This is a genomic window from Nonomuraea sp. NPDC049504 (assembly GCF_040676845.1).
In the GTDB taxonomy this organism is placed as follows: domain Bacteria; phylum Actinomycetota; class Actinomycetes; order Streptosporangiales; family Streptosporangiaceae; genus Nonomuraea; species Nonomuraea salmonea.
On sequence record NZ_JBFAPT010000004.1, the window covers coordinates 395,353 to 452,829 of the forward strand.

General features: G+C 72.5%; 47 protein-coding genes (2 of these 47 cut by a window edge). 24 read left to right on the forward strand and 23 right to left on the reverse strand.

All coding sequences use genetic code 11. The features are described 5' to 3' along the window. The 9 genes from AB0K28_RS10840 to AB0K28_RS10880 form a co-directional block, all read right to left on the reverse strand. A protein-coding gene (locus tag AB0K28_RS10840; protein WP_364367806.1) for a peptidoglycan-binding protein crosses the window boundary here: on the reverse strand, positions 1 to 1,553 show its 5' portion. Its footprint begins 211 nt before the window's first position; only the first 1,553 of its 1,764 coding nucleotides appear in the window; its start codon is at positions 1,551 to 1,553; its stop codon lies beyond the left edge, outside the window. A gap of 7 nt (positions 1,554 to 1,560) precedes the next feature. Continuing rightward, complete coding sequence (locus AB0K28_RS10845) at positions 1,561 to 2,460, reverse strand: hypothetical protein (RefSeq protein WP_364367809.1); 900 nt, start codon at positions 2,458 to 2,460, stop codon at positions 1,561 to 1,563. A 34-nt stretch (positions 2,461 to 2,494) separates the two neighbouring features. Continuing rightward, the gene (locus tag AB0K28_RS10850) at positions 2,495 to 3,550 is read right to left on the reverse strand and encodes a hypothetical protein (protein WP_364367812.1); all 1,056 of its coding nucleotides are present in this window, start codon (positions 3,548 to 3,550) and stop codon (positions 2,495 to 2,497) included. After that, a complete protein-coding gene (locus AB0K28_RS10855) occupies positions 3,547 to 3,870 on the reverse strand; it encodes a PadR family transcriptional regulator (protein WP_345392595.1) in 324 nt (107 codons plus the stop codon). The genes AB0K28_RS10850 and AB0K28_RS10855 overlap by 4 nt, the downstream gene beginning before the upstream one ends. 38 nt (positions 3,871 to 3,908) lie before the next feature. Continuing rightward, positions 3,909 to 4,523 (reverse strand): response regulator transcription factor, encoded by a 615-nt coding sequence (locus AB0K28_RS10860; RefSeq protein ID WP_364367815.1) that lies wholly within the window; start codon positions 4,521 to 4,523, stop codon positions 3,909 to 3,911. 66 nt (positions 4,524 to 4,589) lie between these two features. Continuing rightward, positions 4,590 to 6,839 (reverse strand): histidine kinase, encoded by a 2,250-nt coding sequence (locus AB0K28_RS10865; RefSeq protein ID WP_364367818.1) that lies wholly within the window; start codon positions 6,837 to 6,839, stop codon positions 4,590 to 4,592. A gap of 336 nt (positions 6,840 to 7,175) precedes the next feature. Continuing rightward, on the reverse strand, positions 7,176 to 8,687 hold the full coding sequence (locus AB0K28_RS10870) for a SagB family peptide dehydrogenase (RefSeq protein WP_364367821.1): 1,512 nt from the start codon (positions 8,685 to 8,687) through the stop codon (positions 7,176 to 7,178). Between the two features lie 18 nt (positions 8,688 to 8,705). Next, entirely contained in the window at positions 8,706 to 10,892 is a 2,187-nt protein-coding gene (locus AB0K28_RS10875; RefSeq protein ID WP_364367824.1) for a TOMM precursor leader peptide-binding protein, read from the reverse strand. Positions 10,893 to 10,899: 7 nt separating this feature from the next. Then, positions 10,900 to 11,076: a hypothetical protein gene (locus AB0K28_RS10880; RefSeq protein WP_345392604.1), complete on the reverse strand. Its 177-nt coding sequence runs from the start codon at positions 11,074 to 11,076 to the stop codon at positions 10,900 to 10,902. 280 nt (positions 11,077 to 11,356) lie between these two features. Here AB0K28_RS10880 and AB0K28_RS10885 point away from each other — a divergent pair, with 280 nt between their 5' ends. Together AB0K28_RS10885 and AB0K28_RS10890 are read left to right on the forward strand one after the other, a co-directional pair. Further along, positions 11,357 to 11,605, forward strand: coding sequence for a hypothetical protein (locus AB0K28_RS10885; protein WP_345392607.1), 249 nt, complete (start codon positions 11,357 to 11,359; stop codon positions 11,603 to 11,605). Next, positions 11,605 to 12,363, forward strand: a complete 759-nt coding sequence (locus tag AB0K28_RS10890) for an LmbU family transcriptional regulator (protein WP_364368032.1) — start codon at positions 11,605 to 11,607, stop codon at positions 12,361 to 12,363. Before AB0K28_RS10885 ends, AB0K28_RS10890 begins: the two co-directional genes overlap by 1 nt. Before the next feature lie 92 nt (positions 12,364 to 12,455). Here AB0K28_RS10890 and AB0K28_RS10895 read toward each other — a convergent pair whose 3' ends face one another. From AB0K28_RS10895 to AB0K28_RS10925, 7 genes are read right to left on the reverse strand one after another with little or no spacing between them, the layout of a single operon-like run. Beyond that, positions 12,456 to 13,643, reverse strand: coding sequence for a cytochrome P450 (locus tag AB0K28_RS10895; protein ID WP_345392613.1), 1,188 nt, complete (start codon positions 13,641 to 13,643; stop codon positions 12,456 to 12,458). Positions 13,644 to 13,645: 2 nt separating this feature from the next. Beyond that, positions 13,646 to 14,377 (reverse strand): alpha/beta fold hydrolase, encoded by a 732-nt coding sequence (locus tag AB0K28_RS10900; protein WP_345392616.1) that lies wholly within the window; start codon positions 14,375 to 14,377, stop codon positions 13,646 to 13,648. Next, positions 14,374 to 16,080, reverse strand: a complete 1,707-nt coding sequence (locus tag AB0K28_RS10905; RefSeq protein WP_364367829.1) for a non-ribosomal peptide synthetase — start codon at positions 16,078 to 16,080, stop codon at positions 14,374 to 14,376. Before AB0K28_RS10905 ends, AB0K28_RS10900 begins: the two co-directional genes overlap by 4 nt. After that, positions 16,077 to 16,631: a flavin reductase family protein gene (locus tag AB0K28_RS10910; RefSeq protein WP_364367832.1), complete on the reverse strand. Its 555-nt coding sequence runs from the start codon at positions 16,629 to 16,631 to the stop codon at positions 16,077 to 16,079. The genes AB0K28_RS10905 and AB0K28_RS10910 overlap by 4 nt, the downstream gene beginning before the upstream one ends. Further along, positions 16,631 to 18,229, reverse strand: a complete 1,599-nt coding sequence (locus AB0K28_RS10915; protein WP_345392625.1) for a tryptophan halogenase family protein — start codon at positions 18,227 to 18,229, stop codon at positions 16,631 to 16,633. The genes AB0K28_RS10910 and AB0K28_RS10915 overlap by 1 nt, the downstream gene beginning before the upstream one ends. A 24-nt stretch (positions 18,230 to 18,253) precedes the next feature. Then, positions 18,254 to 19,732, reverse strand: coding sequence for an aldehyde dehydrogenase family protein (locus AB0K28_RS10920; protein ID WP_364367835.1), 1,479 nt, complete (start codon positions 19,730 to 19,732; stop codon positions 18,254 to 18,256). Positions 19,733 to 19,734: 2 nt separating this feature from the next. Further along, entirely contained in the window at positions 19,735 to 20,967 is a 1,233-nt protein-coding gene (locus AB0K28_RS10925) for a cytochrome P450 (protein WP_364367838.1), read from the reverse strand. Positions 20,968 to 21,065: 98 nt separating this feature from the next. Between AB0K28_RS10925 and AB0K28_RS10930 the strand changes: the two genes are divergently transcribed. The 6 genes from AB0K28_RS10930 (at position 21,066) to AB0K28_RS10955 (ending at position 27,202) form a co-directional block, all read left to right on the forward strand. Then, positions 21,066 to 22,490 carry an MFS transporter gene (locus AB0K28_RS10930; protein ID WP_364367841.1) on the forward strand — a complete coding sequence of 475 codons (1,425 nt, stop codon included), beginning with the start codon at positions 21,066 to 21,068 and terminating at the stop codon, positions 22,488 to 22,490. Between the two features lie 14 nt (positions 22,491 to 22,504). Then, entirely contained in the window at positions 22,505 to 23,593 is a 1,089-nt protein-coding gene (locus AB0K28_RS10935; protein ID WP_364367844.1) for an LLM class flavin-dependent oxidoreductase, read from the forward strand. 3 nt (positions 23,594 to 23,596) lie between these two features. Beyond that, complete coding sequence (gene asnB, locus AB0K28_RS10940; protein WP_364367847.1) at positions 23,597 to 25,432, forward strand: asparagine synthase (glutamine-hydrolyzing); 1,836 nt, start codon at positions 23,597 to 23,599, stop codon at positions 25,430 to 25,432. A 91-nt stretch (positions 25,433 to 25,523) separates the two neighbouring features. Further along, a complete protein-coding gene (locus tag AB0K28_RS10945) occupies positions 25,524 to 25,718 on the forward strand; it encodes an MbtH family NRPS accessory protein (RefSeq protein ID WP_345392643.1) in 195 nt (64 codons plus the stop codon). A gap of 22 nt (positions 25,719 to 25,740) precedes the next feature. Next, positions 25,741 to 26,376: a DUF2461 family protein gene (locus AB0K28_RS10950; RefSeq protein ID WP_364367850.1), complete on the forward strand. Its 636-nt coding sequence runs from the start codon at positions 25,741 to 25,743 to the stop codon at positions 26,374 to 26,376. 1 nt (position 26,377) lies between these two features. Beyond that, a complete protein-coding gene (locus AB0K28_RS10955; RefSeq protein ID WP_364367853.1) occupies positions 26,378 to 27,202 on the forward strand; it encodes a class I SAM-dependent methyltransferase in 825 nt (274 codons plus the stop codon). 68 nt (positions 27,203 to 27,270) lie between these two features. On the opposite strand, the gene AB0K28_RS10960 is transcribed toward AB0K28_RS10955, so the two are convergent. Genes AB0K28_RS10960 through AB0K28_RS10970 form a run of 3 tightly spaced genes read right to left on the reverse strand, consistent with a single transcriptional unit; the run spans position 27,271 to position 31,776 of the window. After that, a complete protein-coding gene (locus AB0K28_RS10960; protein ID WP_364367856.1) occupies positions 27,271 to 28,644 on the reverse strand; it encodes an FAD-dependent oxidoreductase in 1,374 nt (457 codons plus the stop codon). Further along, entirely contained in the window at positions 28,592 to 30,592 is a 2,001-nt protein-coding gene (locus tag AB0K28_RS10965) for a molybdopterin oxidoreductase family protein (RefSeq protein WP_364367859.1), read from the reverse strand. Before AB0K28_RS10965 ends, AB0K28_RS10960 begins: the two co-directional genes overlap by 53 nt. After that, positions 30,589 to 31,776 carry an MFS transporter gene (locus AB0K28_RS10970; RefSeq protein WP_364367862.1) on the reverse strand — a complete coding sequence of 396 codons (1,188 nt, stop codon included), beginning with the start codon at positions 31,774 to 31,776 and terminating at the stop codon, positions 30,589 to 30,591. The genes AB0K28_RS10965 and AB0K28_RS10970 overlap by 4 nt, the downstream gene beginning before the upstream one ends. Positions 31,777 to 31,997: 221 nt before the next feature. Between AB0K28_RS10970 and AB0K28_RS10975 the strand changes: the two genes are divergently transcribed. From AB0K28_RS10975 to AB0K28_RS11025, 11 genes are all read left to right on the forward strand, one after another. Next, positions 31,998 to 33,239 carry a cation:proton antiporter gene (locus AB0K28_RS10975; RefSeq protein WP_364367865.1) on the forward strand — a complete coding sequence of 414 codons (1,242 nt, stop codon included), beginning with the start codon at positions 31,998 to 32,000 and terminating at the stop codon, positions 33,237 to 33,239. 57 nt (positions 33,240 to 33,296) lie between these two features. Further along, the gene (locus tag AB0K28_RS10980; protein WP_345392661.1) at positions 33,297 to 34,313 is read left to right on the forward strand and encodes an LLM class flavin-dependent oxidoreductase; all 1,017 of its coding nucleotides are present in this window, start codon (positions 33,297 to 33,299) and stop codon (positions 34,311 to 34,313) included. Between the two features lie 41 nt (positions 34,314 to 34,354). Further along, on the forward strand, positions 34,355 to 34,543 hold the full coding sequence (locus AB0K28_RS10985) for a tautomerase family protein (protein ID WP_345392664.1): 189 nt from the start codon (positions 34,355 to 34,357) through the stop codon (positions 34,541 to 34,543). Positions 34,544 to 34,548: 5 nt separating this feature from the next. Then, entirely contained in the window at positions 34,549 to 40,785 is a 6,237-nt protein-coding gene (locus AB0K28_RS10990; RefSeq protein ID WP_364367869.1) for an amino acid adenylation domain-containing protein, read from the forward strand. Next, on the forward strand, positions 40,782 to 43,244 hold the full coding sequence (locus tag AB0K28_RS10995; protein WP_364367872.1) for an AMP-binding protein: 2,463 nt from the start codon (positions 40,782 to 40,784) through the stop codon (positions 43,242 to 43,244). Before AB0K28_RS10990 ends, AB0K28_RS10995 begins: the two co-directional genes overlap by 4 nt. Further along, the gene (locus tag AB0K28_RS11000) at positions 43,241 to 44,041 is read left to right on the forward strand and encodes an alpha/beta hydrolase (protein ID WP_345392676.1); all 801 of its coding nucleotides are present in this window, start codon (positions 43,241 to 43,243) and stop codon (positions 44,039 to 44,041) included. Before AB0K28_RS10995 ends, AB0K28_RS11000 begins: the two co-directional genes overlap by 4 nt. Then, positions 44,022 to 44,417 carry a RidA family protein gene (locus tag AB0K28_RS11005; protein ID WP_345392679.1) on the forward strand — a complete coding sequence of 132 codons (396 nt, stop codon included), beginning with the start codon at positions 44,022 to 44,024 and terminating at the stop codon, positions 44,415 to 44,417. The genes AB0K28_RS11000 and AB0K28_RS11005 overlap by 20 nt, the downstream gene beginning before the upstream one ends. After that, entirely contained in the window at positions 44,414 to 45,589 is a 1,176-nt protein-coding gene (locus AB0K28_RS11010) for a SagB family peptide dehydrogenase (RefSeq protein WP_364367875.1), read from the forward strand. Before AB0K28_RS11005 ends, AB0K28_RS11010 begins: the two co-directional genes overlap by 4 nt. Next, positions 45,589 to 46,623: a zinc-binding dehydrogenase gene (locus tag AB0K28_RS11015; RefSeq protein WP_364367878.1), complete on the forward strand. Its 1,035-nt coding sequence runs from the start codon at positions 45,589 to 45,591 to the stop codon at positions 46,621 to 46,623. Before AB0K28_RS11010 ends, AB0K28_RS11015 begins: the two co-directional genes overlap by 1 nt. Before the next feature lie 124 nt (positions 46,624 to 46,747). Continuing rightward, on the forward strand, positions 46,748 to 48,232 hold the full coding sequence (locus tag AB0K28_RS11020) for a DHA2 family efflux MFS transporter permease subunit (RefSeq protein ID WP_364367881.1): 1,485 nt from the start codon (positions 46,748 to 46,750) through the stop codon (positions 48,230 to 48,232). A gap of 437 nt (positions 48,233 to 48,669) precedes the next feature. Next, on the forward strand, positions 48,670 to 49,959 hold the full coding sequence (locus AB0K28_RS11025; protein WP_364367884.1) for an MFS transporter: 1,290 nt from the start codon (positions 48,670 to 48,672) through the stop codon (positions 49,957 to 49,959). Here the strand turns inward: AB0K28_RS11025 and AB0K28_RS11030 are convergent. Both AB0K28_RS11030 and AB0K28_RS11035 read right to left on the reverse strand, forming a co-directional pair. Then, entirely contained in the window at positions 49,920 to 51,080 is a 1,161-nt protein-coding gene (locus tag AB0K28_RS11030; RefSeq protein WP_364367887.1) for a globin domain-containing protein, read from the reverse strand. The two genes, AB0K28_RS11025 and AB0K28_RS11030, sit on opposite strands and share 40 nt — an antisense overlap. A gap of 139 nt (positions 51,081 to 51,219) precedes the next feature. Then, positions 51,220 to 51,657 carry a hypothetical protein gene (locus AB0K28_RS11035; protein WP_364367890.1) on the reverse strand — a complete coding sequence of 146 codons (438 nt, stop codon included), beginning with the start codon at positions 51,655 to 51,657 and terminating at the stop codon, positions 51,220 to 51,222. A 281-nt stretch (positions 51,658 to 51,938) separates the two neighbouring features. Here AB0K28_RS11035 and AB0K28_RS11040 point away from each other — a divergent pair, with 281 nt between their 5' ends. From AB0K28_RS11040 to hypF, 5 genes are read left to right on the forward strand one after another with little or no spacing between them, the layout of a single operon-like run. Further along, positions 51,939 to 52,373 carry a helix-turn-helix transcriptional regulator gene (locus AB0K28_RS11040; protein WP_345392703.1) on the forward strand — a complete coding sequence of 145 codons (435 nt, stop codon included), beginning with the start codon at positions 51,939 to 51,941 and terminating at the stop codon, positions 52,371 to 52,373. Next, positions 52,352 to 52,936: an SIS domain-containing protein gene (locus tag AB0K28_RS11045; RefSeq protein WP_364367893.1), complete on the forward strand. Its 585-nt coding sequence runs from the start codon at positions 52,352 to 52,354 to the stop codon at positions 52,934 to 52,936. Before AB0K28_RS11040 ends, AB0K28_RS11045 begins: the two co-directional genes overlap by 22 nt. After that, the gene (locus tag AB0K28_RS11050; protein ID WP_345392709.1) at positions 52,933 to 53,142 is read left to right on the forward strand and encodes a HypC/HybG/HupF family hydrogenase formation chaperone; all 210 of its coding nucleotides are present in this window, start codon (positions 52,933 to 52,935) and stop codon (positions 53,140 to 53,142) included. The genes AB0K28_RS11045 and AB0K28_RS11050 overlap by 4 nt, the downstream gene beginning before the upstream one ends. Then, on the forward strand, positions 53,139 to 53,837 hold the full coding sequence (locus tag AB0K28_RS11055) for an SIS domain-containing protein (RefSeq protein ID WP_364367896.1): 699 nt from the start codon (positions 53,139 to 53,141) through the stop codon (positions 53,835 to 53,837). Before AB0K28_RS11050 ends, AB0K28_RS11055 begins: the two co-directional genes overlap by 4 nt. Positions 53,838 to 53,842: 5 nt before the next feature. Beyond that, a complete protein-coding gene (gene hypF / locus AB0K28_RS11060; RefSeq protein ID WP_364367899.1) occupies positions 53,843 to 56,119 on the forward strand; it encodes a carbamoyltransferase HypF in 2,277 nt (758 codons plus the stop codon). Between the two features lie 95 nt (positions 56,120 to 56,214). Here the strand turns inward: hypF and hypE are convergent, their stop codons facing one another. Continuing rightward, the gene (hypE, locus tag AB0K28_RS11065) at positions 56,215 to 57,300 is read right to left on the reverse strand and encodes a hydrogenase expression/formation protein HypE (RefSeq protein WP_364367902.1); all 1,086 of its coding nucleotides are present in this window, start codon (positions 57,298 to 57,300) and stop codon (positions 56,215 to 56,217) included. Beyond that, positions 57,297 to 57,477, reverse strand: partial view of a hydrogenase formation protein HypD gene (gene hypD, locus AB0K28_RS11070; RefSeq protein WP_345392730.1) — the final stretch only. The gene runs 959 nt beyond the window's last position; 181 of the gene's 1,140 nt are visible here — the last part of the coding sequence; the start codon falls outside the window, past its right edge; its stop codon occupies positions 57,297 to 57,299. The genes hypE and hypD overlap by 4 nt, the downstream gene beginning before the upstream one ends.

Below are 57,477 nucleotides of genomic sequence, written 5' to 3' on the forward strand. Positions count from 1 at the left end.
CGCGCCGTCACCGCCGTACCGGCCTTGAGCGCCTTGCTCGTGGCGGGCGTGAGCAGGATCGGTACGGCGCCCTCAGGCGGCTCCTCGGCGTCCGGCACCTTCGCCCGGTCGCCGACCGCTGCGAGCGTGGCCCGATACGTCCTGCCCGTGCCGAGCTCGATGCTCGCCTCCATGCCGGCGCGCAGCAGCTCCGACTCCGCCGCCTCCACGCTCGCGGTCACCATGAACGACGAGCTGGTGACAGTGGCGACCTCGTCCTCGACGCGCTGCCCCGCCTTCACCGACACCTTCTGCACCCGGGCGGGCAGCTTCGGCAGGAACACCACCTCGCCGGGCGGGACCGAGGTGCCGTACGTGCGGGCGTACTCGGCCAGCATCTCCTCGGCCGCCGCCACATCCTTCCTGGCGCCCGCCACCTTGAGCCTGGTGGGTGACAACCTCCTCGCCTGCCGCAGCGCCTGCTGGGCCGTGACCAGGCTCTCCTTGGCGGTGCGTACGGCCTTGCGCAGCTCCTCCAGCCGTTTCTCCCTGGCCTGCCGCGCCTCCTCCATGGCCAGGCCGCGCGCCTCGTGGGCGGCGGCGAGGTCGGCCCTGGCGTTGTCGACCCGCATCCGCAACAGGCTCGTGTCAGCGGGCGGCTGACTCGCGGAGATGAGGGTGGGGGTGGAGGTGAGGCTGGGAGTTGGGGCGGGGGTGGGGGTGGGCGTCGGCCGGGTCCTGGCCGCTTCCAGCTCCTGCTCGGCCGCCGCCAGCTTCTCCTCCGCCGCGCGTACGGCCGCGTCGGCCGCCGCCAGCTTCGCCTCGTCCTCGGGCGTCAGCCGCCGCTCCTCGGCCTGCTTCAGCGCCCGCTTCGCCGCCGTCATGTCCGCCTCGGCGTTGTCGAGTTTCACCTTCAGCGGCAGCACGTCACGGCCCTGGTCGAGCGCCTGTTGCTCGGTCGCGAGGGTCTCCTGCGCCGTCTGTACGGCCTTGCGCAGCGTGTCGTACGCCTGCCGGTCGGCCAGCGACGGCTGCTGGGCCTCGTACCCCTTCTTCGTGTACATCCTGGTGACGGCGGCGATCGTGGCCTGGTCGAACACGCCCGTCAGCGGCCCGCCGAAGCCCAGCCTGCGCAGCGCCCGCTGCAGCTGCCTGACGTCGGCGCCCTTGCTGCCCGGGGCGATCGTGCGGTGCATCGGCACGGAGCCGCGCAGCGCGAACACCGGGCGGCCGTTGACCTCCATCAGCACCGCCCCCTCCTTGATGCGGCCCTTGCGCGGCGCCCTGGTCGCCCTCTGCAGCTCCGCCGCGCCGCCGACCGCTCCGGCGAGGGTGATGGGCAGGGGCGAGCCGTACTCCAGGGTGCCGCTGGTCACGACGGTGCTGACGAGTTTGCGGCGCTCGACGGCGGCGGTGACGAGCGAGGGCCTGGGCGCGGCTCTGCGGGCCGCCTCGTCGGCGGGCGAGCGTAACCGGGTGCTCAGCGCCCAGCCCGCGGCGGCGATGACGACGACGCCGGCGATGACGACGACGCCGGCGATGACGCCGGCCAAGAGCCTGCGTGGCGACTTCATGGCGGCTTCACATGCCGAACCGGTCGTTGACCTGCTCGTCGATCGCCGCCTGGCGCGGCAGGTAGGCGGGGTAGAAGTCCCTGCCGCACTCCAGGTCGTCGAGCGCCGCCTTGATCTCCCTGTTCAGGTAGGGACGCGCCTCCTCCGGGGTGAGGGTGGGCGCGTACGTCATGGGCGGCTCGCCCTCCTTCGCCGGAGGCGCGACGTCGGGCACGTCGTCCCGCTGCGCCCGGCCCAGCCTGTCCTCCTGGACGCGGAACGTCTCGGGCCCGCGCTCGGCCATCGCCAGCGGCGTGGCGTCGCTGATCGCGTGGCCCTTGCCCTTCAGGCAGGCGGCCATGGCGCCGGCCAGCCTGATCAGCTCGGGGTCGCCGTCGACGCCGCTCTTGAGCTCGCGGCGGCGGGCGTCGTACTGCTCGGCGTAGTAGTCGGTGCCCGGCTTGAGCTTCAGGCCGAGCACCTGGTTGGCCGCGGTGACGACGCAGGTGTCCAGGGCCTTCCTGTAGGCGCCCATCTGGGCCTTCGAGAGCGAGGACTGGATCGCCCAGTTGGGGTTGACCTGGGGGTCGTCGGGCTTGACCGCCGGGTTGCCCATCTCCTTGGGATAGACGTACGTCGCGAATATCCCGAACCCGTATTTCTGGCGGAATTTCCGCATTGCTTGGTAGTCGCCTGCGGCGCGCTTGCGGCTCTCGTCGGTGTCCTGCACCTGGGGGTGCGAGACGTACGGGACGTACTTGAAGCCCTGCTGCTTCATGCAGTCGGCCTTGGCCGCTTCGAGCCGGTGCTTCTTGTCGCTCGTCGCGCTCGGCGACGGCGCGGCGGTCTCTGCGGCGCCCCCGCAGCCGCAGAGCAGGGCCAGGGCGGCCAGGGGCAGGAGCGTGCGCACGTGGAGTCTGTACGGCATGGTGCCCGACCATACTCCGTTCAACGGAGCATGGTCAATCCAGGCAGTGCCGCCGCTGTCTCAGGGGCGTGCCGGCGGCCCAGAGCGCCAGCACGGCGAGCACGCCCCAGTAGGCCAGGTGCTGCCCGGTCAGCTCGGACGCGTGCACGACCAGGTCACCCGAGGTCACCGCCAGATAGATGCCGGCGGCCAGCGCCCACCGGTGGTCGCGCGTCAGATATCCGGCCCAGGCCGCCAGCCCGAACGCCACCGCCTCCACGGCCATCCTGCTGAGCGAGAGGGACAGCGGGCCCTCCTCCACCATCCAGTGCGGACCCGACCACGCCGCCGCCAGCACCGCCGCGCACCACCACCACGACCGGGCACGCAGCGGCCGTCCGCGCGCCGCCAGCACCCCCAGGCCGGCCAGCGTGACCGCGTATCCGCCCGCCACCACGTACGGGTCGCCGTCGGCGAAGAGCGCGTGATCGCCGAGCGGCGACGGATAGACGGGCAGCAGCGTGAGGTCGAAGATCTGCCGGCCACCCGCGATCGCCACCGCCTTCATGCCGACGGCCAGCGTGAGCGGAACCGCCGCCCACACCCACCCGCGCAGGACGGCGAGCAGGGCGAGCGCCGACACCGCCGTCCACAGGGGCAGCGACCCCGCGTACGGCAGCAGCGCCGCCAGCTGCACCGCCGCCAGGGCCGTCACGCCGAGGTGCAGGCCGTCCTTCCAGGGACTGCCGGCCGCCAGGTGCACGACACGGCTGCGCACGCCGCCCGCCAGCAGGCCCCACGCCTCCCTCGGCACGGGCACGGTCCTGCCGGGGTCCGCCGACTCCAGCAGGACGTCGAGCAGCTCGTCACCGTGCGCCGCGCGGTAGGAGCGCGGATAGGCCCGCAGCAGCGCGCGGTAGCGGCGCTCCAGCGCCCCGCCCTGCGGGCTCTCGGGGCTTCGCGGACCCTGAGGGCTCTCCGGACTCTCCGGACTCTCCGGACTCTCCGGGCTCTCCGGGCTCTCCGGGCTCTCCGGGCTCTCGGGGCTTCGCGGATCCTGCGAGCTTCGGGGGCTCTGCGACGACTGTGGGGCCTGCGGGACAACCGTCATGAGCTGGAGGGCCGCAGGACGAGCGCGGCGGCCTCGTGCATCCGCCTCGCCTCGGCCTCCACGAGCGCCTGGCCCTCGTCGGTGATGCGGAAGTAGCGGCGGTTGCGGCCGTTGACCGTCTCCTCGCGGTCGACGGTGATCACGCCGCGCTCGTTGAGCCGCTCCAGGATGCCGTAGAGGGTGCCGACCGACGGCTGCACCCTGCCTGCGGACAGTTCCTTGATCGACTTGCTGATCGCGTGTCCGTGCAGCGGGCCCGCACGCAGGGCGGTGAGCACGAAGTACATCGGCTCGCTGACTTCAGAAGTTCCCCTCGGCATGGGGCGACAGTATTCCGTTGAACGAAGCGTCGCAACGCTCAGTGGACCCAGCCGGCCTCGGTGGCGATGCGGATGGCGTCCACGCGGTTGCGGGCGTTGAGTTTGGTGACGATCTTGGTCAGGTGGTTGCGCACCGTGCCCACCGACAGGTGCAGCGTGGCCGCGATCTCCTCCGCCTCCGCCCCCTTGGACGCCAGGTGCAGGACCTCGATCTCGCGCCCTGACAGCGGGTTCTCGCCGATGTCCCAGGCGGACAGGGCGAGCTGGGGGTCGACGATGCGGCGGCCCGCCGCGACGCCGCGGACGGCGGCGGCGAGCTGGTCGGCGGGCGCGTCCTTGAGCAGGAAGCCGGACACCGACACCGCGAGTGCCCGCCTGAGCGTGCCGGGGCGGCCCATGCCGGTGAGGATCAGCGTGCGGCAGGACGGCAGCTTCTCGTGCAGGATCTGCGCGGCGGTCAGGCCGTCCATGCGCGGCATGTCGATGTCGATGACGGCCACGTCGGGCTTCGTCTTGAGCGCCGTGGGAACGACCATGTCACCGCACTCGACCTCGGCCACCACGGAGATGTCGGGTTCCAGAGTGAGCAACGCGGCCAGCGCTCCCCGCACCATGTGCACGTCTTCGGCGATCAGGACCTTCAGCTCCAGCATTCCGCCCCCTGCACGTCACCCCTAAGCAACCTATATGCCACAGCGGCAGGCGCAAACGCGCCGCCGTCACAAACGAGCGGTCACCTTGAACCACCCGTCCTCGACGCGTGCCTCCAGCTGACCGCCGACGCCGTCCAGGCGCCGCTCCAAATCGCCCAGACCATGCTGGTTGTGGACCGTACGGGGGCCGGAAGGAAGGTCCACCCCGTCGTTGGCGATGGTCAGCCGGCCGTCCGCGCCCTCGATGACGCAATGGCGGGCGGTGCTGTGGCGCAGGATGTTGGTGACCGCCTCGCGCAGCATGGTCGCGAGCACCGTGTCGGTCCTGTCGTCCAGGGCTCCGAGCCGGAGATCGGCCCTGACCTCGATCCCGGCCGCCGTGAGTATCGCCTGCGCGGAGTCGACCTCGCCGGTGAAGGAGATGTTGCGGTAGTCGCTGGCCACATGGCGTACGTCGGCCAGCATGCGTCTGAGCGAGTCAAGGATCCGCTCCAGCTCCGTGTGCGCCCGGGAGGGGGACGTGCTCATCAGGCGGCACGCCAGCACGCCCTTGAGCGCCACCTGCGACAGGCCGTCCACCAGCACCTCGTTCAGCTCGCGTGCCATGCGCAGCCGTTCCCGTTCGACGGCGGCGTCCGCCAGCTCGCCGCGCGCGGCATGCGTCTCGGCCACCATGATGAGCAGCCAGCTCACGGCGTACACGACGAGGCCGGTGAGCAGCGTCGAGATGGTGAGCCAGGCGACCATGCTGATGCTCGTCCCGGCCAGCACCGCCAGCGTCAGCACGGCGGCGCCCAGGGCGGCGTACAGGATCCAGCGGGCCCTGCCGGACACCACGAGCAGCACGCCCGCCGCCACGAACCCGCCCATGCCGCCCCACGGGACGTGCAGCCAGGCCAGCGGCAGGAAGGCGGCGGCGGCCTCCACCACCAGCGCGGCCCAGCGCGCCCGGGGCGTGCGCAGCATGCCGAAGGTGAGCGGCACCTGCATCGCCAGCATGACCGCCAAGCAGGCCGCGGCGCCCAGCACGTCCGCCGTGCCCTGGTACGTCCAGACGATGTTGAGCAGGATGGCGAGCGCGTAACCGGCCAGCACCACGGCGACGATCCAGGCTGCCGTCCTCGGGCCCCACCGGTCCGCGACTCCGGCCCCCTGCCTCCAGCCGCCGCGCGGGGAGGCGTCCTGCGGGTGACGGTCGGGCGGGGCGGACTGGTGGCGCAGCGGGGCCTCGGCCGTCAGGTGGAACCAGTGGCCCTCCCCCCTGGCCGTCAGCCGGCCGCCGATCTCCGCCAGGCGGGCGGTCAGGTTGCCCAGGCCGTCGCCGCGGTCGGTGAGGTCCGCGTGGACCGCGTCCACGCCGTCGTTGGCCACGTGCAGCCTGACCGTACCGTTCTCGACGGCCAGCTCGACGTCGCAGTGCTGCGCCTTGCTGTGCCGCAGCACGTTGGTGATGCCCTCGCGCAGCACGATCGCCATCACCTCGTCGAGGCGGCCGGTGAGGGTGACGTCGGGGATGCGGATGCCGGCCTCGATCTGGGCGGCGGACAGGGTGGCGGCGGCGTCGGTCCGCTCCTTGGCCAGCGACATCTTGCCGTAGCCGCCGGTCACGGACTGGGCGCCGACCGTGGCCTGGCGTACGACGTCGAGGGCGTGCCGCATCTCCTCGAGTGCGCGGGCGCGGGCGGCGGGCAGCAGCCGGTACGCCAGCTCGTACCGGAGGGTGATCGCGGACAGGTCGTGCCCCACGAGGTCGTGCAGGTCGCGGGCGACCCGCAGGCGTTCCTGCACGACGGCCATGCGGACGAGGTCGGTACGGGAGTCGTGCAGCTCGGCGGCGATCGTCGACAGGGAGCCGACGGCGTACAGCATGAGGCCGGTCAGCAGCGTGAAGTGCACGGCGTAGATCAGGTTGAGCGGCTCCCACGGCTGGCCCTGCAGCAGCGCCGCGACCAGCACCGCGGCGCCCACGGCGGGATAGAGCACCCACCGCACGCCGCCCTTGATCACCACCAGTGTCGAGCCGGCGAGGAAGCCGGCGGCGGCGCCGAACTGCGGCCCCACCCAGGCGGCGGGCGCGAACGTGGCGACGGCCTGCAGCGCGAGCGTGAGGAAGCGGACCCGGGCCGGCCAGCCGAGCGCGCCCTGGCTGTAGTGCGCGAGCTGCAGGGACACGACGACGGCGAGACAGCCGAGAAAGGCGAGCAGGCCCGCGCCGCGCAGGCCGCCCGCCACCACGGCGATCACCGAGTTGGTGGCATAGCCGACGGCGACGGCGGCGGTGACGGCCCACGCCACCCGCCGTGTACGCGGCTCCAAGGGCCTGAGCCGCTCTCCCTCATGACCCAGTAAGTGCGGGCCCATCCCCTTGCCCCCTTAGCGGCTCGGCTGCCTTCCTCTCAGCGCGCGGGCAGCGGAACGCACGTTGATAGGAAAATCGGAACAGCCCCCGTCGGGCGAAGAGGCGCCGGCATGAAAGGCTCTGGCACTTAGGAAAACGGGAACCTCATCGTGAGCAGCGCGCCGTTCGTCATGATCGGGTGCCACGTCCGACCCTCACCTCGCCCGTGAACGGATGTGAAAACATCTTGCCACACGGACCGATCGGACTTCATGGCCGCCGCATACGCGCACGTGACCCATCAGGGGCGGTGATCAGGCGGTCTCTCCGGCCGGGGTCAGCCGGTGCGCCAGGTCGGGCCAGTGGGCGTCGTTCACCGGCTGCCAGCCGCTCGCGAGCTCGCGCGGCGGCTTCCTGCCGAGCACGAGGGCGCCCACGCTCGACTCGACGCGCCAGTCGGCGTCGAGGGCGTCGGCCCACAACTCGACGTCCACGCTCTCCAGCGGGTGCGCGCCCAGCCCGAGCCCGGCGGCCACCAGGCACAGCGTCTGGGTGAGCATGCCGACGTTCTTCAGCATCATGGCGTAGCTGAGCCCGTTGTACTTCCACGACAGCCGGCGGAAACGTGCGGTGATGATGACGAGGACGGGCGGCGGATCATCCATCTCGGCGGCCAGCCGCGCGTTCTCCAGCGCCGCGCCGACGTCGGCCGGCGCGCCCGGCAGCCTGCGCAGGCCGTGATCGAGCGGGTCGTAGTGGTAGACGCCGCGCGGCATGTCGCCGCAGTCGCCCGCGACGACGTACAGCTCCAGCTCATAGCGGGAGCCGACGCTCGGATAAGGGCGGTCGCTGGTCTCCTCGGGCGAGCCGGGCGGGCCGCTCACCGAGCGCACCCTGGCCGTGCGGTAGAGCAGCTCGCCGAGCTCCCGCGCGGTGAGCGGACCAGGGGCGGGGGGCGCGCCGTTCGCCGCCTCCACGGCCACGCCGAGCGGCGGATCGGCCGCGACCAGGCCCTCCCACGTGGGCCGGTACAGCGTGACGAGGCCGCTGTCGCGGCGGTCGGCGACCACGGGCTCGACGCCGCGCCGGTCCCCCACCGGATGCGTGGCCCCGAAGTCCGCGTCGTGCCTGCCCAGCGTGGAACGGCTGTGGAAGAGCAGGTTGACCGGCGACCACGCGACCAGCACGTCGTCGGTGTCCTCGGCGAACTCCGCCGGGCGGAACGGCTCGACGCGCTCCGCCAGCACGACCATCCCCGTCGCCACCAGGTGGGCGACGAGGGTGGCGAAGTACGGCGGAGCGTCGCCGATCGCGTCCAGCCTGGTCGGCCGCCTGAGGTGGCCGACCAGGCCCATGGCCTCGGGGGTGTGCAGGACCACCCGGTGCAGCGCCAGGGGCGATTCGAGCCGGTAGTCCATGCCGTCGGAGCTGATGATCGCGAACCTGGACAGCCGGACGGGGACGTCGCCCGGCACCGGCGGCACCCTCAGGCGCGAGCGCGGCGTGAGCGGGACCAGCGACACCAGCGGCTGCTCCTGGTCCGCGCCCAGGGAGCGCACGACCAGGGGTTCGAGGCGTTCCAGCAGGCGGTGGAGGTTGGCCAGGTCCGCCGCTTCGCTGATGACGTTGTCGAGGCGGATGGGCCCCAGGACCATCCGCTGGAGCGCCTCGGCCACCGTCCGCCCCGGATGCGGCACCTTGATGTCGTCCCAGCGGCTGTGCAGCACCAGGGTTCCTGCGCGGGAGTCGGCTTCGAGGTAGACGTCCTCGCGAAAGGACCATAACGCGTGCAGTTCGCGTCTCCTGTGGCCGAATCCGGCAGCCATGATCGGTCACTCCTGCGACTAGAGGAACAGCGGGATGGGATTGAGGTCGTGGTAGGCGGTGGCCCGGCGCAGCCGGCCCAGCCGGACAGGGACGTCGTACAGCCGGCCTGGGGCGAAACGGGCCCAGAAGTGCCGCAGGCCGGGCACGGTCACTTTGACGACCGGCATGCCGATGTCGGGCCTGGTCTGGTCCAGCACGAGGATGTCCAGGCCGTGCCGCTCGGCGATGGCGTGCATGGCGGCGACGTCGGTCTCCAGGCCGCCGTGCCCGGTCTCGCCGTAGTCGGCGAGGCGGCGTGGCGCCTGGCCGGGGTCGGGCAGCAGGTACGGCTGGTTCGCCGTGGTGGCCTCGCGCCACCACGTCACGAGGTGTGGGTCGGCCAGCGCGTACCCGGTGCCGTCCGGCCCGGCGTCGGCCACCGCGCTGAGCATCTGCCCGAGCTCCGTGAGCGCCCTGCGCACGGCGATGCGCACGTCGAAGTGGGCGCCGAAGCCGAGCATGATGTCCTGGGCCGGCTTGTCGGTGCGGCGCGAGATCGCCGCCACGACGGGCACGCCGAGGTCGGAGGTGAGGTCGAGCAGCCACAGGGCCCGGCCGATGCCCGCGTGGCCGTCGAAGACGCCGGAGATGAACGGATCGCCGAAGGACGCCTGGTCGATCACCGGCTGCCGGGTCATGTTGTACCACCACAGCGCCACCGCGTCGCGTTCCACCAGTTCGAGGAAGCCCTGGACGGTCGCGTCGGCGAGGCTCGCGCCCGCGGCGTTGCCGTTGGAGGTGGCCTTGAGCGAGGGCTCGCCGGCGCCGCCGGTGAAGTAGAGCAGGTCGGTGGGCAGCAGCCGCTCGGCCCCCGTCGTCAGCGAGCGTACGGGGGTCCAGTCGATGACCGCCCGATCGTCGAAGGGCTCGGGGACCTGCTGGAACGGCGTGGCGCCGGCGTTCCAGCGGGCCCGCTCGGCGTATTGGCGCTCGTGGAACAGCTGGCAGCTGTCCGGGTGGACGGCGTCCGCGCGCAGGTCGTGGTAGCTGCCGCGGACGACCTGCTCGTCGCCGAGCCTGGTGCCGCAGTAGCGCTCCACGGCCTCGGCGAGCGCGCTGACCCGCGCCTCCAGATCGGTGCAGCCCTTGCCGCCGCTCCACTGCCGCACCCCGCCCGCCTCGTCGTCGAGCGCGAGGTTCCTGCCCGACAGGTAGCAGTGGACGAAGCCGGGGCTGCGCGGGTCGGGCCTGATGGGGTCGGTGATGCCGGTCACCGGGTCGGCGAGGTGGCGGTAGCGCTCCCACACGTCCTCGAGCGGCATCGCTCGATGGCTGTTGCCCGGCCTGCTGCCCGCCGGTGCCACCGAGGCGGGGACCACGCGCACGCGGTTCGCGGCGGGGTCCCCGCACGCGGCGCACTGCGGACGCCGCGTGACCGGGTGGCAGGACAGCGCCAGATTCACCGTGTCCAGCGTCCACACCTGCTCGCGCAGCCCGCTCGCCGCGCCGGCCAGCCATTTCGTCAGCTCGAGTACCGCCAGGTGCAGGCCTGCGGCGCGGGTCGGCGCGAGCGACGCCTCGGGCGGCTCCGGCGTGCCGGACCGGCGGCGGCGCAGCCGCGCGGCCAGACACTCCCAGCACGGGCCCGTCCCCGGCTCGAAGGCGGGGCCCACCCACACGTCGGGTCCGCAGACGCTGGCCAGCAGCCAGGGCGTCCCGTCGGACAGCCGCCGCGCGTTGATCTCCGCCAGGCGCGGGTCGAGGTAGTCGGCGCAGAGCACGAACAGGGCGTCGGCGCGGGATTCGTCCTGTGTGACGGTCAGCCCGGCGGCCCGGCAGGCGTCGGCCGCGGGCTGCGCGCCCGCGAGCGCGACGACCGCGACCGACGTGGGATCGGCGCCGGTGTCCGGCCGGTCGACGCCGGCGAGGTCCCAGTAGGCGTCGGCGGCGGTTCGCGACGTCGTCTGAAAGCCGACGAGGTTCGCCCGCGCCAGGCGGCCCAGCATGTGGCCGACCCTGTCCTCGGACGCGAACGGCGCCATCGCGCGGCGGATCTCGGACTCGGTACGGGTGCCGTCGAGCAGCGGCGCCAGCCGGTGGACGAGGGCGCCCTGCAGGGTGGTCGTGCCCCGCGCCGAGGTCACCCGGATCGCACCGCCCGGAGCCTGCTCCACCCTGAGGTGGCGCTTGAAACCGAGGAACAGCCGGTCTGCCTGGGCCGCCATGGCCGCCTCACGCAGCGCAGTACGTGGGGAAGGCCGGACGCGTCTGCTCGGCCGGGTCCTCGATGACGAGGTCGGCCGCCCACGCCGCGGGAACGTCCGCGTCCGTCATGGTCCATGCGGTGATCGTGGTGGAGCGCTCGCGCTTCGCCTGGGCGTCGGGGCGCGAGAGTACCGATGCGGTCATGACCCCTCCTCGGGAACCGGAAAGCAACTGGACAGCCAGATCGTGTGCCGATCCGGCGGAGATTCCTAGTTATCTCCTCATTCGCCGACCGTGAATTATTCACACCGCATGCGTGATCCATTCCGTCGATCCCGAGCCGCCGTGACTTTAGTCTGGGCGGAAAATGACCGGAAATGGAAGGAATTGCGATGTTCACCGTCCATCGGCGCAGGCCGCGCGCCTGCCGGACCGGTGGGCCGGACGCTGCGGGAACACAGATCAGTACGAAACGAGGAAGACCATGACGCAAACTCTGGACCCCACCCATCGAGTGGTCGGAAGTTACCGCGAGTACGCCGTGATGTTCACCGACCAGCAGCAGACCATGGTTGAGGACTTCGGCATGGACAGGGAAGCGGCCGAGTGCGCGCACCGCGAGATGGAGGCCATGGGCACGGCCAACGCCGAGGTGGTCGCCCGCGACATCACCGTCGCCTACGGCCCTTGGGAGCCGGTGGCCGGCGAGACCTCGAACGGGAACGCAGCGTGATGGACGCCATGCGCCGCAACGAGCCCGCGATGCCGGGCCGCCGGCCGCCGGCCGCCCCGAGCCGGCTCGGCCTGCCGAACACCGTGCTCACCAAGCGAGTCGGGCTGGTGCTGCCCCAGGCGATGCCGTTCACCTCGTGGGAGCGGCTGGGCAAGCAGATCGCCCTGATCACCGACTCATCGACGTGGTGGCTCGGTGACTGGCTCAACTACGGCGAGAAGACCTTCCCCGACCGGTATCAGCGCGCTATCGCCGGCACGTCGCTCAACTACCAGACGCTGCGCAACTACGCCTGGGTTGCGCGGCGCTTCCCGATGCACCGCCGCCGCGACAGGGTCAGCTTCCAGCACCACGCGGAGCTGGCCTCGCTGCCGCCCGACGAGCAGGACGAGTGGCTCGACCGGGTGGAGCAGCACAGGTGGTCGCGCAACCAGCTCCGCCAGCAGCTGCGCAACCGGTGCGTCGGCGCCCGCGAGCGCCCGCAGGAGACGCCGGTGACGCTGCGCATCGACCACTCCAGGGAGGAGCGCTGGCTGCAGGCGGCCGGGGAGAGCAGGCGCAGCCTGCACGAGTGGATGACCATGGTCCTGGACCAGGTGGCCGATCTGCTGCTGCTGCCCGAGCGGCGGACGCGGAACCTCGCCCTTCCCGTCGGTGACGAGACGATCGTGCTGACGCCCGCCCTGCCGGGCACCGTCAAGGTCCCTGAGCCGGGAGAGGCGCTCGTGGTGTCGGGAGGCGAACGTTCCCTGGCATGACCATCGGCCCCGCCGCTCCCGGCGGGGCCTTCCTTTTCGTCCTGAACACGGCACAGCGCCCGGCGGTCGCCGGGCGCTGTGCTCGTCAGGGGTCAGGACGCGAGCCGGATCGGCAGGCTGCGCAGGCCCCAGGTGAAGTTGGAGGCGTTGTAGCGGGGCTCCCCGGTCAGCTCCATCGTCCGCACCTGGCCGATCAGCTCCTCGAAGAAGACCTTCAGCTCCAGGCGGGCCAGCCGGGCGCCCAGGCACAGGTGACGGCCGGCGCCGAACGTGATGTGCCGGTTGGGCGAGCGGTCGACCCGGAACTGATCGGCGTGCTCGAAGACCGATTCGTCCCGGTTGGCGGAGACGTTCCAGAGCGTCACCCGGTCGCCGACCGCGATGCGCACGTTGCCGATCTTGGCAGGCCGTACAGCTGTGCGCATCGCGTGCACGCCCGGCACCGTCCAGCGCAGCACCTCCTCCACGGCGGCGGGCACGCCGGAGGCCCCCGCGGAACGCAGCAGCTCCCATTGGTCGGGCCGCTCGATGAGGGCGAGCACGCCGCCGGCGGCCGAGTACCGGGTGGTCTCGTTCGCCCCGGCCAGCACGCCGTTGCAGTTGAAGATGATCTCCTCGTCGGTCAGCGGCCGCTCCTCGCCCTCACCGACCAGCCTGCGCTCGGCGGCGATGCGGCTGACGAAGTCGTCGCCGGGGTTCCGCCGCCGCTCGGCGAGCAGTTCGGCGAAGAAGAGGAAGATCTCGCTGTGGGCGCCCGCGCGAGCCGCCTCGTCGTCCCCCTCGAACGCCTCCGTGGTGATCGAGCCGACCCACTCCCACTCGCTGCGCGGGATCCCCATCAGCGCGCACACCACGTTGTTGGGGATCTGCTTGGCCACCTCCAGGAACTCGACCTCGCCCTGGGCGATCGCGTCCCGCACGACGGCGCGCACGACCCGCTCGACCAGCGCCTGCAGCCGCGGCACCTCGGCGTGGCCGAACTCCTTGGCCAGCACGCTCTTGAGCTGGGTGTGGTCGGGCGGGTCCGAGACGATCAGCATGCGCTGGGCGACGGCCGACACCGCGCCGGGGTCGCTGTCCAGGCGCATCCCGTAACGCGAGCTGTAGGACTTCTGGTCGGTGTAGACCCCCACGACGTCGTGGTAGCGGGTCACCGCCCAGAACCCGGGGCCGTCGTCCTCCTCGTGCCAGTGCACCGGGTCGTGCTGCCGCAGCCAGGCCAGCACCGACCAGAACCCGCCCCTGCTGAACAGCTCGGGGTCTTTGAGATTCACCTGCATGGTCAGCTCCAGTACGCCCCGAGCGCGGCGACCACGTCGTCCGCCCGCTCCAGGCAGAAGTAGTGTCCGCCGGGGAACGTCCGCCGGCGGAACCCGCCTCCCGCATAGGCCCGCCAGCCGTCGAGGTGGCCGGGCGTGACCGTCTCGTCGTCCTCGCCGCCCCACGCCTCCAGCGTGGCCGGGAGGGCCACCGCGTGATGGGTGTAGGTGAGCGACAGCCGCGCGTCCTGCCGCAGCACGTCGAGCATCAGCTCGCGGCTGTCCTCGTCGAGGTCGTCCTCGTCCAGGGCCCGTACGTCGAGCAGCTTCGTCAGCTCGGCGTCGTCCTCCGCCAGGCCCCGGCCGGCGCCCACCCACATGTGGGGCGGGCGGCAGCCGGCGACGACCAGCGCACGAGGACGCCTGCCGTAGTCGTCGGCGAGCCTGCGGACGATCTCGTAGCCCAGCAGGCCGCCGAAGCTCTGGCCGAAGACGATCAGTGGGTCGTCCGGCTTGAGCAGCGCGGTCAGCTCGCCGAGCACGCCGGTGACCACCTCGTCCACGCTGCTCGCCGGCGGCTCGGCCCAGCGGGTCTCCCTGCCGGGCAGCTGGACCCCGACCACGGAGACCTCGGGCCCCGCCATGGCCTGCCACGGACGGTACTGCCCGCAGCCGGCCCCGGCGGGCGCCAGGCACAGCAGCGTCGCCGGCGCCGGCGGCCCCGCGTGGAACGGCAGCAGCCAAGGCCCGCTCACGACACCTCCTCTGTGACGACCCAGCCCAGCCGGTCCAGCTCGGCGGCGAGGCCCGCCACCGTGGGGTTGCCCAGCAGCTGCGCGACCGTGAGCCGGACGCCCGTCGCCCTGCGCAGCGCCGCCACGGCCCGCGCCGCGAGCAGGGAGTGGCCGCCCAGCTCGAAGAAGTCGGCGTCCACGTCGTGCACCGGCTGCGGCAGCAGGCCGTTCCACACCTCGCGGACCACGCGTTCTGCGGGCGTGCCAGGCTGCCGCCCACCGGTCGCGGTGGCGGCCGTCATCCTGGCGAGCGCGGCGCGGTCCACCTTGCCCGTGGGCGTGGTGGGCAGTGCGGGGACCGCCGTCACCTGGGACGGGACCACGGCCGGCGGCAGCCGGTCGGCGCAGGCCGTACGGACCGCCTCCAGGCGCTCGCCGGAGTCCACGACCACGGCGAGCCCGAGCGCGTCCAGACCGGCCAGCAGGTACGCGGCGGAGCCGCGGACGCCGTCGATCTCCAGGGCGACGCGTTCCACCTCCGAGAGCTCCACCCGGAAGCCGCGGATCTTCACCTGCTCGTCGCAGCGGCCGCGGTACTCCAGCAGGCCGTCGGGGCGGCACAGCGCGAGGTCGCCGGTGCGGTACAGCCGGCCGCCGTCGCCGGAGAACGGGTCGGGGACGAACCGCTCGGCGGTCAGCCTGGGCCGTCGCCGGTAGCCGGCCGCCACGGCGGGACCGCCGATGAACAGCTCCCCCTGAGTGCCAGGGGGGACGGGCCGCAGCTCGTCGTCCAGGATGTGGACGGTGTAGCCGGGGAGCGGCCGGCCGATCGTCGTCACGTCGTCGCCCCTGGCCGTGTCGGCGCAGGTGGCCGCGATGGTCGCCTCCGTGGGCCCGTACACGTTGAGCATCCTGCCGGTGAAGCGGGCCGCCAGCGCGGCGGGCAGCGGCTCGCCGGCCGCCACCAGCACCTCGGCTCCCGCGACCTCCTCGTCGCAGGCCAGCAGCAGCGACGGCGTCATGCACACCACGTTCGGCGCCGCCGCCGCGACGCTCTCGGCCAGGTCGGTGTCGATGATCGTCATGCCCTGGCCGTACCTGAGGTACAGCAGCGCGCACCACAGCCAGCCGTCGAAGGCCGGGGACACCGCGTTCACGCCCGTGCCGCCCGTGGGCAGGCCGAGCCCGCCCAGCGCGGCGACGAACGCCCCGAGCCCCCGGTAGGACACCTCGACGCCCTTCGGCCAGCCGGTCGTGCCCGAGGTGTAGATGACGTACGCGACGCCGGAGGGGTGCGGGTCGCCCCGGCGCGGCGCCGGATCGTCCCCGTTCAGCGCGGCGGCGGGCAGCACCCGGCACCGCTGCGGCACGGCTCCCGCCGGCACGCGGTCACCGACGATCAGCTGGGTGTCGGAGTCGCGCAGCACGAAGCTGAGCCGGTCGGCGGGGTGCCGCTCGTCCAGCGGCACGGCAGTCGCGCCCGTCCACCACACGGCGAGCAGCGCGGGAAGCGACAGATGGCTGCGGCCGAGGCAGAGCCCCACCTGGGTGCCGGGGCCCGCGCCCTGCGCGGCCAGCGTGCCCGCGATGGCCGCCGCGCGCTCGGCGAGCTGGGCGAACGTGAGCGTCCCGTCGGGTGCGCTCACCGCGGTCTCGGACGGGCGGGTGGCAGCCCAGCGGTCGAGGGCGGCGAAGATCTCGGTCACACCGTTGTTCGTCGTCATGCGCTCATGTCCTTCATCTCCGCCGGGCGGGCCGGCGATGACGGGCGCCACGCCGAGTACGACCGCATGCCGTACAGCAGCGGGGTCCCCGGCTGCTCGGCCACCCGCAGCAGCCGCCCGAACAGCACTTCGTGGTCGCCGTCGCGGATCACCCTGCTCACCCGGCACTCGGCCATCGCCAGCGCGTCGTCCACCAGCCACGGCAGCCCGTACTGCGACCTGATCCAGCGCACGCGGGAGAACCGGTCGGGCACCGGCCCCGAGAACAGCTCCGCCGTGTCGCGGGCCCCCGCGTCCAGCAGGTTCACCGCGAAGGCGCCGCGCTCATGGACGGCACGCAGCGTGGCGCTGCCGATCCGCAGGCACACCAGGATCGTCGGCGGCGACAGGGTGACGCTGGTCACCGACGAGCACGTCATGCCGTGCGGGCGGCCGACGGTGTCGACCGCCGTCACCACGGCGACCCCGGTGGGGAAGCGGCTCATCAGCGCCCGATGGTCGCCGGCCGACGCGACGGGCCCGTCGAGGACAGGGAGCTTCTTGGCGCCCATCAGCTGTCCCCGTGCAGCTGCCGCAGGTACTCGTAGTTGCTGGGCAGCGAGGAGACGAGGTCCGCCTGGCGGTGCTTGACGTCGGCGAAGAGCCGCTCGGCCGCCTCGATGGCCTCCGGCTTGTACGTCAGCGACGGCAGCGGCTTGTCCGGCCGCAGGCCCATGCCGGAGAAGATGCAGTAGTAGCTGCCGTTGGTCCAGAAGTTGCGGAACTCGGCCTCGAAGTTGCCGTAGTAGCCGCGCTCGTCGGTGATCGGCAGGTTGATCGGCAGGCCCGCTTTGAACATCGCGATCTTCTGCTTGATGCCCTCGGCCAGCTCCAGCTCCTTGTTCGCGCGCCAGAACGGCGTGTCCGTGCGTGGCGAGAGAGAGAAGTGGGCCTGGATGAAGTCCCTGGTGTCGTCGAACATCTCCTCGATCTCGCGGTTGAAGCTGTCGATCAGCACCGGGTCGAACGTGCGGTCGGGGAAGTGCTTGGCCAGCTGGTAGATGGCCGCGTAGATGAAGTAGATGCCGGTGGACTCCAGGGGCTCGAGGAAGCACGACGCCAGCCCGATGCTCACGCAGTTGCGCACCCAGGCGCGCCGGTTGCGGCCCACCCGGAAGCGGATCTTGTTGAGCGGGGCGGTCTCGGGGTCGAGGCCCCAGAGCCGGCAGAGCTCCTCGGTGGCCTGGTCCTGGGTGGCGAACTGGCTGGAGTAGACGTAGCCGGTGCCGAAGCGGCCGAGCATCGGGATCCGCCAGGTCCAGCCCGACGACATCGCGATGGCGGAGGTGTAGGGCTCGACGCCGTTCGTGGCGTCGTCGTGCGGGACGGACGTCGCCACCGCGCTGTCACAGAGCAGGTGGTCGTTCATGTCGATGAACGGCTCCTCCATCGCCTGGTTGATGAGCAGGCCGCGGAAACCGGAGCAGTCGATGAACAGGTCGCCCTCAAGGAGCCGCCCGCCGGCGGTGCGCAGGGCGGTGATGAAGCCGCGCTCGTCGCGCAGGACCTCGGTCATCTGGTCCTCGACGTGCTCGACGCCCTGCTTGTCCACCGCGAACTTCCGCAGGAAGCCCGCGACCTTGGCGGCGTCGAAGTGCCAGGCGTAGTAGGTGGCGGGGGTGCCGTCGAGATGGCGCGGCGCCCGGTTGGCGTCCATGATCGCGGTCTCTTTGAAGCACGCGTAGTCGAACGGCTCGTCGGTCTCGCCTTTCAGCAGCTTGGCCGCCCAGTAGTGCGACAACGGGATCTGGTCGGCGGACGGGAGCAGGCCGAAGGGGTGGAAGAACTGGTCGGTGCGCCCGCCGAGCGGCTGCGGCGTCGGCGAGCTCTCCCCCGGCGTGCGCCAGTTGATGAACTTCACCGCCACCTTGAAGCTGGCGTTGCACTCGCGCATCCACTCCTCTTCAGGGATCCCCAGGTAGTTGAAGAAGGCCCGCTGCAGGTTGGGCACCGTGGCCTCGCCCACGCCGATGCGGGGGATCGCCGGCGCCTCCAGCACGGTGATCTTCACCGTCCGCTGCAGGGCCTTGCCCAGGTAGGACGCGGTCATCCAGCCTGCCGTACCGCCGCCGAGAATGACGATGTTGCGCACGCGGTTGTCGTGGGACATGTTGGTGACTCCTTCTGTCTCGAACTATGCGTGTGCGCGCAGCCGGGGCCCGACGGGCTCCGCCACGTCCACCGGGAGCTGCAGCGACTTGGTCTCGCAGAACTCCTCAAGCCCTTCCACGCCGCATTCGCGGCCGATGCCCGACTGCTTGACCCCGCCGAAGGGCGCCAGGATGTTGAACGGCCCGCCGTTGATGTCGACCTGGCCGACCCGCATCCGCGTGGCGACGTGCCGTGCCCTGGCGATGTCGGCCGACCAGACGGCTCCGTGCAGGCCGTACGGGGTGTTGTTGGCGATCTCGATCGCCTCGTCCTCGTCCCGGTACGGCATGATCGACAGCACCGGGCCGAAGATCTCCTCCTTGGCGATGGTCATGGTCTCCCGCACGTCGGAGAACACGGTCGGACGCACGTAGTAGCCGCGCTCGCGTCCCTCCGGCGCCTCCTCGCCCCCGGCGAGCAGCGTGGCGCCCTCCGCCACTCCGGAGGCGATGTAGCCGCGGACGCGCTCGCGCGCCTGGTCGCTGATGAGCGGCCCGAGGTCGGTGTCGGGGTCGCGGGGGTCGCCGACCCGGTAGCGGCCGGCCAGGCCGGCGGCCAGTTCCGCCGCCTCGTCGTGCCGGTCGGCGGGCACCAGCAGCCTGCTCCACTGCAGGCACGCCTGCCCGGTGTTGAAGCACATCTGGTCCACCGTGGCGGCCACCCCGAGCCGCAGGTCGGCGTCGTCCAGCAGGATGCCGGCGTTCTTGCCGCCCAGCTCCAGGTGGACGCGCTTGACCCTCCTGGCCGCCATCGAGGCGACCTGGCGGCCCGCGCGCACGGAGCCGGTCAGGGAGACCATGTCCACGTCGGGGCTGCGGACGAGGTCGGCGCCCGCGCCCTCACCCGTGCCCACCACGACGTTGAAGACGCCGGGCGGCAGGCCGCACTCCGCGGTGATCTCGGCCAGCAGGTAGGCGTTGAGCGGGGTCAGCTCGCTGGGCTTGTGCACGACCGCGCAGCCGGCCAGCAGCGCGGGGACCACCTTCTGCAGAGTGAGCAGCAGCGGGACGTTCCACGGCGTGATGGCCGCGACCACCCCTGCGGGCTCGCGCAGCACGAGCGAGTTGCCCGCCCGCCGTTCGAAGGCGAACCCGGACGCCAGCTCCGCGAACGACTCCGTCATGGCGACGGCCAGGCCGACCTGCGCCTGCCGCGCCACCGTCACGGGCGCGCCGACCTCGGAGACGATGACCTCGGCCAGCTCACCGGCCCGCTCGGAGAGCCTGCGGGCGAGCCGTTCGACGAACGCGATCCGGTCCTTGACCGGGGTCGCCGCCCATCGGGGCTGAGCCGCCCGCGCCGCCTGGGCGGCCCTGCGCGCGTCGTCCAGCGTGCCGGCGGGAACGACCGCCAGCAGGCTCTCGTCGCTGGGGTCGAGCACGTCGATGCCGTCCACGGCATCGGACGGCCGCCAGTCGCCGTCGATCCACTGTGCGGTGAAGACCTGCGCGGAGCGGCCCATGGCTACCGCTCCCTGCGTACGGGGAACTCGGCCAGGCCGCGGAACTGCGGGGTGTCCGCCTTCCACCGGTGCGGCCGGTCTGGCACGAACGACAGGTTGGGCACGCGCTGGGTGAGCACCTTGACCGCCGCGCCGGTGACGACCTGCGCCAGCCCGGCGCCGAGGCAGCGGTGGATGCCGACCCCGAACCCGACGTGACCGCCGTCGTGGCGGCGCACGTCGATCCTGTCGGGGTCGGGCCACCGCTCGGGGTCGCGGTTGGCCGCGCCGCGGACCAGGTAGACCAGCTCGCCGGCGGCGATCGGCTGCCCGGCCACCTCGATGTCGCGGGTCACGAGGCGGTGCGTGAGCTGCACGGAGGCGTCGTAGCGCAGCAGCTCCTCCACCGCGGAGGGGATCAGCTCCGGGTCCTCCCGCAGCAGGTTCCACTGGTCGCGCTGGGTCAGCAGGCCGAGGACCCCGTTGCCGATGAGGTCCATCGTGGTGCCGAAGGAGGCCAGCGGCAGCAGCAGCAGGTGCGCGAACATCTCCTGCTCGCTGAGCCGCAGCCCCTCGTCCCTGCCCCGCTCGGCCATCGCGATCACCCGGGTGACCAGGTCGTCCTTGGGGCGGCTGCGCCGGTCGCCGATGAGCTCGGTCAGGTACGGCGTCATCGCGCTGAACGCCTCGGCGGTCGCGCTGCCGGTCGGCGCCACCGTGGTGGGGTCGGCGCCGAGGAAGACGCGCTGCATGTGCCGGATCTCGTACCACCAGTTGGTCAGGCGGACGCCCTCACTGGCGGGCAGGCCGTACATGGTCGCCAGCACCCGCCCGGGCAGCTGGTAGGAGAAGTCCTTGACCAGGTCGAACTCGCCCTTCTCCGCGGCCCGGTCGATGACGCCCTTGGCGATCTCCTCGATCGCGGGGCGCAGCGCGCGGATGTCCCGCCCGCGGAACTCGCGGTTCATGAGCTTGCGGATGCGGGTGTGGTCGGGCGGGTCGCGGAACAGCATCCACTCCGGCGCGAGGTCCATGAACCTCTTCATCTCGTCGGACGAGCCGGGACCGACCCTGTTGGACACCATCGCGCCGAGACGGTGCGAGGAGTACGTCTCGGGGTCGAGGTGGGCGGCGTACACGTCGCTGTGCCGGGTGATGACCCAGCCGTTGAGCCGGTCGTCCCAGTGGACGGGCTCCTCCTCCCGGAGCCTGGCGTACGCGGGATAGGGGTCGTTCAGGAATTCCTTCCCGAACATGTCAACCCGTACCTTCTGGGATCTAATGTCGGCGCCGACCGTCATCAGGGATCACTTCCTTTTGGGCATGCCGATAGCGCGAATAAACAGCGGGGGGCATGGAGATTAGGCGCGAATCCTGCGCTTACTTTCGACTAAGGTCGGCCGCTTTCCGACATTTGTCAAGCCGCCGACAAGGCACGCACGATGGTGACGTCCCGAACGAAAGGAGATTGCCGGTGAAAACAGAGAAAGCCGTCATCGCCGAGGGGACCGGGAGGCGAGCGCATGGATTCAGGGCGACGATTTCCTCCGTCATCGGATTCGCCCTTGACCTGTACGACCTTTATGTGATCGTATTCGTCGCGCCCGCCATCGCGGCGGTGTTCTTCCCCCTCGAGAACTCCGCGTTGGCGCTGGCCGGCAGCTATGTCGCGCTGGCCGCGACGCTGATCATGCGGCCCGTCGGCGCGGCGCTGATGGGCGTCATCGGCGACCGGCACGGCCGCAAGCGGGCCATGGTCGTGGCGCTGCTCGGCGTGGGCGGCGTGACCGCCGCCATGGGCCTGCTGCCCGGCGCCCAGGCCATCGGTCTCGCCGCTCCCCTGCTGCTCCTGGTCCTGCGCCTGGCTCAGGGCCTGTTCGTCGGCGGCGTCTTCGCCTCCACGCTCACCCTGGCCACGGAGTCGGTGCCGGCGCGCTGGCGCGGCCTGGTCTCCGGGGTGGTCGGCGGCGGCGGCACCGCGATCGGCAGCCTGCTGGCCGCGCTGGCCCTGTTCACCACGACCAGGATCTTTCCCGGCGAGGCGTTCGACGAGTGGGGCTGGCGGGTGATGTTCCTGGCCGGCGGCCTGCCCGTGCTGGTCAGCGTGCTCGTGGTGAAGTACGTCGACGAGTCGCCGCTCTGGCGCGCCAAGGAGGACGGCGCGGAGAACCCGCTGACCCCGCTGCTCTCCCGTGGGCCGCACAGGAAGGTGCTGGCGGCCAACATCGCCGTGGTCTTCGGCGTCGCCACGTTCTTCCTGCTCACGCTGGGGCTGCTGCCCAGCTTCCTGCAGGTGGTCAACGGGCTGAGCGTGGCGACCGTGAGCGTGGTCCTGGTCTGGGTCAACCTCGCGGCCTTCGCCTTCGCGCCGCTCAGCGGCCATCTCAGCGAGCGGTACGGCAGGCGCCGCGTGCTGCTCTGCGCCTCGGCGCTCAACATGGTGGCGCTGCCCTGCCTGTACCTGTGGCTGGCCGGCGTGGGCTCGCCCCTCCTGGTGGCGCTGCCCGCGCTGCTGCTGTCGGGGCTGACCATCGCCGCGTTCGGGCCGCTGCCCATCTTCCTGAACGAGCGCTTCCCCACCGCGATCCGCGCCTCGGGGACGGCCCTGTCGATCAACGGCGGGTTCGCCCTGGCGGGGCTGGTGCCTCCGGTGGTCAACGCTCTCAGCGGCGGCCCCGCGCAGCTGCCCGTCTACGTGGCGGCCGGCCTGGTGCTGGCCGGCGTGGTGAGCGTGGCCACACTCTCCCGCACCTCGGAACCGAGACGCGGGCTCACCTGACCGAGAGGACGATCATGACAACACTTTCCGGGACCCGGCCTTCGGGGGTCCAGATCGCTCCGTGGGTTCCCGCCGACGAGATCCTGGCCGCCAGCTCGGTGCTGAGCAGCGGGTTCAGCACCATCTGGGTGCCCGACCAGATGCTGGCGCGCAACTCCCACGTGCTGATGTCGGCGATCGCCGCCGGCCGGCACGTGGGCGTGGCCAGCGGCGTGACCATCCCGTTGTCGCGCAACCCCATCGACATCGCCGCCGCGATGGCCACGATCGCCGAACTGGTGGCGCCCGGCTACGCGGTGCAGATGGGCGTGGGGACGGGCGGCTCGCTGGTGACCAGCATGTTCACCAGACGTTCCGTGCTCACCCTGCTGCGGGAGAGCATCGGGCTGATCAGGCGGCTGTGGGCGGGCGAGATCGTGCTGCTGCGCGACTACCCGTCATTGAGCGAGCGGCTGGGCTGGCGCGACGACGCCATCGCGCGGCTGTCGTTCCCGCTGACCAGGGACATCCCGATCCTGATGGCCATCGGCGGGCCCAAGAGCAGGGCACTGGCGGAGGACCTCGCCGACGGGCTGATCTGCACGAGCACCTACCCGGCGGTGTCGTACGCGGCCCTGGAGGCCGGCGACCACGAGACCGTGCGCGACGTGGTGGCGCTGGCACGGCGGCGCGCGGCGGCCGGCCGGCCGTTCCGCCTGCTCTACGGCCTCAACTGCTGCGTCTCGAACGACGGCGCCGCGGCCAGGGAGTTCGGCCGCAGGCAGGCGGCCATCGTGGCCGGCAACCCGGTCCTCTGGCCCGACCTGGAACGGGCCGGGTTCGACATGGAGTCGGCGGCCATGGTGCGCGCGGCCCTGCGCGGCGGCAGACCGCTGCCCGAGGCCGCCCAGTACGTCTCCGACGACCTGCTGGACGGGCTCATCGTGTCGGGGACGCCCGAGGCGTGCGCCGCACGCCTGGAGACCCTGGCGGGGCTCATCCACTCCATCGGCTTCGACGACTTCTACATCGGCTCGCCGCTGGGCCCCGACATCGCCGAGGCGTCCCGGCTGCTGGTCGACAAGGTGCTGCCTGCGGTGTGGCCGCAGGAGCTGGGGAGGTAACGCATGTGTGGAATCACCGGATGGGTCGCCTTCGACCGCGACCTGCGCCATGAGCGGCCGACGCTCGAGGCGATGACCCGCACGATGACCTGCCGCGGGCCCGACGCGGAAGGGCTGTGGACGGCCCCGCACGCCGCTCTGGGGCACCGCCGCCTGGCCGTCATCGACCTGGAGGGCGGCGTCCAGCCGATGACCGCCTCCGTGCCCGGTGGCGAGGTGTGCCTGGTCTTCAGCGGCGAGGTCTACAACTTCACCGAGCTGCGCGGCGAGCTGGAACGGCTCGGCGAGCGGTTCACCACCTCCAGCGACACCGAGGTCGTCCTGCGCGGCTACCTGCGCTGGGGCGAGCAGGTGGCCGAACGGCTGAACGGCATGTTCGCCCTGGCCATCTGGGACGACCGCGTGGAGAAGCTGGTGCTGATCCGCGACAGGCTCGGCGTCAAACCGCTCTACATCGCCCCCACCAGGGACGGCCTGCTGTTCGGGTCCGAGCCGAAGGCGATCCTGGCGCACCCGGCCGCCGAGCGCGTGGTCGACGCCGAGGGGCTGCGCGAGTGGCTGTCCTTCGTCATGACGCCCAGGCACGCGATCTGGCACGGCATGCGGCAGGTCGAGCCGGCGACCGTGGTCACCGTGGACGCCTCCGGCGTGCGGGAGCGTACGTACTGGCGGCTCGCGACGCGGGCGCACACCGACGACCTGGAGACCACGATCGCCCAGGTGGGCGACCTGCTCGGCGACACCGTGCGCCGGCAGCTCGTCGCCGACGTGCCCCGCTGCGTGCTGCTGTCCGGCGGCCTCGACTCCAGCGCGCTGACCGTGCTGGCCGCCGCGCATCTCGGAGCCGAGGCCGTGCCCACGTTCTCCGTGGACTTCGTCGGCCAGTCGGACGGCTTTCTGCCCGACGACCTGCGCGGCACCCCCGACGCGCCGTTCGTGCACGCCGTGGCCGAGCACGTCGGCGCCGACCACCGCGACATCGTGCTCGACCACGCCGCACTGGCCGACCCGCAGGTGCGCCGCAAGGCGCTGGAGGCCCGCGACCTGCCCGTGGGCTTCGGCGAGATGGACTTCTCCCTCTACCTGCTGTTCAAGGCGATCGGCGAGCGCTCGACCGTCGCCCTGTCGGGAGAGGCGGCCGACGAGGTCTTCGGCGGCTACCGGCAGTTCCACGACGACCGGATCCGGTGGGCCGACGAGTTCCCGTGGATCGCGGTCAACGCGGGGCCTCTCGACAAGGACGCGCTCTGGCTGAAGCCGGACGTACGCGCCGCGCTCGACCTGGACGGATACCGGCGCGACCGCTACGCCGACGCCGTACGCGAGGTGGAGCGGCTGGACGGCGAGAGCGACCTGGAGTTCCGCATGCGGCTCATGAGCCACCTGCACCTGACCCGGTTCGTGCGCTTCCTGCTGGAGCGCAAGGACCGGCTGAGCATGGCGGTGGGGCTGGAGGTCCGGGTGCCGTTCTGCGACCACCGGCTGGTCGAGTACGTCTACAACGCCCCATGGGCCATGAAGAACCACGACGGCAGGGAGAAGAGCCTGCTGCGCAGCGCCGTCCGCGACCGGCTCCCCGCGGTCGTGGCGGAGCGGGTGAAGAGCGCCTACCCCTCCACCCAGGACACCTCGTACGTCAAAGCGCTGCAGGAGCAGACCAGGGAGCTGCTCAGGCAGCCGGGACACCCGGTGTTCGCCCTGGCCGACCGGGGCCGGCTGGAGGCGGCCATCCGGCAGGAGCCTTCCGCGGTCGACAAGCTCGCCAGGCTCGGCATGGAGCGCGTGCTCGACGTCATGCTGTGGCTGGACATCTACCGCCCTGACGTGCGGCTTCCCTGACGGGCGTACCGCCGGCAGGACACATCGATGACGGGCGGCTTCGCAGAATGGCATCATGCGAACACCGCTCCCCTTACTTAAGGAGTTCCGCATGCCCGAGAATTCATTTGCAGTCGTGCGCAACCACGAGGAGCAGTACTCCATCTGGCCGGCCGGTCAGGATATTCCGGGCGGCTGGGAGCCCGTCGGCGTGGAGGGCACGAAAGAGTTCTGCCTTTCCCGCATCCAGGAATTGTGGACCGATATGCGCCCGCTGAGCCTGCGCACCGCGTCGGCGGACGCCTGACCTGAAAGAAAGGGGGATCCAGGTGACCGCGTTCACCGGCTGGAGCAGCGAACTCGTCACTTTCTTCACCGGCCTGCAAAAAGACAATTCGCGAAGTTACCTGGACGCCCACCGCGACCTCTACCGGCGAGCGGTCTTGGAGCCTGCCGAGGCGCTCGCCGCCGCACTCGAACCCACGTACGGTAAGGCGCACATCTTCCGGCTCCGCAAGGACGCCCGGTTCGCGGACGGCCGGCAGCCGTACCACACCCATCTCGGCGTGCAGTTCGCGGGAGACGGGACGCACCACTACCTGTCGGTGTCCGCGCACGAGCTGATCGCGTCCGTGGGGGTCGTCCGCGCCCGCGGGGCCTGGCTGAGCCGCTTTCGCGCGGCGGCGGCCGGCCCCGCGGGCGCGCGGCTCCTGGACATCATCGCGGACCTGGAGGCCGACGGCTTCACCGTGCCGGGAGAGACGCTGAAGACGGCTCCTCGCGGCTACCCGCGGGACCATCCCCACATCGCCCTGCTGCGCCGCACCGGTCTCGCGGCCACCCTGCGCCGGCCGGCGTCGCTCTGGCTGGACGACCCCGGGGTCACCGAGCTGATCACCGGGGCGTGGGAGCGTGCGGCTCCGTTGAGCGGCTGGCTGCGCCGCTATTCGCCTTTGGAGGATTGACGTGCCCATCTCCCCTGCGACGGTCCGTTCATCGTCGCTCAAGCACTATCAGCGTTCCGCGTGGTCGGCGGGTGACTACACCTCCGTCGCCGGCACCACCACGATCGCCAGCGAGCTGTTGATCGAGCACCTCGACGTACGGCCGGGCGAGCGCGTGCTCGACGCCGCCTGCGGCAGCGGCAACGCCACCATCGCCTGCGCGCGGCGCTTCGCCGACGTCACCGGGCTGGACTTCTCCGCCTCGATGCTGGAGGACGCGCGGCGGCGGATGGAGGCTGAGCGGGTGTCCGCGCGGCTCATCGAGGCCGACGTCGAGAACATCCCGCTGCCCGACGGGGACTTCGACGTCGTCGTCTCCGCCTTCGGCGCCATGTTCGCGCCCGACCAGAAGCGCACCGCGGCCGAGCTGCTGCGGGTCTGCCGTCCCGGCGGCCGGATCGGCCTGGCGTCCTGGACGGCCACCGGGTCCCTGGGTGGCCTGTTCGAGATCATGTCCCGCTACATCCCGCCCACCCCCGGCACGCCGCAGCCCACCGGCTGGGGCGACCCCGACCGGCTGCGCGAGCTGTTCGGCGACGGGATCGCCGGCATCAGGACGGCCCGCAGGGACTTCGTCTTCCGCTACCGCTCCCCCGAGCACTGGCTGGAGCACTTCAAGACCAACTTCGGGCCCACCAGCATGGTCTTCTCCGTGCTGCCGCCACGTCAGGCGGCGGCGCTGGAGCGGGACCTGATCGAGATGTGGGCTCCGTGGAACAGGGCCACCGACGGCGCGCTGATCGCGCCCGTCGAGTACCTGGAGGCCATCCTGGTCAAGCAGCCCTGAGGCGAGTAGGAGAGGCCGGCCGCACGTCGCGGCCGGCCTCTCGTCGTGCCTGCCGGTTCCCCGTGATGTCAGCCGGCCTCGGCGATGGGGGTGAGCGGGGCTCCGAAGGAGCCGAGCAGGGCCTCGATGGCGGGCAGGCAGGTGCCGCAACCGGTCCCCGCGTGGGTCTCCCTGCCGATGGCCGCCGCCGTGTCGGCGCCCGCCAGCCACGCGGTCCTGATCCGTTCCTTGGAGACGGCGTTGCAGTGGCAGACCGTCGCGGCGCCCGGCAGCCGGGCCGGATCGTGCGCCGGTTCGCGAGCGGCCAGCTCGGGGAAGAGCAGGCTCTCCGGCCCGGCGGGCAGGGGGGCCTGCCGGTCGTACAGCTGAGTGAGCGTGCCCGCCGCGTCGCCGCGGCCCAGCAGGATCGCGCCGGCGAGCCGGTCGTCACGGATGACCAGCTTCCTGTAGACCCCGGCGGCGGGATGGCTGAAGGTGACGGTCTCGCCGTCCGCGTGCACGTCGCCCAGCGAGGCCACCTCCAGGCCGGGCGCCTTGAGCCTGGTGACCAGCCGCGACCCGCGATAACGGTCCGGCTCGCCCGCGAGGTGCGCGGCGAGCACGGCTGCCTGCTCCCAGCAGGGCCCGACCAGGCCGTAGACGACGCCGCGGTGCTGGGCGCACTCGCCGATGGCGTACACGTGCGGGTCCTCGGTGCGCAGCAGGTCGTCCACCACGACGCCACGCTCGACGGCCAGGCCCGACTCGCGGGCGAGCGACGTGACGGGACGCACCCCGCAGGAGGCGACCACCAGGTCGGCCGCGATCGGCGTGCCGTCGCTGAGCACCACCCCCTCGGGCTCGACCGCCGCGACGCTGACGCCGACGCGGACGGTGATGCCGAGGCCGGCCAGCGTCGTCGCGAGGATGTCGCCTCCGTGGGCGTCGAGCTGGCGTTCCATGAGGTGGCCCGCGAGGTGCACGACGGTCACCCCGACGCCGCGTACCGCGAGCGCGCGTGCCGCCTCGATGCCGAGCAGGCCGCCGCCGATCACCACGGCGTGGCGCGCGGTGCGGGCGCCGGCGACGATACGGTCGCAGTCGTCCAGCGTGCGGAACGGCAGGGCGCGTTCGATGCCGGGCACGGGCGGCACGAGCGGCTCGCTGCCGGTGGCGAGGACGCAGACGTCGTAAGGGGTGCGGCCGCCGTCCTCGGCGACGACCTGCCGCGCCGCCCGGTCGATCGCGGTGACCCGCACGCCCGCGCGCACCTCGACGTCGCCGGGCAGCGGAGTCGCGAGCTGGCTCGCGCGGGTGGCGCCGGCGAGCACGCCGGACAGCAGCACCCTGTTGTACGGCAGGCGCGGCTCCGCCCCGAACAGGGTGATGTCCGCGCCCCGCAGCCGTGCGTCACTGACCAGCCGGGCGCCGGCCATGCCGCCGCCTATCACTACCACTCTCACGGACGGCCTCCACGCGTACGGCGCACACCTTCAGCTCCGGCATGCGCGACAGGGGATCCAAAGCCGGATTCGTCAGGAAATTGGCTCCCGGCCAGTGGAAGGGCATGAACACCGTGTCGCGACGGACGCCGGCGCTGATCCTGGCGGGCACGACGACGCTGCCCCGCCTGCTGCTCACGCGGACGGCGTCGCCCTGCGCCACGGACAGCCGGGCCGCCAGCTCGGGGTGCAGCTCGACGAACGGCCCTGGGACGGCACGGTCGAGGTCACGGACCCGGCGGGTCTGCGCGCCGCTCTGGTAGTGCTGCAGCACCCGTCCGGTGGTCAGGTAGACCGGGTAGTCGGCGCAGACGTCCTCGGCGGGCGGGCGGAACCCGACGGGCACGAAGCGCGCCCTGCCGTCCTCCGTGGCGAAGCGGTCGAGGAACAACCGGGGCCCGCCCCAGAAGCCGCCGGTGTCGTAGTCGATGGGCGTGTAGTCGACGGGGCCGCCGGCACTGGCCCGCCGGAGCTCGGCGAAGACGCGCCGGGGGTCGGGGGTGAAGTCGCCAGGGGCGTCCAGCCGCCGCGCGAGCTCGTGCATGACCTCCAGGTCCGAGCGCACGTCCGGCGGCGGTACGGTCGCCCGGCGGCGGCGGACGACCCTGCCCTCCAGGGTCGTCATGGTGCCGTCCTCCTCCGCCCATTGGGTGACGGGCAGCACCACGTCGGCCATGCGGGCGGTCTCGGACGGGACGACGTCGCACACCAGCAGGAAGTCGAGGGCGCGCAGCCGTTCCCGTACGCGGGCCGTCTCCGGCGCGGAGACCGCCGGGTTGGAGCCGAACACCAGCAGCGCCCGCGGCCCGTCCTCGGTGCCCAGCGACTGGAGAAGCTCGTACGCCGACCGCCCGGGTCCCGGCAGGTCCTCGGGGCGCACTCCCCAGACGCGGGCGACGTGCGCGCGGGCCTCGGGGTCGCGGATGTCGCGGCAGCCGGGCAGCTGGTCGGCCTTCTGCCCGTGCTCGCGCCCGCCCTGGCCGTTGCCCTGCCCGGTGAGCGTGCCGAAGCCGGAGCCGGGACGGCCGGGCAACCCGAGTGCGAGCGCCAGGTTGACGAAGGCCGTCACCGTGTCCACGCCCTTGGCGTGCTGCTCCGAGCCGCGCGCGGTGAGCACGACGGCGGGCCGCCGCGCGAGCGCGCGTACCGACTCGCGCAGCAGCCGCACCGGCACCCCGGTGATGCGCTCGGCCCGCTCGGGCCAGTACGCGTTGGACTCCGCGACCGCCGCGGCGAATCCGCGGGTCCGGTCGGCGATGTAGCCGGCGTCGATGAGGTCGTCGGCGACCGCGATGTGCAGCAGCCCCAGCGCCAGCGCGAGATCCGTGCCGGGGGTGAGCTGCAGGTGCACGTCCGCGAGCCGGGCGGTGGCCGTCGCCCGCGGATCCACCACGATCAGCCGCTTCGCACCGCGCAGCCGGCGGACGAGGGGCGGCATGGTCTCGGCCGGGTTGGCCCCGGCCAGCAGCACCGTCTCCGCCCGCGCGAGGTCGTCGGCGGGGAACGGCAGGCCGCGATCGGCGCCGAAGGCGCGCCGCACCGCGACGGCCGCCGACGACATGCAGAAGCGCCCGTTGTAGTCGATCTGGCTGGTACGCAGCGCGACCCGGGCGAACTTGCCCAGCAGGTACGCCTTCTCGTTGGTCAGCCCGCCCCCGCCGAACACGGCCACGCCGTCAGGCCCGTGGGCGTCCTGGATCTCCCGGATGCGCGTGACGGCCAGATCGAGCGCCTCGTCCCACGTCGCCGCCCGGCCGCCCACCAGGGGCGTGGTCAGCCGGTCGGGCGCGCGCAGGACCTCGGCCGCCGTCCAGCCCTTCTGGCACAGGCTCTCGGCCGAGATCAGCCCGCCGGCCGAGACGTCCATGCCGCACTGGAGGGCGCAATAGGGGCAGTGCGTCCTCGTCATACCCGCGCCTCGGCCAGGCTGGGCCGCCACCACAGCAGCACCGTGCGCAGGTAGCACCACCACGTCACCCCGCAGCAGGCGAGGTAGAACAGCACGAACGCGGCCAGCGCCGCGCCCGCGCCGCCGAAGGCCGCGTACGACTCGCCGAACGCCCGGTTGATGAAGAAGCCGCCCAGCGCGCCGACGGCCGACACCAGGCCGAGCGCTGATGAGGTCGCCCGCCTGCCGCCCTCCACGCTGCCTTCGACCGCGGTGAAGATGGCCGGGATCATCCGGTACGTGGAGCCGTTGCCCGCTCCCGACGCGACGAACAGCAGCATGAACGCCGCGAAGAACGCCAGGAACGCGCCGGAGGCGAGCGCGGCCCACACCGCCAGCGCGCCGGCGCCCATGACGGCGAAGGTCCAGAAGGTCACCTTCGCGCCGCCGTACCGGTCGGACAGCCAGCCGCCGAGCGGCCTGGCCAGCGACCCGGCCAGCGGGCCCGCGAAGGCCGGCGCGCCGACGGCGACGTACGGGAACTCGTTGCTCATCAGCAGCGGGAAGGCGGTCGCGTAGCCCATGAACGAGCCGAACGTGCCGATGTAGAGGAACGACATGATCCACATCTGCGGGTGGCGCACCACCCGGAACTGCTCGCGCACGCTCGCCCTGGCCGAGGCCAGGTTGTCCATCCCCCACCAGGCGGCGAACGCCGCGACCAGCAGCAGCGGCACCCAGACCCACCCGGCCGCGGCCACCCCGTAGGCGGCGACCACCGCGGGGATGAGCACCTGGACGGAGCTGACCCCGATGTTGCCTCCCGCCGCGTTGAGTCCCAGGGCGACGCCCTGCTTGCCGGCGGGGAAGAAGTTCGTGATGTTGGCCATGCTGGAGGCGAAGTTCCCGCCGCCGAGCCCGGCCGTCGCCGCGATCACCACGAACATCCAGTACGGCGTCCCGGGGTCGCGTACCGCCACCGCGAGCAGCAGGGCGGGCACCAGCAGCAGCAACGCGCTCAGGACGGTGAAGTTCGCGCCGCCCATCCGCGCGGGCAGGAACGTGTAGGGGATCCGCAGCACGGCGCCCACCAGATTGGGCAACGCCACCAGCCAGAACAGCTGGTTCACCGAGAGATCGCGGCCGCCGAGCTCCAGAGTGACCACACTCCAGACCGTCCACACGGCGAATCCCAGATGTTCCACGACTATCGACAGCACGAGATTGCGCCAGGCGACTTTCCGGCCCACCGCCCGCCAATAAGCCGCGTCCTCGAGTCGTAAATCGTCGATACCGCGACGCCGGGAAAGACGAATCACCATGTTTTCTATAATGAGGCAGATCGCGGGCGCGAAAACAATCACAGACACAAAGGATGGTCGTGGTGATAGAATCCCCCGTCGCGCTTATCCCCCATCATCAGCTCTTGATCTTCCTGTTGCAAGGCTGCGCGTTGTTAGTGGCGGCCCGGTTGCTCGGCGCGCTGGCCAGGTCCGTCGGGATTCCCGCGATCGTGGGCGAATTGACGGCGGGCGTGCTGCTCGGACCGACCGTGCTCGGCAATGCGGCACCCGAATTCTTCGCGTGGTTGTTTCCGCGCGATCCCGCCCAGTTCCACCTGCTCGACGTCGTGGCCCAGCTCGGCGTGCTCCTGCTGGTCGCGCTGACCGGCGCCGAGCTGGACGCCGGCGTGCTGCGCAGCCGCCGCCGCGCGGTCGTCGCCGTCAGCGTCGCGGGGATGCTCGTGCCGCTCGGCCTGGGCGTCGCGACGGGGTTCCTGATGCCGGCCTGGCTGCGGCCCGACAGCGCGGATCCGCTGGTGTTCGCGCTGTTCCTGGGCGTGGTGACGGGCGTGAGCGCGCTGCCGGTCATCGCGAAGACGCTGATGGACCTCGGCCTGCTCGGGCACCGCGTCGGCCAGCTGATCATCGCATCAGGCGTGCTGCAGGACGTCGCCGGCTGGCTGCTGCTCATGGTCGTCACGGCGCTGGCGACCTCCGGCCTGTCGGGGGGCGGCTGGGCCGTGTCGCTCGCCGCCCTGCCCGTGCTGGCGTGCGTGCTGCTCGTCGGCAGGCCGCTGGCCCGCTGGACGGTCCGTACCGCGCCGAGCTCCGGGGTCACCGCGATCGTCGCCATGACGCTGGTGGGGGCGGCGACGGCGCACGCCATGGGGCTGGAGCCGGTCTTCGGCGCGCTGCTCGCGGGCCTCGCCATCGGCTCCGTACGCGCGCACGTCGGCCAGGCGCTGGCCGTGGTGCGTACGTGGGTGATGTCAGTGCTCGCGCCGCTGTTCTTCGCCACGGTGGGCCTGCGCATGGACCTGACGGCGCTGGCCGAGCCCGCGATCCTGGCCGTGTCGGCGGCGGTGCTCTGCGTCGGCGTGACGGGCAAGTTCGCCGGCGCCTGGATCGGGGGCGCCTGCTCCGGCATGGACCGCTGGGAGCGCCTGGCGGTGGGCGCCGGAATCAACGCCCGCGGCGTGGTCGAGGTCATCATCGCGACGGTCGGCCTGCGCCTCGGAATTCTCGACGCCACCATGTACACGGTCATCGTGCTGTTCGCCATCGTCACGTCATTGGCCGCCCCGCCGATCCTGCGATTCGCCACCCGCAGGATGCCCGCGGGCGAAATGGCGGTGTCCCGCCGGCGAGACCTCGTCGTTGACTGAATGGCCCTCCCGAGTATCGTCGTGGCCACATGAATTTGTTTCCCCGTGGAGCTGCTCATGAAATTCGGGATTGGCATCGGCCGCACTTTGTCGGCCTATCAGGCGGCTAATGTCGCGACGCTTGCTGACGAACTTGGATACGAGCACTGCACCTTCATCGAGTCGCAGAACCTGTGTCGCGACTCGACCGTCATGATGGCGCTCGCAGCCGAGCGCACGACGCGCATCAAGCTCGGCCACGCGGTCACCAATCCGTATATCCGGCATCCCGCCGTATTGGCCAACACCATTGCCACGATCGACGAGCTGTCCGGCGGCCGTGCCTTTCTCGGCATCGGCGCGGGCGGCAGCGCGGTCGCCATGGTGGGCCGCAGCGCGCGCCCGCTGGGCGAGCTGCGTGACATGGTCTCCTTCTTCCGCTCGTTCGTCGCGGGTGAGGAGGCGACCTGGCACGAGGCGCCGATGCGGTCGGGATGGTCGCGCAGGGACATCCCCGTCGTGCTGGGCACCCACGGCGCGCGCAGTTGCCGGCTGGCGGGAAGCATCGCCGACGGCGTGTTCCTGCCGGGCCTCGACCCGCGCATCGCCGCGTGGAAGCGGGAGCGGGTGGCCGAGGGCGCCGCGCAGGCCGGCCGGACGCCGGCCGACCTGCAGCTGTGGAGCAGGGGCGCGGTGTTCGTCCATGAGGACGTGGACTACGCCAGGGAGTTCGTCCGCTCCTACGCCGCCACCTCGGCCTTCTTCCTGTGGCGCTCGGCGGTCAGCCGCCCTGAGCCGGTGAACCGCCTGCTCGCCTCCGCGCTGCCCGCGGGCGTGGTGGAGGAGATGGCCAAGCTGGCCGAGCGCTACCAGTGGGAGCAGCACGAGGCCAAGGGCGCGGCACACGCCCGCGACCTGTCCAGCGAGCTCATCGACTGCTTCGCGATCTACGGCCCGCCTGAGCGCTGCGTGGAGCGCTTGGCCGCCCTGGCCGACGTCGGCGTGGACGCGGTGTCGTTCACCCTGTACGGCGTCCCGGACAAGGCCGACATGATCACCCGCATCATCCACGACGTGGCCGGTCAGCTCCGCTGACGACCGGTCGGCTCCGCCGACGATTCGGAAGGAATGCGCCAATGCCGTTCATCACGGTGCTCATGCTCAGCGGCAAGGATCTCGACCAGCGCCGCAGATTCGCAGAAGAGGTCACCAAGTCGGCCGAGGCGACGCTGGGCGCCAGGCCCGAAGAGGTGCGCGTCCGGTTCGTGGAGATGACACGCAGCGATTTCGCCCGCGCCGGACGACTGATGTGTGACGAGGTGTGAGGAACATGGGTGTGGCTACGCTGACCGGCACGAGGGCCCGGGCGTCGGCCCGGCAGTCCCGGTTGTGGTACTTGCAGCATCTGCACGACGCCGTCGCCCCCTTCACCACGGGCGACGCGGTGATCGTCGAAGGCCCGCCGCGCGAGGAACGGCTGCGCGCCGCGATCGCCCAGCTCCATCTGCGGCACGCGGAGTTGCGCTCCGGTTTCGCCCCCTCCGACGGAGTGATCCGCAGGGTGCCGGCCGACCAGCCGCCCGCCGTGGTCGTGGAGGAAGGCGAGGAGTCCGCCGTCGCACGGTGGGCGGCGCAGGCGGCCAGGATCCCCTTTGACATCGCGGGCGGCCCGCTGTGGAGAGTGCGCGTCCTGTCGTTGCCGGACGAGCGGCACGTGGTGCTGCTCGTCGCCCACCATCTGATCGCCGACGACTTCCGGGTCCGTGACCTGCTGGACGAGCTGCTCACCTGCTATGACGGCGGCTCGCCAGGTCCTTGCGCCGACCCGGTGCCGGCGCGGGAGTCGGATGACGCCGTCGAGGCGGCGGCCCGCCGGCTGCACGGCGCGCCCACCGGCCTCGAACTGCCGGCGGACCGGCTGCGCCCGCCCGTGCTGAGCTACCGGGGCGGCCGGGCCCGCGCCGACGTCGAGGCGGCCGTGCTGGAGCGGGCCGGCGGCGAGGATGCGCTGCTCGGGGCGTTCGCGGTGCTCGCCCACCGCTACACCGGGTCCGAGGAGGTCGTCGTCGCGGTGCAGGACCCGGCGGTGACCGTCGAGGGCGCGGTCAACCCGCTGCCCGTGCGCATCGACCTGACCGGCGACCCCGTCTTCGCCACCGTGCTGCGGCGGGTGCGCGACGCCGTCGAGGAGGCGCGCGTCCACGGCGCCGTGCCGTTCGAAGCGGTGATCGGCCGCGTGGAGCGCGAGCACGACCCCAGCCGACGGCCGCTGTGCCAGCTCGCCTACTCGACGTCGCGGTCGTCGCGGCCGCGGCACCGCGCGGTGGAGGTGGACACGGGCGTCGCCCTGTTCGACCTCGCCCTGTCCGCCCGGCCGCACGAGCACGGCGCGTCCCTGACCCTCGGCTACGACGCCGACCTGTTCACGGCCGAGACCGTGCGGCGCTTCGGGGCCAACCTGGTCACGCTGCTGACGAGCGTCGCGGAGCACCCCGAGGTGCCGATCTCCCGGCAGCGGATCCTGACCGGCGAGGAGAGCGCGCTGATCGCCCGGCACCAGGACGGCGGCCCCGTCGCGGGTGACGCGCCGGTGCACCGGCTCATCGCCGAGCAGGCCGCGCGCCGCCCCGACGCGTGGGCGCTGATCTCCGAGTCCGCGCGGCTGACCTTCGCCGAGCTGAACGGCCGGGCCAACAGGATCGCCCACCACCTGCGCGACCTCGGCGTGCGCCGCCAGACCCCGGTGGGCGTGTGCCTGCCCAGGTCGGCCGAGATGGTCGTGGCCGTGCTCGGCGTGCTCAAGGCGGGCGGCGCGGCCGTCCTGCTCGATCCCGCGCAGCCCGCGCGGCGGCTGGCGATGATGCTGGACGACTCCAGGCCGCTCGCCGTGCTCACCGCCGAGGACCAGCTCGGCAAGGTGCCGGGCACGTACGCCGGGCACATCTGGTGCCTCGACCGCGACGGCGACCTGCTGAACCGGTCGTCCGCCGCCGACCCCGACGAGTGGGCGCACCCGCTGTCGGTCTGCCAGATCGCCTACACGTCCGGCTCGACCGGCGAGCCGCGCGGCGTGGCGTTCAACCACGCGGCGGTGGTCAGGGGCGCGATGGGCACCCGGCGGTGCTACCGGCTGAGCGAGGCCGACCGGGGCACGTGGATCTCGGCGCCCGGGTTCGGCATCTCGTTCGTCAACGAGCTGTGGCCGTTCCTGACCGCGGGCGCGGCGGTGCACATCGCCGGCGAGCTGACCGTGAGCACGCCGTTCCGGCTGCGGGACTGGCTGGTGGACAACGGGATCACGGTGTCGCTGGTGACCAAGGCGCTGGCCGAGCGGCTGTGCGCGGTCGACTGGCCGGAGGAGGTGGCGCTGCGGACGCTGCTGGTGTCCGGTGAGCGGACCGGCTGGCTGTCGTCCACGGTGCCGTTCGAGGTGGCCGTCATCTACGGCTCGACCGAGACCACGAACGCCACGACCTGCCTGAACGAGACGGCGGGCACCCGCATCACGCCCAGGCGGATCCCCGAGGAGGAGCGGTGGTCGATCTCGTCGCCCATCGGGCTGCCGGTGCCGGGCGCGCGCGTGTACGTGCTGGACGCCAACCTGCAGGTCGTCCCCATGGGCGTGCCCGGCCAGATCCACGTGGGCGGCGAGCTGCTGCAGAGCGGCTACGTCAACCGGCCGGGCCTGACCGCCGCCAAGTGGCTGCCCGACCCGTACGCGGGCCGTGCCGGCGCCCGCATGGTGGCCAGCGGCGACATCGGCCGCATGCTGCCCGACGGCTCGATCGAGATCCTCGGCCGGGTGGACGATCAGATCAGCCTCAACGGCTACCGCGTCGAGCCCGGCGAGGTGGCCGCGCGCCTGCTCGAACATCCGGCGGTGCGGCACGCCGCGGTCGTCGTGCGCGAGGACGAGCCGGGCGAGCGGCGGCTGGTCGCGTACGTGGTGCCGGAGGTCAACCGCCGGGTGCACAAGTCGGAGCTGCTCGAACTGCTGCGCGAGCAGCTGCCCGGCTACATGGTGCCGGGGGCGTGCGAGCTGATCGACGCGCTGCCGACGCTGCCCAACGGCAAGCTCGACAAGAGCCGCCTGCCCGCGCCCGACCGGGGTGGCCGCTCGGTCACCTACGAGGAGCCCGCCACCGAGGTGGAGCGGGAGCTGGCCGAGATCTGGCGCTCGGTGCTGCGCACCGACACCGTGGGCGCCGACGACAACTACTTCGAGCTGGGCGGCGACTCGCTGACCGGCATGGAGCTGATGGCCGCGATCAGCGCCGCCTTCGGCGTCGAGCTCGCGCTGTCCGTCCTGTTCGAGGCGCCCACCGTCCGGGAGATGAGCCGGGCGATCGAGCGGGAGCGCGACGGTGACGGGGCCCGCGCCGCGGACAAGGACGCGCTGCCGGTGATCCGCACCGACCCGGCCGCCCGGTACGAGCCCTTCCCGCTCACCGACATCCAGCACGCGTACTGGATCGGCCGGCTGACCGGCATGGAGCTCGGCGACGTCGGCTGCCACGGCTACCAGGAGTGGGACGTCGCCGACCTCGACGTCGAGCGCCTGCGTGAGGCCATCGACCGGCTGGTGCGCAGGCACGACATGCTGCGCGCGGTCGTGACCGGCGACGGCCGCCAGCGGGTGCTGCCCGAGGTGCCGCCGTACGAGGTGGAGGTGACCGACCTGCGCGGGGCCGGCGCGTCCGAGCGCGCGGCCGCGCTGGCCGAGATCCGCGAGCGGCTCTCCCACGAGGTGCTGGCTGCCGACCGGTGGCCGCTGTTCGGCGTGCGGGTGACCCGGGTGGACGAGGTCGTCTCCCGCGTGCACATCAGCTTCGACCTGCTGATCTTCGACGCCAGGAGCGCCCGCGTCTTCACGCAGGAGCTGTCCAGGCTCTACCGGGATCCCGGCGTGCCGCTGCCGCCGATCGAGCTGTCGTTCCGCGACTACGTGCTGGCGGAACGCGCCGCGCGGGAGAGCTCCCCGCTCTACCGGGCCGCCCGCGAGTACTGGGAGGGCAGGCTGGCCGAGCTGCCGCACGCGCCCGAGCTGCCCTACCTGCGCAGCCTCGGTTCGGTCGAGAACCCCAGGTTCGAGCGGCACGCGGGCCGCGTCGAGCCCGACGTGTGGCTGCGGCTGCGGCACGCGGCGGCCGGCGCCGGCATCACCCCGTCGGCGCTGCTGCTCGCCGCCTTCGCGGAGATCCTCGCCACCTGGAGCTCGGGGCCGCGGTTCACCGTCAACATGACGCTGTTCAACAGGCCGCCGCTGCATCCGCAGCTCAACGACCTGCTGGGCGACTTCACCTCCGGTCTGCTGCACGCGGTCGACCATCGCGGCGCCGACTTCGCCGCCCGCGCCCGCGACGTGCAGGAACGGCTCTGGCAGGACCTGGAGCACCGGCACGTCGGCAGCGTGCAGGTGCTGCGGGAGCTGGGCAGGCGGCAGGGCGGCGCGCCCAGGGCCGCCATGCCGGTCGTGTTCTCCAGCCTGGTCGGGGTGCCCCGCATGGACTGGGGCAACATCGGCCGCTACGTCTTCGGCGTCACGCAGACCCCGCAGGTCGCGCTCGACCACCAGGTGATGGAGGTGGACGGCGGGCTGGACTACTGCTGGGACGCGGTGGCCGAGCTGTTCCCTGCCGGGCTGATCGGCGACATGGCCGAGGCGTACGGCCGGCTGCTGCGCCGCCTCGCCGACTCCCCCGAGGCGTGGCGGGAGCCCAGCCCGGTCACGCTCCCGCAGTCCACCGTCGAGCGCCGCGCCGCGGTGAACGCCACCACGGCGAAGGTGACGGCGGAGCTGCTGCACGAGCCGTTCCTGCGGCAGGCCGCGCGGACGCCCGACGCCGCCGCGGTCATCGACGAGCGGGTGATCACGTACCGGGAGCTCGCCGACGCGTCGTCGGCACTGGCCGCCCGCGTGATCGACGCGGGCGGCGGGCCCGAGCGGCTGGTCGCGGTGCTCATGCGCAAGGGCTGGGAGCAGATCGCGGCCGTGCTCGGCGTGCTGCGGGCCGGCGCCGCCTACCTGCCGGTCGATCCCGACCTGCCGGCCGAGCGCATCGCGTACCTGCTCGAGAACGGCCAGGCCGACATCGTGCTCACCCAGGAGGGCATGGACCTCCCGTCGGCCGCCAAGGTGATCGACAAGGTCATCACGGTGCCCGGCGACCCCGCCGCGCTGCGGCCGGCGGCGGTGCCCGAGTGCCCCGCCACGCCCGACTCCCTGGCGTACGTCATCTACACCTCCGGCTCCACCGGCAGGCCGAAGGGCGTGATGATCGAGCACAGGGCGGCGTGGAACACGATCGCCGACATCAACGAGCGGGTCGGCCTCGGGCCAGGCGACCGCGTGCTCGCGCTCTCCTCGCTCAGCTTCGACCTGTCGGTCTGGGACGTCTTCGGGCTGCTCGCCGTCGGCGGCGCCCTGGTCGTGCCGCCGGTCTCGGCGAGCCCGGACCCGCGCGCCTGGGCCGGCCTGGTGGCCCGCGAACGCGTCACGACCTGGAACTCGGTGCCCGCGTTGTGGCAGATCCTCGCCGACTACCTGCACGGGCGCGGCGAGCGGGTCGCCCCGAGCCTGCGCACGGTGATGCTCAGCGGCGACTGGATCCCGCTCACCACGTACGAGCACCTGACCGAGGTCTCTCCCGGCACCCGGCTGATCAGCCTGGGCGGCGCGACCGAGGCCGCCATCTGGTCCATCGCGCACGACGTCGGCCCCGGCACGCCGGACTGGCCCAGCGTGCCGTACGGCAGGCCGCTGCGTAACCAGCGCTGGCACGTCCTGGACGACCGGCTGGAGCCCTGCCCCGACTGGGTCACCGGAGCGTTGTTCATCGCCGGTGACGGGCTGGCCCGCGGCTACTGGGCGCGGCCCGAGCTGACCGCCGAGCGGTTCATCACGCACCCGCGGACCGGCGAGCGGCTCTACCGGACCGGCGACCTGGGCCGCTACCGCCCGTCGGGCGACCTGGAGCTGCTGGGACGCGAGGACTTCCAGGTGAAGATCCTCGGCCACCGCATCGAGCTGGGCGAGATCGAGACGGCGCTGGCCGCCCACCCGCAGGTCGCCGCGTGCTGCGTGGTGGCCGTGGGCGAGCGTACGGCGAAGCGGCTGATCGCCCACCTGGTGCCGGAGCCGGGCGCCGAGCCCGATCCCGCCGAGATCAGGGAGTTCCTGGCCGGCAAGCTGGTGCGCGACGTCGTGCCGACGCACTACAACGTCCTCACCGAGTTGCCGCTGACCTCCAACGGCAAGGTGGACAGGCCCGCCCTGGCCGCGCTCGGCGCACCCGAGCGCAGACGCTCAGGCGGGGGCGGGCCCGCGTCACCCGCCGAGGCGGCGCTGGCCGGCATCGCGGCGGAGATCCTCGGCGTCGACGAGCTCGGCCCCGAGGAGGACTTCTTCGCCGCGGGCGGCGACTCGCTGCGGGCCATCGCGTTCATCAACGAGGCCGCGAACGCGGGCTACGACATCCCCGTCGAGTCCTTCTTCCAGTTCCCGACCATTCGCGCCGCCGCGGCCGCGGGGCCGGTCGTGGTGGACATGAGAGGAGAGTCGGCGTGAGCGTACACGCCCTGATCGAGGAGCAGGCCAGGCGCGGCCCGCACCGGCCCGCCGTGGTGTCCGGCTCCACGGTGCTCGACTACGGCCGGCTCAACGGCCGCGCCAACCAGGCGGCCCGCCTGCTCAGGAAGCTGGGGGTGAGCGCCGACGAGCCCGTGGGCACCTGCCTGTCCCGCTCGCCCGACGCGGTGGTGTCCGCGCTGGCCATCGTCAAGGCCGGCGCGGCGCCCGTCCTGCTCGACCCGGCGGCGCCCCTGGAGCGCACGGTCGCCCAGATCCGCGCCTGCCGCGTCAAGGTGCTGGTCACCTCCACGGTGAACGGCGACGTCGCGGCGCGGCTCCAGTCCGCGGTGGCGGAGCTGGGGATGCGGGTCGTACGGCTGGACGCCGACCGGGAGCAGATCGACGAGCTGCCCGCCGACGACCTCACGGACGTGCGCGTCACCCCCGACAGCGCCGCGCACGTCGTCCACACCTCCGGCTCCGTCTCCACCCCCAAGGCGGTGGTGGCCAGGCACGAGACCGTCAGCGAGTGCGTGGCGCTGGCCCGCGAGGAGTTCGGCTTCTCCGACGAGGACCGGGTGGCCTGGTGCTCCTCGCCCGGGTTCGGCGTGTCGCTGGTCAACGAGTTGTGGCCGGCGCTGGCATCGGGCGCCGCCGTGCACATCCCGGACGCCGAGACGCTGCTGGTGCCGCAGCGGCTGCAGGAGTGGATCCGGCGGTCGCGGATCACCGTGGTGCACCTGGTGGGGACGCTCGCCGTACCGCTGTGCGAGCTGAGCTGGCCCGCGGACACCCCGCTGCGGCTGCTGCTCACCACAGGCGAGCGGTTCCGGCTCGGGCCCGACGCGGCGCCGCCGTTCGCGATCGCCGTCACCTACGGCTCCACCGAGACCACCCACATCACCGGGCGGACCGGCCCCCGCGAGACGGTCGGCCGCCCGCTCGGCGGCGCCGCCGTCCATCTGCTGGACGAGGCGGGCCGCCCGGTGCCCGACGGCGAGGTCGGCGAGGTGCACGTCGGCGGACGGCGCCTGGCGCGGGGCTACCTGGACGACCCCGCGCTGACCGCGGCCAGGTTCCTGCCCGACCCGTTCTCCGGCGAGCCGGGCGCCCGCATGTACCGTACGGGCGACCTCGGCAGGTTCGACGCCGAGGGTGAGCTGGTCCTGGTCGGACGGGTGGACCGGCAGGTCAAGATCCGGGGCGTCACCGTCAACCTGGACGAGGTGGAGGCGGTCGTCGCCGCGCACGCGGGCGAGGCGGCCGTGGTGACCGCCGGGGACGAGCCACGGATCGTCGCCTACCTCGCCGATGTCGCGGGCTCCGGCGTGACCGCCCTGCACAGGGCGCTGGCCGCGCGGCTCCCGCGTACCCACATCCCCGCCGAGTTCGTGCTGCTCGACCGGCTGCCCCGCACCGTCACCGGCAAGGTGGACAGGGCTGCGCTGCCCGCGCCGCGCCGCTCCTCCTCCCCTGCGGACGCGCCGCAGGAGCACGGCGACCTCGCCGCTCTCTGGCGCGAACTGCTCGAACGCGACCGCGTCGGCATCGACGACGACTTCTTCGAGCTGGGCGGCCACTCACTGCTCGCGGCCCGCATGGTCATGGAGATCCAGGAGCGGCACGGCGTCAAGGTCGACCTCACGGCCTTCTACGAGCGGCCCACCATCCGCGCGCTGTCCGGCCTGCTGGCCGCCGCCGACCAACCGGACAACGTGCTGGTCCGGGTGAGCGGTCCGGAACGGCCGCTCGTCCGGCTGGTGTGCTTCCCCTACGCGGGCGGCGGCGTCAACGCCTACTCCACGTGGGGCGAGCTGCTGCCGCCCCACGTCGAGCTGGTCTGCGCGCAGCCGCCGGGCCGCGGGCCCCGGCTGACCGAGCGGCCGCTGGAGTGGGTGGCCGAGCTGGTGGCCGGGCTGGGACCGCGGCTGGCGGCCGACCCGCATCCGCGTACGTTCCTGTTCGGGCACAGCCTGGGCGCGATCGTGGCCTTCGAGGTGGCGCGCTGGCTGCGCAGGAACGGGCACCCCGAGCCCGCCGGGCTGCTGGTCGCCGGTTCCGCCTCCCCCCAGACGCCGATCACGGCGCGCGTCCACCTGCTGCCCGACGACGACCTGCTCGCGCACGTCGGCACGCTGGGCGGCACCGACCGGCGCCTGGTCGACGACGAACGGCTCCGCCCCGTGCTGCTGCCGGCCCTGCGCGCCGACTTCACCATGCACGAGACCTACCGTTACACGCCGGACGAACCCCTGGACTGCCCCGTCACCGCGTTCGCGGGCAGCCACGACGACGACGCGCCGGTCGAGGACGTGCTGGGCTGGCGGGAACAGACCGGCGGCACGTTCCGGCTGGAGGTGCTGGACGGCGGCCACTTCTTCATCGCGTCGGAGCGGGAGCGCCTGCTGGCGCTGATCGGCGACGCGCTCGCCGTGGAAGCGGAGCCGGTGACATGAGGATCGCATCGGGACACACGTCGATCGACGTCGCCTCCACCGGCACCGGGCCCGCGATCCTGCTGGTGCACGGGACGGGCGACGACAAGACCTGCTGGCGGCAGGTGGTTCCGCTGCTCGCCGGCCGCCACCGCGTCCACGTCATGGACCGGCGCGGCAGGGGCGGCAGCGGCGACGCGGGCGGGTACGCCATCGAGGCGGAGGCCGGCGACATCGTGACCGTGCTCGACCACCTCGGCCCCGCGACGCTGGTCGGGCACTCGTACGGCGCGATCTGCGCGCTGGAGGCGGCCTCCCGCGCACCTTCCTCGGTCACCGGGCTGGTGCTGTACGAGCCGCCCGTCCCCGTCCCCGGCACGCCCGACTTCTCGGGCGTGGCGGCCAGAGTCGCCGGCCTGTGCGCCCAGGGTCTCAGGGAGGAGGCGCTCTGCGTCTTCCTGGTCGAGGTGACCGGGCTGGATCCGGGGCTCGTCCGGCTGCTCAGGCGCGTACCGGGGTTCGCCGAACGGGCGGCGGTCGCCGACACCGTCGCCCGCGAGATCGACGCCACCCACCGCTACGTCCTCGACCGCGCGCGGCTGGCCGCGCTGGACGTGCCCACCCTGCTGCTCAAGGGCGACAGGAGCGCGCCCGGCCTGCACGACGCCGTCGCGATGATCGCGGAGCTCGTGCCGCGCGCGGTCACCGAGGTGCTGCCCGGGCAGGCGCACCGGGCCATGGAAGGAGCGCCCGCCCTGCTGGCGGACGCCATCGACACCTTTGCTGGGAGGTACTCACATGAAGCGCACACCCGTTGACCCGTGGGAGTGGAACATCAAGTTCGGTTTCCACCAGGGCGAGGTCGTCGAGGGGCACCGCAGGATCCTCGTGTGCGCGGGCCAGACCGCGCTGGACGAGAACGGCGAGGTCGTCCAGCCCGGTGACATGGCCGCCCAGATCGGGCTTGCCCTGGACAACGTGGAGGCCGTCCTGCACGAGGCCGGCATGCGGCTGTCGGACGTCGTCAGGCTGAACCAGTACACCACCGACATGGAGCTGTACCTGCAGCACGTGGGCGTGATGGGCAAGCGGCTCGAGGCCGCCGGCATCGCCCCGCCCGGGACCCTGCTGCAGGTCTCCGGGCTGGCCTTCCCCGGTCTGGTGGTGGAGCTGGAAGCCACCGCGGTGGCATGAGCGTCCATGAGACGGTCGTGCCCCGCCCTGGCACGGCCCTGGAGCGCCTGACCGCCGCGGACGACGACCTGTGGCGGCGCGGGCTGCTGTCGCTGGTCGTGAGCAGGGACGACACACCCGTCCTCACCCTGCACCCGCACGCCGCCCCGCCGCCGCGCCCGTCGCACGGCGGGACCGGCCGCCCGGTCTCGGAGCTCACGGTGCTGCGCCGGGTGGGCGAGCAGTACGCGCTGGAGTCGGCCCGTGCCTGGTGCTCGGTACGCGTGGAGCAGCCCGACGAGCTGCCCGCCCTGCTCACGGGGAAGGGCGACCTGTGCCACTACCTCGACTGGGCCTGCCTGACCGCCGACGAGAGCGAGTCGGCGCAGTTGTCGCTGGCCCAGTGGACGCCGCACGAGCTGGCCTTCCACCAGCAGACGCGTGTCCCCGGCGTCCACCGGGACGCCGGCTTCGGCCGCTCCCACTGGGGGGCGCGGTTCGCCGCGCTGCCGGCGCGCCACGAGCGCTTCAGCGGCGAGGGGATCGAGCTGGCCAAGCCGGACCTCGCCGAGCTGCGGCGCTCGGACCCGACCGTCACGGCCGTGCTGGAGCAGCGGCGGAGCATCCGCGAGCACGACGACGGTCATCCGCTCACCGCCGCGCAGCTCGGGCACTTCCTGTTCCGCTGCGCGCGCAACCGGTGGCTCGTGCAGCGGAACGGGTCCGAGTATCTGAGCAGGCCGTACCCGGCGGGCGGCTCGGCGTACGAGCTGGAGATCTACCCCGTGGTGCGGAACGTCGCGGGGCTCGATCCAGGCCTGTACCACTACGACCCGCAGGACCACATGCTCAGGCGGGCCGGTGAGCGCACCGGCGAGCTGCTCGCCCACGCCGCCGTCGTCGCGGGCACCGAGCGGCAGCCGCAGGTCCTGCTGGTCATCGCGGCCCGGTTCGGCCGGGTCATGCGCACTTACCGGGGCATGTCGTACGCCCTGATTCTCAAGCACGTCGGCGTGGTCCAGCAGGTCATGTACACCGTGGCCACGGCCATGGGACTGGCGGTCTGCGCACTGGGCGACGGCGACGCCACGGCCTTCGCCGACGCCACGGGCCTGGATCCGATGAGCGAGGCCAGCGTGGGCGAGCTCGTCCTGGGGAGCAGGCCGGCTCGTACGAACGCGGGAGGAGTCTGATGTCCACCACCATGGTGACCAGCCACGGCCGCTGTGCCGTGCTGGAGGAGCCCCGGGGGCCCAGCGGCATCCGCATGCACAAGCGCGCCGTGCCCGACCCGCCTCCTGGGAAGGTGAACGTACGGCTGCGGGCCTCCGGGCTGAACCATCTCGACCTGTGGGTGGTGAACGGCGCCCAGCGGGTCAGGACGCCGCGCGTCATCGCCGCCGACGGCGCGGGCGAGGTCGTGGCCAGCGCCGCGGAGGGCTGGTCGGCGGGTGACGAGGTGGTGCTGTACCCGGTGGCGGCCTGCTGGACCTGCGCCGACTGCAAGGCGGGCCGCCACATCTACTGCAGCGGCTTCGCCGTCCTCGGCGAGCACGCGGACGGCAACGCCTGCGAGGTGGTGCAACTGCCCGCGCGCAACCTCGTCCGCAAGCCCGCGGCCCTGTCCTGGGCCGAGGCCGGCGCCCTGCCGCTGGCCTTCCTCACCGCCTGGCGGATGCTGGTCTCGCGGGGCCGGCTGTCCGCCGGCGAGACGCTGCTGGTGGTGGGGGCCGGCGGAGCGGTCGGTACGGCGTCGGTGCTGATCGGCGCGCACCTCGGCGCTCGGGTCCTGGCCACCACCCGCGACCTGGGCAAGGCCGATGAGCTGCGGGCGCTCGGCGCGGCCGACGTCTTCTCCTCCGACGGGTTCTCCAAGAAGGTCGTCGACCGTACCGACGGTGACGGCGCCCACGTCGTGATCGACCATGTCGGAGCGGCGACGTTCGACGAGTCGCTGCGCTCGGCGACGGTCGGCGGCCGGGTGGTGACCTGCGGCGCCACGACCGGGGTGAGCGTGCCGCTGAACCTGCCGCGGGTCTTCGTACGCCAGCTGGAGATCCTGGGCTCGACCACGGGGACGCTGGCGGAGTTCGAGGACCTGGTCGCCGCCACGGAGGCGGGTTTGCGGCCGGCCATCGCGCGTGAATTCGGACTTGACGAAATTCGGGAAGCCCTGGCGTATATGGAATCGTCCAGCAATATTGGCAAGGTAATTCTGCGGCAATAGTGGCGCGTTGTGATGGTTCGTCATAGGCGTATCCAGCCGGCCGTTCGTGATGCCGCGGGAAATTGTCGGACCCACCGCCTACTGTCACCCGTACGTGATCCCTCATTCGACAGGAGGAAGTCTCATGACGGCCCCCCAGCAGACGGGCCCGGTGCTGAGGCACAGTCCGTGGCTCGCGCTGATCACCATCGCGCTCGGCTATTTCATGAACGTGCTCGACAGCACGGTGGTGAACGTCGGAATTCCGCACATCATGACCGATCTGGGCGCCGCGATGGGTCACATGCTCTGGGTGGTCAACGGATACCTGCTGCCCTACGCGATGCTGCTGCTCGTCGCGGGCAGACTGGGCGACCTGCTCGGGCACCGGGCCGTGTTCGTCTTCGGGCTCGGCGTGTTCGTGGTGGCCTCGCTGCTGTGCAGCCTGGCCACCGCGCCCGAGCAGCTCATCGCGGCCCGGGTGCTGCAGGGCATCGGCGCCGGCATGGCCGCGCCCCAGGCGCTCGCGATCACCGCGGCGGTCTTCCCGCCGCAGCGCAGGGGCATGGCCTTCGGCGTGCTGGCCTCGATCATCGGCACCGCCGCGGCCATCGGGCCGTTCCTCGGCGGGCTCATCACCCACGTGCTCGACTGGCGCTGGATCTTCCTGATGAACCTGCCGATCGGTGTGGCCGGGCTGGTCTGCACCTTCATCTTCGTGCCGAAGACCCGCCTGGGCGGCCGGCCTCGGCTGGCGCTCCTGCCCGTCGTCCTGGCCACCGCCGGCCTTCTCGGGGTGCTTTACACGCTGATCGACGGTCCGCGCGTCAACTGGGGCGTGATCGCCGCCGGTGTGCCCATTGGTGTCGTGTTTCTCCTCGGGCTGGTGATTTTTGCCGGTTTCGTCTATTGGGAATGGTCGCGCAGTGACGGATTGCTGCCGCGCGCGCTGTTCGCCAACAGAAACTACGGCTTGATGGCATGGGCCTCCTGGGCCACCTATTTCTGCATTTTCGGCACGCAACTCGCCATGACCCTCTATCTGCAGGCGGTCCTGCACATCAGCGCGCTTGAAGCGGGTCTGGTGCTGTCGCCGATGTGGCTGGCGTCCTCACTGGTGGCTCCGCTCAGTGGCGCGCTGATGCAGCGCGTTCAACCGCGCTGGATCCTCGTCGGCGGCTTCGCGGCCTTCTTCCTCGGCACCGTTCTCACCGCGCTCCTGGTCAGCCCCGAGGCGCCGTGGGGCGTGTTCGTCGTGACCCTGCTCGTCGCGGGCGCCGGCGCCGGCTTCACCTTCGCCCCGCTCACGACCGTGGCGATGGGCGAGGTGCCGCCGCAGGAAGTGGGCGGCGCCTCGGGGACGCTGGAGATGGCCCGCATGCTCGGCAGCGCCGTGGCCACGGCTGTGGTGGGCGCCGTCCTGGGCGGCACCGCCGCCTCCTCCCTCGCCACGCTGTCCGCCGACTCCCGCAACGCCCTGCTGGTCACCGCCCTCGGGGTCGCCGCCGCCATCGTCACCACCCTGTTCCTCAAGAACGGCGGCCTCCCCGGTGCGGCCCCTGACACGCAGGAGCAGCACGACGACACCCCCGAGTCCGCCGCCCCAGCAGGCCGCCCCATCAAGCCCTGAGGCATGTGCCCCGCCGGGGTTTCCGCCCCGGCGGGCGCTTGTTTCCGGCCCCTGATCGCCGGCGTCGCCGTCCTCACCGCCACTGCCGCCACCCAGACCTGAGTTCGACGACGGCCTCCGCCCCGGCCTCAACTCCGGCGGGCCCGCCCTGCTCATGCCGCCGCACGAGCCTGGACACCGACGACGGCCCCGCTTCTGGTGCTGGCCGTACCTCGGCTCCCGCGCCTACCTCGGCTCTCCGCGCCTGAACGGGTGGTTGCCGCTTAGCGGACATACGTCCGATCCCATGCCACCCGGCCTCCTCACAAGCCTCATCGCCCCCTTGACAGGTGTCGTGCCACGCATCATTCTGAGGCCAACCTGTGCCGACCGCTGTACGGACGAGTGTCCGATAGCGGGGTGCGGGTTCACCCCCTGCACCGCTGAGGAGCCACTTGATGAGCAGCGCCACCGAGGGCGGAAGTGCCCCCACGAGCTCCGACCACTTGACGAAGACCTCCATCGCGATCGGCTTCGCCGTGCTGTGCGCCTCGTACATGCTCAACGCGATGGACCGGCAGATCTTCTACCCCCTCCTGCCCGAGATCAGGAACGAGCTCGGCTTCTCCCTCGAACAGGGCGGGCTCCTCGCCACCGGCTTCACCCTCGGCCTAGCGCTCGCTGGACCGCCTGCCGGATACCTGGCCGATCGGCTCTCCCGTAAGGCGATCGTCGTCGTCAGCGTGCTCGTCTACTCGCTCGGCACCCTCGCCATCCCGCTGGCCGTGGGCTTCGTCGACATGAGCATCTACCGGCTGGTCGTCGGCGTCGGCGAGGGCGTGCAGGCCACCGCCCTGTACGCGGTGATCGGCGCGTTCTTCTTCCACCGCCGCGCGCTGGCCGCCGGCGTCGTCGGCGTGGCCTTCGGCCTGGGCGTCTTCCTTGGCCCGCTCCTCGGCAACGGGCTCGCCGCGGGCTGGGGCACCTGGCGGGCGCCGTTCTTCCTGTTCGCCGCCGCCGGTCTGCTCATGAGCCTGCTCATCGCGGCGACGGTGTCGCGCAGGATGACCGAGGCGGTGACCGGCGCCGCCACGGAGACGGCAGGGGCGACGTACGAGCACGTGCCGGCCTCGCCGTACAACCGCAACACGCTCGGCATCGGCATCGCCTGTGCCGTCTCCGGCCTGGTCTTCTACGGCTACCTCGGCCTCTACCCGACGTTCCTGCGCGAGGCGCTCGCCTTCACGCCCGACCAGGCCGCGTTCGCCGTGTCGATGGGCGGGCTCGGCGCCATGATGGCCCTGCCGGCGGGCTGGCTGGGCGACCGGTACAACCAGGCGCGCCTGCTGATGTTCGCGATGGTCGCCACGGGCGTCACCGCGTACCTCATGTACCAGATCGCCACTTCGGCGCCCGCCCAATATCTGCTGTCGTTCCTGATGGGCACGTTCGCCAGCGGTTTCCTGTTCACCAACTGCAGCACGGCCATGCAGCGAGCCGTCCGCCCGCACCACGTGGGCCGCGGCGCCGGGCTGTTCATCCTCACCTACTACGTCGCCGCCGCCTTCTCGGGGCTGCTGTTCGCCCGCCTGGTGGGGGCGCTCGGCTGGGACGGCGCGGGTCTGTGGCAGCTCACCCTGCTGCCGATCATCGGGATCGCCGGTCTCCTGCTGGTGGACGCGTCCAGGATGGTGCTGCCGAAAGCGGCTCAGCCGGCCAGCCAGAGGTCCGGGCCGAAGACCTCGTAGTTGATGTCGCGGGCGGCCACCCCTGCCTTCAGCAGCTGGGCGCGTACCTCGCGCATGAACGGCAGGGGGCCGCACAGGTAGGCGACCGCGCCGGCGGGGATCTCGACGTCCGTGAGGTTCATCAGGCCGTCGCGGTCGGGGGTGGCGGCGCCCTGTTCGTACCAGAAGATGCGCTCGTCGGCGAGGTTCGCCATGTCCTCGCGGAGCGCGTGGTCGGCGGGTGAGCGATCGGCGTGCAGCATCAGGACGCGGCGGTCCGAGCCGCTGGCGGCCAGGTGCTGGAGCATCGCCACGATCGGGGTGCCGCCGATGCCCGCCGAGGCCAGCACGAGCGGCGCGGCGCCGTCGTCCAGGGTGACGTCGCCGAACGGCGCGGACAAGGTCAGCTCGTCGCCCGCGCGTACGGTGTCGTGCAGCAGCGTCGACACCTCGCCTTCCGGGACGCCCGTCACGCGCTTGACCGTGATCCTGCGCAGGTCGCCCGCGTCGGACAGGGTGTACTGGCGTAGCTGGTGCACGCCGTCGGGCATGCGGACGCGGACGCTGACGTACTGGCCGGGACGCGCGGGCGGAACGGGGGCGCCGTCGAGCGGGCGCAGCAGGAAGGAGACCACGTCCGGCGTCTCCTCCCGGCGGGCCACCACCCGCCACCGCCGCCACGTGTCGCCGTTACGCGCGTGGGACGCGGCGTAGAGCCTGGCCTCCTGGGCGATCAGCGCACCGGCCATCAGCCAGTACACCTCGTCCCAGGCCGCCGCGACCTCCGCGGTGACGGCGTCCCCCAGCACGTGCGCGATCGCGGCGAAGAGGTACTTGTGCACGATCACGTACTGGTCGTCGGTGACGCCCACGGCGGCGTGCTTGTGCGCGATGCGGGTGAGCAACGCGTCGGGACGCTCGTCCGGGTGCTCCAGCAGCCGCGTGGCGAACGCGGCGATGGACCCGGCCAACGCCCTGCGCTGCTCGCCGTTGGCCTGGTTGCCGCGGTTGAACAGGCCGTCGAGCAGCTCCGGCCGATCGGCGAACATCGTCTCGTAGAAACGCGCGGTGATGGCGTCGAGCGAAGCGCCGATGACGGGCAGCGTGGTACGGACGATCGCCGCCGAATCCGCGGACAACATGGAACCCCCCAGAGAGCAGATGGACACGGCCCACGGAAGCGTGCGGGCCGGGATCCAACCTACGAACCAGGACAGGTGCCTTCATCAGGGCGAACGTCCGTATTCGCAGGGCCGAAAGTCCCTAATCGGACCGCCCCGATCAGGTGGCGGGCAGCGCGGCGGCCAGCAGGACGACGCCGAGCGACCCCGCCAGCGAGCCCACCGCCATGACCCGGGCCAGCAGGGGACGGCCCGCGCCGCTCGCCCAGCCGTGCACACCCGCAGCGGCCATGACCGCGCAGAACACCAGGAGCTTGGCGGCCAGGATCCGGCCATAACCGGGCTCGGCGAGCGAGGCCCAGGTGACGCCCTTGTGCCAGGCGATGGCCACGCCGGTGGCCAGCTGCACGGGCAGGAACGCGGCCACGGTGAGCAGGCCGAAACGCCGGCCGACCGCGTTCAGCACCTGGCCGCGCCGCTCGTCGTCCAGCAGGCGGCGGGCCAGCGGCAGCACCACCAGCGACACCGTGAGCTGCCCGCCCACCCAGAGCGCGGCCCCGAGCACGTGCAGGAACCGCACCACCGACCACCACGTCATGACGCGCCCTCCCGGCATACGCAGTGCGACGCCCCGAGCTCTGGCGCTGTTGCCGGGACATCGGGTCGGACCAGGATATGACCACGCTCCGCCGGGCCCCCGGCCGAGGAGGGCACGCCAGCCGGCCGGCTGCCCGGCCGGCTGCGCGGGGCGTACGGGAGATCCTTGGCCTGCCCACGGCGATGAGTCGTGCAAATGCCGGACGTGCCGCCCTGGCCTGTGGCATGCGGCGGCCTACTGTCCTTACCGACCGGCCGTTCCCGCACCGGAGGAGGGAATTCATGTCGGGCAGTGACGTTCGCGGACTGCTCTCTCCCTTCCTGTTGCTGCTCATCTGCGAGCGGCCCGGTCACGGGTACGACCTGATCGAGCGGCTGGCGCGGCTGGGGGCGTCCGACGCGGAGCCGGGGCAGGTCTATCGGGCTCTGCGCTCGCTCGAACGCGCCGGCCACCTGGCCTCCGACTGGGTCGCCTCCGAGGCGGGGCCCGCCCGCCGGCGCTACGAGCTGACCACCGGCGGGATGGCCGAACTGCAGGCGTGGATGCGGCGGTTGACTGAAGTGCGCGGGTTGCTGGAGACCTGCCTGGACAGATGGACGCGGATCAGCTCAGAAGCCGACACCCCAGGCGTCTCAGGCGGTGCGGGTGGGCGGGGCTCGGGTGTGCGGGAAGGGGCGGGGTGGGAGGAGGCGTCGTGGGCGAGGACTCAGCGATGAGCGCCGTGTCCGCCGCGTTCGAGCGGCGGGCGCAACCGGCGGCGGCCGTGGGTGCGGACGCCGAGCTGATCGTCCGCGCCTGCCAGGAGATGGCGGGACGGTTCCGCGCGGGCGGCAAGTTGCTGGTGTTCGGCAGCGGCGGGTCGGTGGCCGATGCGCAGCATGTCGCTGTCGAGTTCGCGCATCCTGTCGTCGTCGGCAAGCCGGCGCTCTCTGCTCTCTCGCTGGCCACGGATCTGGCTCTGGCCACGGGGATCGCTCGCACCCAGGGTCTGGACGGGATCTTCGCCGCCCAGCTGCGGCTGCTGGCCGCGCCGCACGACATCGCGCTCGCTCTGTCGGCCGAGCCCGGCTGTCCTGCCGTGCGCGATGGGCTGGCGGCGGCGCGCGAGCGGGGCCTGCTGACGGTGGCGCTCGCCGGCGGGCAAGCGGCGCCTGAGGCGGATCACGTGGTGGTCGTGCGCTCCGGCGATCCGCTGGTCGTCAAGGAGGTGCACATGACGATCTATCACGTGCTGTGGGAGCTGGTGCACGTCTTCTACGAGCTGGAGGCGGTCCGATGACGGAGTCGTGTCACGACGGGGTCTGCGTCACGTGTTCGGACGTGGCGGTGCCGGTGCGCGTGGTGCGGCTCATGGAGGACGGGATGGCGCTGGTGGAGACGGAGTCGGGGACGGCGGAGGAGGTCAGCGTGGCGCTGGTGGACGCGCGGCCTGGTGACGTCGTCCTGGTGCACGCCAAGGAGGCCATCGCGAGGAGAGACCCTTGAGTACGGTCGATGACCCCGGCGGGATCGAGGCCCTGTACCCGTTCCTCGCCCCGGCGCCGGTGGACAGGGAGGCGGTCGTCGCCGACCTGTGCGCGTCCACGCGGAGGAAGGCCGGCGAGATCGTCGCGTTGCGCCGGTCCCTGGTCGCCCTGCACGGCGAGCGGCTGGTGGCGTGCGCGCGGGCGATGGCGGCGGCGATCGAGGCAGGGGGCCGGCTGTTCGCGTTCGGCAACGGCGGCAGCAGCACGGACGCCCAGGCCGTCGCCCAGCTCTTCGCCGCCCCACCTGAGGCAGCCCGCACGGCCGCCGCCCCGCCGCGACCGGCGCGGGCTGTGGCGGCGGTGGCGTTGGCGCAGGATGTCGCGCTGGTCACGGCGTTGTCGAATGACGTCGGGTATGAGCTGGTGTTCGCCAGGCAGCTCGCCGCGCTCGGGCGGCGGGGTGACGTGGCCGTGGGGTTGTCCACCAGTGGAGGGTCGCGGAACGTGGTCGATGCCATGGGGGAGGCGTCCAGGCGCGGCATGGTGACCGTGGGGATGGCGGGCTATGACGGCGGGGCGATGGCGCAGGAGGGGCGGGTGGCCTACCTGTTCGTGGTGCCGTCGGCGTCCGTGCACCGCATCCAGGAGGCGCAGATCACGCTCTGCCACGTGCTGTGGGAGCTGACCCAGCGGGTGCTGGCCGGCGAGATGTGACGGGCATGGCCGGTACGGGGGTGCGCCGGGTCAGAGTGCGGGTCGAGGGGCTGGTGCAGGGGGTGGGGTTCCGGCCGTTCGTGTGCGGGCTGGCCGGGACGTACGGGGTGTCGGGGTTCGTCGGCAACGACCCCGGCGGGGTGTTCATCGAGGCGGAGGGCGAGCCGGGGAGGCTGGAGGCGTTCACGGCCGGGCTGACGGGTCAGGCGCCGCCGCTCGCGCTGGTCGAGCGGGTCTCGGTGGAGGCGGCGGAGCCGGTGGGCGAGCCGGGTTTCCGCATCGTGCCGAGCAGGCGCGGCGAGCGGCCGAACCCCGCCCTGGTGCCCCCGGACGCCGGTACGTGTGCCGCCTGCCTGCGCGAACTGCGCGACCCCGGCGACCGCAGGCACCGGTACGCGTTCGCCAACTGCACCGGCTGCGGGCCGCGGTTCACCATCGTCACCGGCGTCCCGTACGACCGGTGCGCCACCACGATGGCGGACTTCGCGATGTGCGCCGCCTGCGCGCGTGAGTACGGCGACCCCGGCGACCGCCGCTTCCACGCCCAGCCGGTGTGCTGCCCCGCGTGCGGCCCCGAGCTGCGCGCTCTCGACGCGGCCGGCCGGCCGGTGCCCGGGGATCCGGTCGAGGTGGCGGCCGGGTGGCTGGAGGAGGGGCGGGTCGTGGCGATCAAAGGGCTGGGCGGCTATCACCTCGCCGTCCTGGCCGCCGACGGCACCGCCGTTGCCGTGCTGCGGGCCCGCAAGCGCCGCGAGTCCCGGCCGTTCGCCGTGCTGGCGCAGGACGTGGCGGTGGCCGGGACGCTGGTCCACCTGGACCCGGCGGCCGAACGGCTGCTCACGAGCACGCCCCGCCCGATCGTGCTGGCCCCGCGCCGCCGCGACGCCCCGGTGGCCGACGCCGTGGCGCCCGGGGCCCGCGACCTGGGGGTGATGCTGCCGTCCACGCCGCTGCATCACCTGCTCGCCGACCGGCTGGCCACGCCGTACGTGCTGACCAGCGGGAACCTCACCGACGAGCCGATCGCCCACCGCGACGAGGACGCGCTGCGGCGGCTGGCCGGCGTCGCCGACGGGTTCCTCGTGCACGACCGGCGGATCGAGGCGCCCGCCGACGACTCGCTGGTGCGGGTCTTCCGCGGCCGGGAGCTGGTCGTACGCCGATCGCGCGGCTACGCCCCCGCCCCCCTCTCCGTGCCGTGGCGCTTCCCCCGGCCGGTGCTCGCCTGCGGCGCCCAGCTCAAGAACACCTTCTGCGTGGCCAGGGGCGACCAGGCGTTCCTGTCGCAGCACATCGGCGACCTGGAGAGTTACGAGACCCTGCGCCTCTTCACCGAGTCCGTCGAGCGCTTCTGCCGGCTGTTCGGCGTCCGCCCCGAAGTGGTCGCCCACGACCTGCACCCGGAGTACCTGTCCACCGCGTACGCGCGCGACCGCACCGGCGTGGACCTCGTCGCGGTGCAGCACCACCACGCGCACATCGCCTCCTGCCTGGCCGAGCACGGGCATGGCGGGCCCGTCATCGGGGTGGCGTTCGACGGGCTGGGCCTGGGCGACGACGGCACGCTGTGGGGCGGGGAGCTGCTGGTCGCCGACCTGCTCTCCTACCGGCGGGCCGGGCACCTGGAGGCGGTGCCGATGCCGGGCGGCGCGGCGGCGGTACGTCAGCCGTGGCGCATGGCGGCGGCCTGGCTGGACCGGCTCCACGGCGACGCGCTGCCCGATCTGGCGGTGGCCGCGCGGCATCGGGAGCAGTGGCCGGTGGTGGCCGGGATGGCGCGGTCCGGGCTGAACGCGCCGCTCACGTCCAGTGCGGGGCGGCTGTTCGACGCGGTGGCGGCGATCGCGGGGGTGCGCGATGTCATCGGGTACGAGGGGCAGGCCGCCGCCGAGCTGGAGGCCCGGGTGGATCCCGGGGAGCGGGGGGCGTACCCGGCGCGGGTGATCGCGGGTGAGCTCCTGGTCATCGCCGCCGGTGACCTGGTCGGGGCCGCGGCGGAGGACGTCGCGGCCGGTGCGGGCGCGGGACGGATCGCCGCCCGCTTCCACCACGGACTGGCCGCTGCGGTGGTCCGCGCGGTCACGATCCTGGGCGAGGAGACGGGCCTGCGGACGGTGGCGCTGTCCGGCGGCGTCTTCCAGAACACGGTCCTGCTGGAGGCGGTGGTGTCGGGCCTGGAACGCGAGCATTTCCAGGTCCTGACCCATTCGCGAGTCCCGCCAGGCGACGGGGGCATCGCCCTCGGCCAGGCCGTCATCGCCGCCGCCCACGACCGCCGCTGACGACGCCGCCGGTCGGCGCGCGGCTCCCCCCGCTGAACAGCACACCCACGCCCGGCACCTGCGCGCGCCATCCCGTAGGCGCCGGCGGGCGGTGGTCAGCAGATGCGGGGCAGGGGGTCGCCGACCAGGAGGTCGACGATCCTGGTGCCGCCGAACGCGGTGTTGAGGAGGACCATTCCCGCGGGATCGGGCTCGATCGTGCCCACCACCGCCGCGCCCTCGCTCACCGGGTGCCGCCGGAGCGCCGCGACAGCCGCGTCGGCGTGTTCCCCGTCCACGACGGCCACGAACCGGCCCTCGCAGGCCACGTACAGCGGGTCGAGGCCGAGCAGTTCGCAGGCGCCGCTCACGATCGGGCGGACCGGCACCGCGCGTTCGTCCACCCGCACGGCCACCCCGGCGCCGCGCGCCACCTCGTTCAGGACGGTCGCGACCCCGCCCCTGGTGGCGTCGCGCATCATCCGCACGGGGGCGGCGTCGAGGAGGGCGGCGACGGCGTCGTGCAGGGGCGCGGTGTCGGAGGTCAGGTCCGCCTCGATGTCGAGGTCGCCCCGGGCGATCATGACGGTGATGCCGTGCTCGCCGATCGGCCCCGACACGATCACCGCGTCCCCTGGCCTGACCTGCGCGTCGCCCAGCGTGACCGGCCGTTCCAGTGCTCCGACGCCGGACGTGGTGACGTAACAGCCGTCCGCCTTGCCGCGCTGCACCACCTTGGTGTCGCCGGTCACCACCCGCACGCCGGCCCGCTCGGCAGCGGCCGCCATGGACGCGGCGATCCTGCGCAGGTCGGCGATCGGGAACCCCTCCTCCAGGACGAACGCCGCCGACAGGTACATCGGCCTGGCCCCGCACACCGCGAGGTCGTTGACGGTCCCGTTGACGGCGAGGTCGCCGATGTCACCGCCGGGGAAGAACAGCGGCGAGACCACGTACGCGTCGGTGGTGAGGACCAGCCGGCCGGTGCCGAGGTCGAGCGTGGCGCCGTCGTCGAGCGGGTCGAGCGCCGGGTTGCGGAAGGCGTCGGCGAAGACCGCCTCGATCAGCGTCCGCGACGCCTTGCCGCCCGCGCCGTGCGCCAGCGTGACCCGCTCCTCGGTGAGCTTGGGCCTGCGACGGCGGGCCCGTTCGATCCGCTCCAGCACCTGGACCTCACGGGAGGCCACAGCTTCGTCGTTCAAGGCCGGCTCCCCAGAGTCAGCGGTACGGGCTCACGCCGCCGGGCGAAGCGGCCGAAGTTGTAGTAGGCGGCGCAGGCCCCCTCGGACGACACCATGCAGGTGCCGATGGGCGTCTCGGGCGTGCAGGCGGTGCCGAAGACCTTGCACTCCCACGGCTTCAGCACACCTTTCAGCACC

Bases quoted from the DNA above. Each gene is read 5' to 3' on its own strand.
- AB0K28_RS11050 (WP_345392709.1), top strand. From the start codon at position 52,933: ATGACGGAGTCGTGTCACGACGGGGTCTGCGTCACGTGTTCGGACGTG.
- AB0K28_RS11035 (WP_364367890.1), bottom strand. From the start codon at position 51,657: ATGACGTGGTGGTCGGTGGTGCGGTTCCTGCACGTGCTCGGGGCCGCG.
- AB0K28_RS10890 (WP_364368032.1), top strand. From the start codon at position 11,605: ATGGACGCCATGCGCCGCAACGAGCCCGCGATGCCGGGCCGCCGGCCG.
- AB0K28_RS11015 (WP_364367878.1), top strand. From the start codon at position 45,589: ATGTCCACCACCATGGTGACCAGCCACGGCCGCTGTGCCGTGCTGGAG.
- AB0K28_RS10860 (WP_364367815.1), bottom strand. From the start codon at position 4,523: ATGCTGGAGCTGAAGGTCCTGATCGCCGAAGACGTGCACATGGTGCGG.
- AB0K28_RS10850 (WP_364367812.1), bottom strand. From the start codon at position 3,550: ATGACGGTTGTCCCGCAGGCCCCACAGTCGTCGCAGAGCCCCCGAAGC.
- AB0K28_RS10885 (WP_345392607.1), top strand. From the start codon at position 11,357: ATGACGCAAACTCTGGACCCCACCCATCGAGTGGTCGGAAGTTACCGC.
- asnB (WP_364367847.1), top strand. From the start codon at position 23,597: ATGTGTGGAATCACCGGATGGGTCGCCTTCGACCGCGACCTGCGCCAT.
- AB0K28_RS11025 (WP_364367884.1), top strand. From the start codon at position 48,670: ATGAGCAGCGCCACCGAGGGCGGAAGTGCCCCCACGAGCTCCGACCAC.
- AB0K28_RS10855 (WP_345392595.1), bottom strand. From the start codon at position 3,870: ATGCCGAGGGGAACTTCTGAAGTCAGCGAGCCGATGTACTTCGTGCTC.
- AB0K28_RS10880 (WP_345392604.1), bottom strand. From the start codon at position 11,076: ATGACCGCATCGGTACTCTCGCGCCCCGACGCCCAGGCGAAGCGCGAG.
- AB0K28_RS10930 (WP_364367841.1), top strand. From the start codon at position 21,066: ATGGAGATTAGGCGCGAATCCTGCGCTTACTTTCGACTAAGGTCGGCC.
- AB0K28_RS11020 (WP_364367881.1), top strand. From the start codon at position 46,748: ATGACGGCCCCCCAGCAGACGGGCCCGGTGCTGAGGCACAGTCCGTGG.
- AB0K28_RS10980 (WP_345392661.1), top strand. From the start codon at position 33,297: ATGAAATTCGGGATTGGCATCGGCCGCACTTTGTCGGCCTATCAGGCG.
- AB0K28_RS11030 (WP_364367887.1), bottom strand. From the start codon at position 51,080: ATGTTGTCCGCGGATTCGGCGGCGATCGTCCGTACCACGCTGCCCGTC.
- AB0K28_RS10905 (WP_364367829.1), bottom strand. From the start codon at position 16,080: ATGACGACGAACAACGGTGTGACCGAGATCTTCGCCGCCCTCGACCGC.
- AB0K28_RS11040 (WP_345392703.1), top strand. From the start codon at position 51,939: ATGTCGGGCAGTGACGTTCGCGGACTGCTCTCTCCCTTCCTGTTGCTG.
- AB0K28_RS10915 (WP_345392625.1), bottom strand. From the start codon at position 18,229: ATGTCCCACGACAACCGCGTGCGCAACATCGTCATTCTCGGCGGCGGT.
- AB0K28_RS10875 (WP_364367824.1), bottom strand. From the start codon at position 10,892: ATGGCGGCCCAGGCAGACCGGCTGTTCCTCGGTTTCAAGCGCCACCTC.
- AB0K28_RS10935 (WP_364367844.1), top strand. From the start codon at position 22,505: ATGACAACACTTTCCGGGACCCGGCCTTCGGGGGTCCAGATCGCTCCG.
- AB0K28_RS11010 (WP_364367875.1), top strand. From the start codon at position 44,414: ATGAGCGTCCATGAGACGGTCGTGCCCCGCCCTGGCACGGCCCTGGAG.
- AB0K28_RS10870 (WP_364367821.1), bottom strand. From the start codon at position 8,687: ATGGCTGCCGGATTCGGCCACAGGAGACGCGAACTGCACGCGTTATGG.
- AB0K28_RS10945 (WP_345392643.1), top strand. From the start codon at position 25,524: ATGCCCGAGAATTCATTTGCAGTCGTGCGCAACCACGAGGAGCAGTAC.
- hypF (WP_364367899.1), top strand. From the start codon at position 53,843: ATGGCCGGTACGGGGGTGCGCCGGGTCAGAGTGCGGGTCGAGGGGCTG.
- AB0K28_RS10925 (WP_364367838.1), bottom strand. From the start codon at position 20,967: ATGTTCGGGAAGGAATTCCTGAACGACCCCTATCCCGCGTACGCCAGG.
- AB0K28_RS10990 (WP_364367869.1), top strand. From the start codon at position 34,549: ATGGGTGTGGCTACGCTGACCGGCACGAGGGCCCGGGCGTCGGCCCGG.
- AB0K28_RS10965 (WP_364367859.1), bottom strand. From the start codon at position 30,592: ATGACGAGGACGCACTGCCCCTATTGCGCCCTCCAGTGCGGCATGGAC.
- AB0K28_RS10920 (WP_364367835.1), bottom strand. From the start codon at position 19,732: ATGGGCCGCTCCGCGCAGGTCTTCACCGCACAGTGGATCGACGGCGAC.
- AB0K28_RS10845 (WP_364367809.1), bottom strand. From the start codon at position 2,460: ATGCCGTACAGACTCCACGTGCGCACGCTCCTGCCCCTGGCCGCCCTG.
- AB0K28_RS10985 (WP_345392664.1), top strand. From the start codon at position 34,355: ATGCCGTTCATCACGGTGCTCATGCTCAGCGGCAAGGATCTCGACCAG.
- AB0K28_RS11005 (WP_345392679.1), top strand. From the start codon at position 44,022: ATGAAGCGCACACCCGTTGACCCGTGGGAGTGGAACATCAAGTTCGGT.
- AB0K28_RS10910 (WP_364367832.1), bottom strand. From the start codon at position 16,631: ATGGGCGCCAAGAAGCTCCCTGTCCTCGACGGGCCCGTCGCGTCGGCC.
- AB0K28_RS10895 (WP_345392613.1), bottom strand. From the start codon at position 13,643: ATGCAGGTGAATCTCAAAGACCCCGAGCTGTTCAGCAGGGGCGGGTTC.
- AB0K28_RS11000 (WP_345392676.1), top strand. From the start codon at position 43,241: ATGAGGATCGCATCGGGACACACGTCGATCGACGTCGCCTCCACCGGC.